General features: G+C 61.9%; 44 protein-coding genes, 1 tRNA gene and 1 pseudogene (2 of these 46 running past the window's edge). 20 read left to right on the forward strand and 26 right to left on the reverse strand.

Annotation, left to right across the window (positions count from 1 at the left end):
• The 9 genes from ACP7D4_RS08725 to ACP7D4_RS08765 all read right to left on the reverse strand — a co-directional run.
• Window positions 1-990 carry the 5' portion of a TolC family outer membrane protein gene (locus tag ACP7D4_RS08725; protein ID WP_426208672.1) on the reverse strand. It extends 354 nt beyond the left edge of the window, so 990 of the gene's 1344 nt are visible here — the first part of the coding sequence; it begins with the start codon at window positions 988-990; its stop codon lies beyond the left edge, outside the window.
• An 81-nt stretch (window positions 991-1071) separates the two neighbouring features.
• Entirely contained in the window at window positions 1072-1395 is a 324-nt protein-coding gene (locus tag ACP7D4_RS08730; protein ID WP_426107260.1) for a rhodanese-like domain-containing protein, read from the reverse strand.
• Window positions 1396-1398: 3 nt separating this feature from the next.
• Window positions 1399-2052: a protein-L-isoaspartate O-methyltransferase family protein gene (locus ACP7D4_RS08735; protein ID WP_426208674.1), complete on the reverse strand. Its 654-nt coding sequence runs from the start codon at window positions 2050-2052 to the stop codon at window positions 1399-1401.
• A 162-nt stretch (window positions 2053-2214) separates the two neighbouring features.
• The gene (locus ACP7D4_RS08740; RefSeq protein ID WP_426107262.1) at window positions 2215-2862 is read right to left on the reverse strand and encodes a TetR/AcrR family transcriptional regulator; all 648 of its coding nucleotides are present in this window, start codon (window positions 2860-2862) and stop codon (window positions 2215-2217) included.
• 199 nt (window positions 2863-3061) lie between these two features.
• The gene (locus ACP7D4_RS08745) at window positions 3062-5188 is read right to left on the reverse strand and encodes a T6SS phospholipase effector Tle1-like catalytic domain-containing protein (RefSeq protein WP_426208675.1); all 2127 of its coding nucleotides are present in this window, start codon (window positions 5186-5188) and stop codon (window positions 3062-3064) included.
• Entirely contained in the window at window positions 5185-5955 is a 771-nt protein-coding gene (locus ACP7D4_RS08750; RefSeq protein ID WP_426208677.1) for a DUF3304 domain-containing protein, read from the reverse strand. Before ACP7D4_RS08750 ends, ACP7D4_RS08745 begins: the two co-directional genes overlap by 4 nt.
• Before the next feature lie 145 nt (window positions 5956-6100).
• Entirely contained in the window at window positions 6101-6877 is a 777-nt protein-coding gene (locus ACP7D4_RS08755; protein ID WP_426208679.1) for a DUF3304 domain-containing protein, read from the reverse strand.
• A 33-nt stretch (window positions 6878-6910) separates the two neighbouring features.
• The gene (locus tag ACP7D4_RS08760; RefSeq protein WP_426208681.1) at window positions 6911-7732 is read right to left on the reverse strand and encodes a DUF4123 domain-containing protein; all 822 of its coding nucleotides are present in this window, start codon (window positions 7730-7732) and stop codon (window positions 6911-6913) included.
• A gap of 3 nt (window positions 7733-7735) precedes the next feature.
• Complete coding sequence (locus ACP7D4_RS08765; protein WP_426208683.1) at window positions 7736-10603, reverse strand: type VI secretion system Vgr family protein; 2868 nt, start codon at window positions 10601-10603, stop codon at window positions 7736-7738.
• 185 nt (window positions 10604-10788) lie between these two features.
• Between ACP7D4_RS08765 and ACP7D4_RS08770 the strand changes: the two genes are divergently transcribed.
• Entirely contained in the window at window positions 10789-11430 is a 642-nt protein-coding gene (locus tag ACP7D4_RS08770) for a hypothetical protein (RefSeq protein ID WP_426208685.1), read from the forward strand.
• Between the two features lie 33 nt (window positions 11431-11463).
• Here the strand turns inward: ACP7D4_RS08770 and cueR are convergent, their stop codons facing one another.
• Entirely contained in the window at window positions 11464-11853 is a 390-nt protein-coding gene (cueR, locus tag ACP7D4_RS08775; RefSeq protein WP_426107272.1) for a Cu(I)-responsive transcriptional regulator, read from the reverse strand.
• Window positions 11850-14051 carry a heavy metal translocating P-type ATPase gene (locus tag ACP7D4_RS08780; RefSeq protein ID WP_426208686.1) on the reverse strand — a complete coding sequence of 734 codons (2202 nt, stop codon included), beginning with the start codon at window positions 14049-14051 and terminating at the stop codon, window positions 11850-11852. Before ACP7D4_RS08780 ends, cueR begins: the two co-directional genes overlap by 4 nt.
• Before the next feature lie 149 nt (window positions 14052-14200).
• Between ACP7D4_RS08780 and ACP7D4_RS08785 the strand changes: the two genes are divergently transcribed.
• From ACP7D4_RS08785 to ACP7D4_RS08815, 7 genes are all read left to right on the forward strand, one after another.
• On the forward strand, window positions 14201-14398 hold the full coding sequence (locus ACP7D4_RS08785) for a heavy-metal-associated domain-containing protein (RefSeq protein WP_426208688.1): 198 nt from the start codon (window positions 14201-14203) through the stop codon (window positions 14396-14398).
• A 2-nt stretch (window positions 14399-14400) separates the two neighbouring features.
• Window positions 14401-15717, forward strand: a complete 1317-nt coding sequence (locus ACP7D4_RS08790; protein ID WP_426208689.1) for a TolC family protein — start codon at window positions 14401-14403, stop codon at window positions 15715-15717.
• A 14-nt stretch (window positions 15718-15731) separates the two neighbouring features.
• Window positions 15732-17120 (forward strand): multicopper oxidase family protein, encoded by a 1389-nt coding sequence (locus ACP7D4_RS08795; protein ID WP_426208691.1) that lies wholly within the window; start codon window positions 15732-15734, stop codon window positions 17118-17120.
• A 138-nt stretch (window positions 17121-17258) separates the two neighbouring features.
• Window positions 17259-17528 (forward strand): YkgJ family cysteine cluster protein, encoded by a 270-nt coding sequence (locus tag ACP7D4_RS08800; protein ID WP_426107280.1) that lies wholly within the window; start codon window positions 17259-17261, stop codon window positions 17526-17528.
• 197 nt (window positions 17529-17725) lie between these two features.
• Window positions 17726-18559 carry an undecaprenyl-diphosphate phosphatase gene (locus ACP7D4_RS08805; RefSeq protein ID WP_426107281.1) on the forward strand — a complete coding sequence of 278 codons (834 nt, stop codon included), beginning with the start codon at window positions 17726-17728 and terminating at the stop codon, window positions 18557-18559.
• Window positions 18559-20379, forward strand: a complete 1821-nt coding sequence (gene recQ, locus ACP7D4_RS08810; protein WP_426107282.1) for a DNA helicase RecQ — start codon at window positions 18559-18561, stop codon at window positions 20377-20379. Before ACP7D4_RS08805 ends, recQ begins: the two co-directional genes overlap by 1 nt.
• Window positions 20380-20422: 43 nt before the next feature.
• Window positions 20423-21646: a YbfB/YjiJ family MFS transporter gene (locus ACP7D4_RS08815; RefSeq protein ID WP_426208693.1), complete on the forward strand. Its 1224-nt coding sequence runs from the start codon at window positions 20423-20425 to the stop codon at window positions 21644-21646.
• Between the two features lie 15 nt (window positions 21647-21661).
• On the opposite strand, the gene trmB is transcribed toward ACP7D4_RS08815, so the two are convergent.
• The 3 genes from trmB to ACP7D4_RS08830 form a co-directional block, all read right to left on the reverse strand.
• On the reverse strand, window positions 21662-22342 hold the full coding sequence (gene trmB / locus ACP7D4_RS08820) for a tRNA (guanosine(46)-N7)-methyltransferase TrmB (protein WP_426107286.1): 681 nt from the start codon (window positions 22340-22342) through the stop codon (window positions 21662-21664).
• Window positions 22343-22464: 122 nt separating this feature from the next.
• Window positions 22465-23124 (reverse strand): CPBP family intramembrane glutamic endopeptidase, encoded by a 660-nt coding sequence (locus ACP7D4_RS08825; RefSeq protein WP_426208694.1) that lies wholly within the window; start codon window positions 23122-23124, stop codon window positions 22465-22467.
• A gap of 147 nt (window positions 23125-23271) precedes the next feature.
• Window positions 23272-23345 (reverse strand) — tRNA-Gly (locus tag ACP7D4_RS08830).
• Window positions 23346-23625: 280 nt separating this feature from the next.
• Here ACP7D4_RS08830 and ACP7D4_RS08835 point away from each other — a divergent pair.
• Window positions 23626-24210 carry a LysE family translocator gene (locus ACP7D4_RS08835; RefSeq protein WP_426208696.1) on the forward strand — a complete coding sequence of 195 codons (585 nt, stop codon included), beginning with the start codon at window positions 23626-23628 and terminating at the stop codon, window positions 24208-24210.
• Window positions 24211-24219: 9 nt separating this feature from the next.
• Complete coding sequence (locus ACP7D4_RS08840) at window positions 24220-25683, forward strand: PLP-dependent aminotransferase family protein (protein WP_426208697.1); 1464 nt, start codon at window positions 24220-24222, stop codon at window positions 25681-25683.
• 27 nt (window positions 25684-25710) lie between these two features.
• On the opposite strand, the pseudogene ACP7D4_RS08845 reads toward ACP7D4_RS08840, so the two are convergent.
• The 5 genes and pseudogenes from ACP7D4_RS08845 to ACP7D4_RS08865 form a co-directional block, all read right to left on the reverse strand.
• Window positions 25711-25836, reverse strand: a pseudogene (locus tag ACP7D4_RS08845) (M13-type metalloendopeptidase); the annotation flags it as partial.
• A gap of 157 nt (window positions 25837-25993) precedes the next feature.
• Window positions 25994-29011: a Tn3 family transposase gene (locus tag ACP7D4_RS08850; protein WP_426208699.1), complete on the reverse strand. Its 3018-nt coding sequence runs from the start codon at window positions 29009-29011 to the stop codon at window positions 25994-25996.
• Window positions 29008-29601 carry a recombinase family protein gene (locus ACP7D4_RS08855; protein ID WP_426107751.1) on the reverse strand — a complete coding sequence of 198 codons (594 nt, stop codon included), beginning with the start codon at window positions 29599-29601 and terminating at the stop codon, window positions 29008-29010. The genes ACP7D4_RS08850 and ACP7D4_RS08855 overlap by 4 nt, the downstream gene beginning before the upstream one ends.
• Before the next feature lie 584 nt (window positions 29602-30185).
• The gene (locus ACP7D4_RS08860) at window positions 30186-31430 is read right to left on the reverse strand and encodes an AMP-binding protein (RefSeq protein WP_426107739.1); all 1245 of its coding nucleotides are present in this window, start codon (window positions 31428-31430) and stop codon (window positions 30186-30188) included.
• Between the two features lie 252 nt (window positions 31431-31682).
• The gene (locus ACP7D4_RS08865) at window positions 31683-33248 is read right to left on the reverse strand and encodes an HAL/PAL/TAL family ammonia-lyase (RefSeq protein ID WP_426107740.1); all 1566 of its coding nucleotides are present in this window, start codon (window positions 33246-33248) and stop codon (window positions 31683-31685) included.
• Between the two features lie 197 nt (window positions 33249-33445).
• On the opposite strand from ACP7D4_RS08865, the gene ACP7D4_RS08870 reads away from it, so the two are divergent.
• The 5 genes from ACP7D4_RS08870 to ACP7D4_RS08890 all read left to right on the forward strand — a co-directional run bounded on the left by ACP7D4_RS08870 (window position 33446) and on the right by ACP7D4_RS08890 (window position 40463).
• On the forward strand, window positions 33446-33835 hold the full coding sequence (locus ACP7D4_RS08870) for a phosphonate transporter (RefSeq protein ID WP_426208701.1): 390 nt from the start codon (window positions 33446-33448) through the stop codon (window positions 33833-33835).
• Window positions 33832-35199, forward strand: a complete 1368-nt coding sequence (locus ACP7D4_RS08875; protein WP_426208703.1) for a sensor domain-containing diguanylate cyclase — start codon at window positions 33832-33834, stop codon at window positions 35197-35199. The genes ACP7D4_RS08870 and ACP7D4_RS08875 overlap by 4 nt, the downstream gene beginning before the upstream one ends.
• On the forward strand, window positions 35189-36970 hold the full coding sequence (locus ACP7D4_RS08880; protein ID WP_426208705.1) for a putative bifunctional diguanylate cyclase/phosphodiesterase: 1782 nt from the start codon (window positions 35189-35191) through the stop codon (window positions 36968-36970). The genes ACP7D4_RS08875 and ACP7D4_RS08880 overlap by 11 nt, the downstream gene beginning before the upstream one ends.
• Before the next feature lie 505 nt (window positions 36971-37475).
• Window positions 37476-38978: a diguanylate cyclase gene (locus ACP7D4_RS08885; RefSeq protein ID WP_426208707.1), complete on the forward strand. Its 1503-nt coding sequence runs from the start codon at window positions 37476-37478 to the stop codon at window positions 38976-38978.
• A gap of 165 nt (window positions 38979-39143) precedes the next feature.
• Window positions 39144-40463, forward strand: coding sequence for an aminopeptidase P N-terminal domain-containing protein (locus ACP7D4_RS08890; RefSeq protein ID WP_426208710.1), 1320 nt, complete (start codon window positions 39144-39146; stop codon window positions 40461-40463).
• Window positions 40464-40490: 27 nt separating this feature from the next.
• Here ACP7D4_RS08890 and ACP7D4_RS08895 read toward each other — a convergent pair whose 3' ends face one another.
• Window positions 40491-40907 carry a hypothetical protein gene (locus tag ACP7D4_RS08895; protein ID WP_426208711.1) on the reverse strand — a complete coding sequence of 139 codons (417 nt, stop codon included), beginning with the start codon at window positions 40905-40907 and terminating at the stop codon, window positions 40491-40493.
• Between the two features lie 390 nt (window positions 40908-41297).
• On the opposite strand from ACP7D4_RS08895, the gene ahpC reads away from it, so the two are divergent.
• Together ahpC and ahpF are read left to right on the forward strand one after the other, a co-directional pair.
• Window positions 41298-41861: an alkyl hydroperoxide reductase subunit C gene (ahpC, locus tag ACP7D4_RS08900; protein WP_426107747.1), complete on the forward strand. Its 564-nt coding sequence runs from the start codon at window positions 41298-41300 to the stop codon at window positions 41859-41861.
• A 101-nt stretch (window positions 41862-41962) separates the two neighbouring features.
• Window positions 41963-43558, forward strand: a complete 1596-nt coding sequence (gene ahpF / locus ACP7D4_RS08905) for an alkyl hydroperoxide reductase subunit F (RefSeq protein ID WP_426208713.1) — start codon at window positions 41963-41965, stop codon at window positions 43556-43558.
• Window positions 43559-43686: 128 nt separating this feature from the next.
• Here the strand turns inward: ahpF and ACP7D4_RS08910 are convergent, their stop codons facing one another.
• A complete protein-coding gene (locus ACP7D4_RS08910) occupies window positions 43687-44676 on the reverse strand; it encodes a TraB/GumN family protein (RefSeq protein WP_426208714.1) in 990 nt (329 codons plus the stop codon).
• Between the two features lie 406 nt (window positions 44677-45082).
• On the opposite strand from ACP7D4_RS08910, the gene ACP7D4_RS08915 reads away from it, so the two are divergent.
• Window positions 45083-47599: a TonB-dependent receptor plug domain-containing protein gene (locus ACP7D4_RS08915; protein ID WP_426208715.1), complete on the forward strand. Its 2517-nt coding sequence runs from the start codon at window positions 45083-45085 to the stop codon at window positions 47597-47599.
• Window positions 47600-48243: 644 nt separating this feature from the next.
• Here ACP7D4_RS08915 and ACP7D4_RS08920 read toward each other — a convergent pair.
• From ACP7D4_RS08920 to ACP7D4_RS08930, 3 genes are all read right to left on the reverse strand, one after another.
• Window positions 48244-49704 carry a UdgX family uracil-DNA binding protein gene (locus ACP7D4_RS08920; RefSeq protein ID WP_426208825.1) on the reverse strand — a complete coding sequence of 487 codons (1461 nt, stop codon included), beginning with the start codon at window positions 49702-49704 and terminating at the stop codon, window positions 48244-48246.
• 20 nt (window positions 49705-49724) lie between these two features.
• Complete coding sequence (locus ACP7D4_RS08925; protein WP_426208826.1) at window positions 49725-50960, reverse strand: putative DNA modification/repair radical SAM protein; 1236 nt, start codon at window positions 50958-50960, stop codon at window positions 49725-49727.
• Between the two features lie 76 nt (window positions 50961-51036).
• Entirely contained in the window at window positions 51037-53790 is a 2754-nt protein-coding gene (locus ACP7D4_RS08930; protein WP_426208717.1) for a M16 family metallopeptidase, read from the reverse strand.
• A 191-nt stretch (window positions 53791-53981) separates the two neighbouring features.
• Between ACP7D4_RS08930 and ACP7D4_RS08935 the strand changes: the two genes are divergently transcribed.
• Window positions 53982-54596 (forward strand): hypothetical protein, encoded by a 615-nt coding sequence (locus ACP7D4_RS08935; RefSeq protein WP_426208719.1) that lies wholly within the window; start codon window positions 53982-53984, stop codon window positions 54594-54596.
• Window positions 54597-54686: 90 nt separating this feature from the next.
• Window positions 54687-55067, forward strand: coding sequence for a MerR family transcriptional regulator (locus tag ACP7D4_RS08940; RefSeq protein ID WP_426103770.1), 381 nt, complete (start codon window positions 54687-54689; stop codon window positions 55065-55067).
• Between the two features lie 21 nt (window positions 55068-55088).
• Here the strand turns inward: ACP7D4_RS08940 and ACP7D4_RS08945 are convergent, their stop codons facing one another.
• Both ACP7D4_RS08945 and ACP7D4_RS08950 read right to left on the reverse strand, forming a co-directional pair.
• Window positions 55089-57251 carry a putative bifunctional diguanylate cyclase/phosphodiesterase gene (locus ACP7D4_RS08945; RefSeq protein ID WP_426208828.1) on the reverse strand — a complete coding sequence of 721 codons (2163 nt, stop codon included), beginning with the start codon at window positions 57249-57251 and terminating at the stop codon, window positions 55089-55091.
• Between the two features lie 80 nt (window positions 57252-57331).
• Window positions 57332-57671 carry the end of an HDOD domain-containing protein gene (locus tag ACP7D4_RS08950; RefSeq protein ID WP_426208720.1) on the reverse strand. It continues 1817 nt past the right edge of the window, so only the last 340 of its 2157 coding nucleotides appear in the window; its start codon lies off the right edge, out of view; the stop codon is at window positions 57332-57334.

Here is a 57671-nt window from a genome sequence, read left to right on the forward strand (position 1 = left end):
TTCCCGCACCCGGCTGGTGACGGCAAAGCCGTTGAACAAAGGCAGGCTGTATTGAACGCCGATCGCGTTGCTGTTGTTCGTGCCCGACACGTTGTACTGGCCGCTGTTGCTCTGACGGCGCGCGTTGGCGACCAGGTCGAGCGTCGGATAATGCCCGGCGCGGCTTTTCTGGATGTCGCGCTTGGCCGATTCATACGCCAGTTCGGCGCTGACCACGCCATAGTTCGCGCTCTCGGCCGAGCTGACCCACGGCTCGATCGCCGCCGGCTGGGGCGCGGCGAGCACCACGCCCGGCTTAAGCGGGACGAGCACGGTCGGCGCGGCGCCAATGATGGCCTGCAGCGCGCTGCGCTTATTTTCCAGGTCGTTGATGGCGGCAAACTCCTGCGCCACGACCAAGTCGTACGCGGCCTGCGCTTCGTGGGTGTCGGTGATGGTCTGGGTACCGACTTCAAAATTGCGCTTGGCCGAGGCCAGCTGCTCCGTGGTTGCCGTTTTTTGGGCGCGGTTCAGTTCCAGCGTATCTTGCGCGGCCAGCACGTCGAAGTACGCTTGCGAGACGCGCGTGATCAAGTCTTGCTGCGCCTGCGCGAACTGCGCTTCGCTCAGCGCCTGCTGCAGTTTGCTCTGCTGGTAAGTCTGCCAGTTCGCCCAGCGAAACAGCGGCTGCTGCAGCGACAGCGTGTGGGTGGTGGTGCGATATTGCTGGCTGGCGCCGGTGATGATGCCGTTCGCGCCCAGCGCGCCCTCGTTCCATGGGGATGAATCGCCGTCGTTCCTGACGATGCTGCCGTCCAGGCCCACGGTAGGCAGCAACAGGGAGCGGCCCTGGGTTGTCTTTTCCCGGCCGACGGCCAGCGAAGCACGCGCGCTGGCAAAAGTTGCGTCGTTGGCCAACGCCTGCTGGTAGACCTGGATCAGGTCGGCCGCCTGTGCACTAATCGAAAGAAATGCGCTGGCGATCAGCACGGCGATATGGGATTTCTGCATTACATTCTCCGTTGGAGTCATCATCAAAAGGGTTAACCATTACAGCCGTTCCCGCACGCCGCATTTGCCAACTGTCGTCAGTCAATACTTCGGCATTGCCGGGTCTACCTGTACCGCCCAGGCGTGAATTCCGCCCGTCAAATTAAACGTCTTGCCAAAGCCATTGCGCTCCAAAAAGGCCGCCACCTGCATGCTGCGCGCGCCGTGATGGCAGATGCAGACAATCTCTGTATCCTCGTCCAGTTCTTCGATGCGCGCCGGTATGGTGCTCATCGGGATCTGGGTCGAACCGGCGATCTTGCAGGTTTCAAACTCCCAGTTTTCGCGCACGTCCAGCAGCAAGGGCTGGGCGCGGGCGGGATCGGCCAACCATGCCGACAGTTCGGGGGCAGTCAGGTGGTTCATCGCTCAGAAGGTAAAGCGCGAGTGCTTGACCGAGTCCGACAGCAGCTTGACGTTGGTCTCGAACACCTTGACGGTGTCGTACGCCGTTTCCGACACGCGGGTGATCACTTGCGCCGTCATGACCGGCGCCTGGCCGATGATGGCGGCGATGCGTCCGCCTACCTTGATCTGCTTGAGGAAGGCTTCCGGCAGCGCCTCGAGCGCACCGGAGATGACGATCACGTCAAACGGCGCGCCCGCGTTCCAGCCCTGCGCGCCGTCGCCCAGTTCCACCGTTACGTTGCTCAGGCCGGCACGGGCCAAATTGGCCTGCGCCAGTTCCTTGAGCGCCGGATTGATTTCGATCGTCGTCACGTGGCGCGCCTTGTGCGCGAGCAGGGCTGCCATGTAGCCCGAGCCGGCCCCGATTTCCAGCACGTTCTCGTGCTTTTTGAGCTGGACTTCCTGCAGGATGCGCGCTTCGATCTTGGGCGTGAACATCGCTTCGCCACTTCCGAGCGGGATTTCGGTGTCGACAAAGGCCAGCGCTTTGTGCGCGGCCGGCACGAAATCCTCGCGCTTGACGACCAGCAGCAGATCGAGCACGTCCGAATCCAGCACGTTCCAGGGACGGATCTGCTGTTCAATCATGTTAAAGCGGGCTTGTTCGATATTCATCTATGTACTCGGTGAGAAAATGATAATGCGATATTTTATCGTTGAACGGCCTTAGTTCCCACATCTTAACGACATGGGCCCTCAGATCGCCGGAAATTGCGACAGTCTGCAGTTTAAAGGTAATGAAACCCCGGCAATGACGGACCTGCCGTTGTGGCCGGGTCAAAGGGGGGCCGGCGCGGTCAGCAGGCCATGCAGCGCCATGTCGAGGAAGGCTTCGAGGAACACCATCGGATCGAGGCCGCCCTGGCTGCACGGGCCGACCGAATGCTTCCAGGTGATGAGCATGAGCATGGGCGCGATCAGCACCTGGGTCATCACGTTGACGTCGACGGGCCGAAATTCGCCCCGGGCGATGGCGCGATCGAACATGCTGGCGATCATGCTGGTGCTGCGGTTAATGACTTCTTCCTGGTAAAACTGTGCAAGATCGGGGAAATTACCCGCTTCCGACATCACCAGCTTGATGATGCCGGAGGCCTTGGTGGCTCCCAGGCGTTGCCACCAGTTCATCAGGACGCAGCGCATCAGGTCGGCGGAGTGGCCGTCGTAGCTGGAAATGATGTCCTCGGCTTCGCCCAGCGCGGGCACGATGGTGTCGCGCACCACGGCCTTGAAGAGCTCTTCTTTATTCGTGAAGTACAGGTACAAGGTGCCCTTGGACACGCCGGCGCGGCGGGCCACGTCTTCCAGGCGGGTGGAAGCGTAGCCGCGCTCGACGAACAAGTCGAGGGCGGCGGCCAGCAGCTCCTGCGGGCGGGCGTCTTTGCGGCGCTCCCAGCGCGGCTTCATTTCAAAAGGGCATTGCATGCTTCAATCCGGTAACTTACTTGCGAGTCATTAATATAGACCGGTGGTTGCTAAGCGTCAAGGTACTGACGCTGTTGATACGCGCTTGATTGTTGACTGAAATAATAGCCCCTTGAATAGCGACTGCAGCCACAATAAACGACTCTTGAATCAGGCCGCTACAGGGACGACTGGTTCGTGCCCGACGGGAGGCTATTGATTAGGTAGCGCCGCGCGAATCATTTTCAGGTGGCACAGACGACAACAGCACGCTGTCTTTGCCGCCATAGATCTTTCGGAAGCGCAGATAGCCAGCACGGTTCTTGCCGGCGTATGGCTCGCGGCCTTTTGTAATCATCGGAGGTATTTCCTTGCCACCCGCAGTATAAGCATTCGCCAGCTTGAGCTCTTCAGGCGTGAGCTCCATACTATCCTCAGGTCGACGGATACGTCCTTGCCGCATATCCATGCCGAATGTTGCCTTCATTTGGGCCGCGCGAGCGCGCAAGCGCGCACCTTCATCGCGCTTGAAGCAAAGCTCGTCGAGCTTTTCTTTTGTTGCCTTCACCGAGTCAGGGTTGCCGGGAATAATTTTGAACCATGATCGTGAATCATGCACATATTCGTCGAACATGACCGCCACGGCTTCCGACACAGTTGGATATGGCTGATACCACCGAGCGATCTCCTCCCATTCGCTTTTGTGGTCGTTTGAAAATCCGGCTAGCTGCTGCTCAGGTTTGAAATTCTTGCCCGCATTCCCCTTCCATTCCTCGAAATCGGCGGTTTCCTGCTCAAATTCCAGGAAGGCACTGTGAAAATCGTTTTTATCGAGCATGTTGCAGCGACTGTAGAATTGGGTCCGCTCGATTGGCGTTTTTCCTGTTGATCGCCGTGACAGGCGCCACTCCATCTGCAAGCGCGCCTGTTCACGCATGATGGCGGTCAGCGAACCACTCTTCACCTTGCATACAGCCAAGTAATTATTCAGGTGTTCGATGGTCGCCTTCTGAATCGCGAAACGGTCCTTCGCCACCTCTGATGCATATTCAAGTTTCAAGGGGACGCCAGCAAGCCTGGCCATCTTGTACATGACCGCTAGAGGAATCCGCGCCAGCATGTCGGTTCCATCTCCCAACTTGCCTTTGCCTTGCTCCTGGGGAGCGTAACCGCAACCAAGGTCAGAATGGACGCCCGGAATGACAATCTCCCACCAGTTCGGCTGAAGCTGTCCTTCCACGGAGATGGAATCCGATGGAAAACTGCGGCGCAGCTCGTGAGCGGCCACCAAGTGCACGCATGGAACACCGGGAGTTACACGCAGGCTGTGCTCCGTGTCGGCCCATCCGCCATGCCCGTCGAACAATTTCAACAATGGGACGTTACCGAAGGAATTGCCAGCACCAACAGAGGCGACGGTGTCGTACAGCCCCAGGAAGTCGAACGACACGCGAAAGCCACCCAGAGTGTGCGTGTGCTTGGCGTTAGTCATTTGCGCATCAAGTTCACACAGGCTGATCATCCAGTTATTGAACGCCCTGGCTTGGGTGGCTCCACGGGAAAATCCAAAGGTGGAGATGTGAATGGTCTTGACCGTCCCCGGACCGACCATGTAGCCGCCCGACCCTTCTTCGGTGATCATGAATCCGCTTATCGCTGCATGCAGTCGCTCCAGCAACGCTATAAATTCCATTTTAGCGTGGAGCTTCTCACCTTGTAACACATGATTATTTGCAAGTTCTCCTCTCGCCCGGAACAGTTCTCGGCGTTGATGGGTGAGGGCAATCCTTTTCACTAGAAGCAGCGCTTCAGGAGGGGCAATCAACGGCGCCTTCAGATAGAAGCGGTGTAAATTATTAATGGCCTGAATCATTGCCCATACGATCCTGCGCTCGCCAAACAGGCCTGCGGCGCCGCCGCCAATACCGTCTACCCCCTCGCCGCTATCTTGGACTGCTTCAAATTTGGAGGCAACACCGGGGATGTAGACCTTGAAAAAATTATTGAACTGATCTGGCTTGTACGTCCAATCAGTCGAACGGGGAAGGATTTTAGGCACGCAAAGGCCGGGATAGCAATCGTACAGGCGCGCGACGTTGGAGTGGTTGTTGCCGCCATTCTCGGCATCAATGTAATTGTTCTTGGTGCCATCGAAGAAGAACCCAAAAAAGAGGTTTGTCTTGCACGATTCACCGGGCTTGCCGAATTCTGGTTGCTCGCGGCGCTGGTATTTTTTCAAATCCTGCAGTTCCCCCTCAGAGAAAAAAGCCTCCTTCTCTGCGGGGTTGAGGAAATTTAAACCGATGTTCGGAACCAGCATCGTCCCCGCGTCTGGTGCTGTTTTCATGGCTGTGCGACCTTCACGCGCTTCAGGTTTTCCTGGGCCTCCGTCAGTCCGGTCTGATACTCCTCACGCAGCATGGCAAGGAATTCGGCGTCTCCTGGGCCCTTATATGCCTTCAATGCATCAGCTTCTCTCACCATCCGGTGGTCCCATATCTCCTTCCCGTATTCGACGGGGTTATTTTTTAGACTGGCCAATGAGTGCTCAAACAGATCTACATCCGATTGCGCCTCTTTCAAAAGCCGTGCGTGGAGGATTTGCTGATACGCCACGCTCGGCACTGGCCAGCCCTTTATCTTTCCGGGCCATTGCGGATGATCAGGCTGGAAGTTACTCGCTACGAGATTATATTCGTCGGCGGCAGTGCGAAGTATCCACAGCTCTGCAGCCTTGCCCTGCTCGTAGGCTGGAATGTCAAGCACATAGCTCTTTTTCACAGAAGACAAACTCTTCTCCGGCGTCGGCGGGATCCAAACCGTGGCTCTCAGCTCCGCCTTCAGACCAGCACGCCATTGCTTCGGCAAATTAAAACAGCACACCGTGCCGCCTGCTCCAAACGCAGTGATCGCCTCTTCACCCGCCCCATTTTCCTTGTCTGACGGATCGACAAGCACAAAACCAAATTCTTGCGCAGTATAATTAACGCCATGAATACTCACTGGCACCCGCCCGTCGTCCGCGCGCTCCGACTTGGCGCATGCAGTTAGCATCGGCAAGATCAGCACCGCACCGGCTATGGCCAAGCGCAAACGATCGATCCATAAACTCATACATTCTCCATCAAGGTTGGCACCTAATTTATTGAGCTTGTCCGCCATTGCGGCAGGCCAGGCAAGCTTCTTGCACTTCACGGCGCGGGCAACACGCTCGAATCGCCCATCGCGTACCTATTCTTCCAAAACCGGCTTCCCATTTTCATGGCTGTGTGGCCCGCACACGCTTCAGTTTTCCCTGGGCCTCGACAAGTCCAAACTGATACTCCGCACGTAGCGAGGCAAGGTATGCAGGGTCTTCCGGACCTTTATAGGCTTTCAATGCTTCCGATTCTCCCACCATCCGGTGCCTCCACATTTCCTTCCCGTGTTCGACAGGCTGATTTTTCAGATCTTCCAACGAGCTTTCAAACAGATCGACATCCGATTGCGCCTCTTTCAACGAACGTGCGTAGAGGATTTGCTGATACGCCACGCTCGGCACTGGCCAGCCCTTAATTTTTCCAGGCCATTGCGGATGATCAGGCTGGAAGTTACTCGCTACAAGACTATATTCATTGTCTGCAGTGCGAAGTATCCACAGCTCCGCAGCCTTGCCCTGCTCGTAGGCCGGAATGTCGAGCACATAGCTCTCTTTCACAGAAGACAAACTTTTGTCCGGCGTCGGCGGAATCCAAACCGTGGCTCTCAGCTCCGCCTTTAGGCCAGCACGCCATTGCTTCGGTAGATTAAAACAGCACACCGTGCCGCCTGCGCCAAACGCAGTGATCGCCTCTTCGCCCGCCCCATTTTCCTTGTCCTCCGGATCGACCAGCACAAAACCAAATTCTTGCGCAGTATAGTTAACGCCATGAATGCCCACGGGTACCCGCCCATCGTCCGCGCGCTCCGACTTGGCGCATGCAATTAGCATCAGCAAGACCAGCACCGCACCAGCTTCGGCCAAGCGCGAGCGCAAACGATAGATCCATAAACTCATACATTCTCCATCATTATTTGGCACCCTCTCCGTTCAGCTGTTCGCCAAGTTGGTGCGCCATTGCGCCAGGCTGGCTAGGCTATTGTGCCCGTGGCGCGCGACATGCTCGCACCACTCTTCTCGCAAGTCGTCTTCCAAACCCGCTTGCCTTGCCGTGGTGAGCGCAGCACTGACGGCTGCATGCAAGAGCGAGTGCGCAAGATCGGATTCAAACCCACTGTATGCAAGGCGGAACAACACTTCATCAGGCGCGGCGTCATCAAGGATTGCTCCGAACTGAACGTCGTCCAGCACTGCGTCCGCCGCCACCGCGCTTACCGTCCCTGCCACCTCCAAATCAGCCCAGTTGCCATCCCTGCCGATATACGACCAGAAATGCATACTCCCTGTGAACCGGGCGCGCTGGTCCGCGCGGAGCGCTGCAAAACTGCCCGGCAAGCGGCGTGTATCGGGAAATCGAAAATTGAAGCGCTGCCCATCATTTTCGATGATGCACCAGGCCGCGAGCCGCGCACCCAACTGTTCCAAATTTTCCGTGGTGGCGATGGCACTGACCATCGGCCAGCCACTGCAAGTCCTAAGCTTTGCATCCAGCTGTCCCATCAGCACGCCGCCTGCCGGCTTGATCAACATTAGGAACGGTGAAACATCCCTGACCGCGTCAGTGCAGCCTGGCAGCGTTTCAAACAGAAGATAAAACGGCACGTCTGTGCTGCTTTGGAAAGGCTTCGAGCGGTACAGCCCCGGGAGAAATGCACCGTCCAGCAGCAGGTAGAGCTGGCACTCATCGGGCAGGTCATCTGCTCGCTGTGCCAACTGGGCTATCGTTTCAGGCTGGTGCGGATCGATAAACATGATTTATCCGACCACCGTGAAAGCGGCCGCCGCCGCGAGGGACTTACGCAGGCACTCCACGCAAATGCTCCGGGGGAGCTCTGGCATCGCCATTGGGCGCCGCTCCGGTCCGAGAAAGCTCTTTTTGCCGGCATGAATAGTAATCTTGCCCGGACACTGCACGACGATATTGCCACCGTCGATAGTGATGTTGGCCCCTCCAGCAGTCGACAAACTGATGCTCTTGGCGGCGGCCCAGTCGATATGCGCATTCGCGCTAATCACATTAACCTCGTTGCGCGCCTGCACCTTAAGCGTGTCGCTCTGCGCCTGGATATCAATCGCGTCCTTGGCCGTAACTATCTGCAGGCCGACATTGTTCTCCCCCGCCTTCACTGCGCCGCCCAGCACGCCTATAGCCTGACCGCTGTGCACCCGCATCTGGCCGCCGGTAATGAGTTGACTGTCCTGCCCGCTCATGAGCGTCACGGTTTCGCCGTTGGCCAGTTGCACGCTCTGCCCTGCAGTAACTCCCAGGCCGCTCTTGGCCGCGATGGCGATGATGGCGTCCGTCGCGTGGGGCAGCTTGCCGTCGGCAGGTTTCGTCTCTTTGCTGCCAGCGTCCGCTTTGGCCTTAGGCAGCGTCTCGGTGCTAACCATGCCCGATACCGCCGTCAGCAGCGACTTTAGCGGCGCGGCCTGTTCATCGAGCACGCTGGCGTTGGCCTTGGCCGCGCCCACGTGCGCCGCCAAGGCCACTGTTTCGTGCTTTTTGGCCGCACCACTGAACGTTTCGCCCAATGCGACCGCTTGCTTAAGCATGGCGATCGCCGGCCCGTTATCGCCCGCGGCATCGCGTGCGCCGGCATTGTGATTGATCTTGTAACTGGTGATGAGCAATCCGGCCCCGGCACGCACCGCGCCATAGGCGTCGGTCCGCAGCTCGGCGCCATGACCGCGGAAACTGCCGCGATAGTTGTCCGCGCTGTGGATCAGATGACCAAGATTGAGCTCGCTGGCGGCGTTGCTGCTCTTGAGCTGAATGCGGCCTTGCCCATCGGTGTCGTCGAACAGCAACTGGTTGTAGCCCGACGCGCCAAACTCCTTGCTGCGCACGCCCCACTGCGCCGATCCGTTGCGATGGCCTTTGCTGTCGCTCGAGGCGCCATGCCACAGCGGGCTATTGCCGCCGGCGATATTGCCCTGTGCAGACGTCGCGTGATCATGGGCCGGGTCGAAGCGCTCGGACTGGCTTTCGCCGCCGCTCTGGCCGGCAGGCGTCGGCGCCACGCCGCCTTCGCCCTGGCCGTTGTACAAGGCGCCGACAATAATCGGACGGTCTATATCATTTTCAAGGAACTGGACGAGTACTTCCATCCCGATTCGTGGCAGAAACTGACTACCCATCCCACCGCCGGCTGAACGTTGCGCCACGCGCACCCAGCAGGTGGCCGCGATGTTGTCCTGCCAATGAAAGCGGATGCGTACGCGGCCAAGTCTGTCGCAGTACAGTTCATCAGCGCCATTGGCGCTGTCGTTGCCGTCAGGGCCAACGACAATCGCGCTTTGCGAGCCTAGTGCGGTCGGACGTGGATGCTTGCGCCCGGCACTGTCAGGCAACTGCGGGCGCCATGGAACATCAGCCGCTATCGCTTCGAAGCAATTCGCATAGCCCGTCTTGCATGCTTGCGCAACAACCAAAGCGAAATCACCGGGTCTGTTGTCACGCACAATCTCCTGCAGAAGTTCCGGAATGGGCCCGAACAGTTCGGCCAACGCTTGCTGGGCAGGCGACGGCAGGTTGTTGACGCCGACACTGGCAACGCGCACTACCGTGAACGAAGGAGTTTCACCCAGGCGCTGCAACGGGGCATCGAGAATGGTCAAGCGCGTCCCGGCCCGCAGGGTGCGCAAGGTGGAGCGGCCGCCCCACAGTTGGCTGCGCGCTTCGTGCCCTTCCATCTGCAATTGCGAGTAGCGCTGCGCCTGATCCGCATCCGCGAAGGCAAAGTGCCCAGGCGCGTCGAACGATTCAAGCGGGGGAATGCTACTGCCATTTTGCAGCCTCGACGGCGTACTCGCGCCCACCACCTGTTTGGATTTGTAATCGTAACTGAGGACGGTCGTCAGCGAAGTGCTAACCGAGCGCTCGGCGCGCAAACCCTGCACGGTATCCTGACGTTCGCCAGCGCGTGCATTGTGAAACCGAATACCGCCGTCGGCTTCGCTGCTGGCGTCTTGCGGCACGGCGCTCAACTGCGTGCTGTCGGCAAACAGGACCACACCAACACCGTCCTCCGATTGTTCAAAACGCCAAGCCAGGCCTTCCCCGGTCAGAACGCGCTGCACGAAGTCCAGATCAGTTTCGCGATACTGACAACAATAGCCGCGCAGCGGTGCCGCTGCCATGAACGGGCCAGTTTCGTCGCTCCAGCGCCAGATGGCCAGTGGCAAATAGGCTGCAAATACCGACTCGACAATCTCAATCACGGACTTGTCTTGCCACACGCGGCTGTTGCGAACTTGGCTCATGCGCCACATCCATGGCGACAGCCGCAAACGGTAGCGCGCCAAGCCGCCTTCACTACCAAGCATGGACGCTTCGCTGATGTCACCGCTAAAGCTGCTGCGCGTGCCGTCGGCCAGACTGATTCGAAGGCAGGCCTGCTGTCCGAGCAGCCGGGCCAGCTCGAGATGCGCGTTAGTCGACAACACGATCACGTCACGCGCACCCACTGCCTGGACCGCCTCGTCCGCGGCAAACGCTTCCACAAGCAGCCCGCCCGATCCCAGCTCGCGTGCACTAGCGCCAACGTCCAGAGCGTACAACCTGGTCGTCGTGGAGAACTGCGCGAGGGCAGTGTTGATACGTTCTGTCAGGTCGGCACTCATGTGGCCTTTCAGATAAGAAAAAAATTGAAATGTCGAGATCAGCGAAGGTGTGGCGCCAGAAACTTTCTTTAAATACAATATTACACTGCATTATCCTGCGTTGACCATTTCTTTTCGTTATCTGCTGACGAGCACACAGCCGTAAAAAATTGTAAGATATACAATTCTCACCACCAGCCTCTGCCATGACCACCGCTCTCCAGACCAGCCACCTCGCCACGCTCAAGGCCATCGGCATCATCAACGCCAGCCATGTGCGGCGCGCGCTGGCCCATCCACAACTTGCGGAACTGGACGCCTATCCCGACCTGCCGCATCTCCTGGTCTGGCTGGTATGCCGCGACATCCTGACCGAAGACCAACTGCGCCAGGCGTGCCGCCACGTCACCGCCACCTATTCGGGCGACGAACTCGATCGCCACAACGCGGTGCTGGCCGAGACCATTGCGCTGCTCGACAGGCTGCGCGACAATTTTAACCAGCAATGGATCGACACGCTGGTGACGGAAGATCTGATTACCGAAGAAGAAGGCGAAAGCGCGCTGGCGAGCGTGTCGACCGAAAATGTCCTGGCCTCGCCTGCCGCCGCCCTGGCCTGGATGACCATGGCCGACGTCATCAGCAGCAAGCGCCTCAATGAAATTCGCGCCACGGCCGACCAGGGCAGTGCCGAGCGCCGCGCCATCCTGGCCGAGGCCGAAGGCATCTTCGCCCAAGCCAATGCCGCCGCCCGCAGCATCTTTTGGCGCGAACTGTTCCCCGGTCCGCGCTGGCTGTGGATCGCCGCCCCCGTCCTGTTCCTGGGCTTGATGATCTGGATCAGGTGACCAGGACGGCAGCTTGCTTCCGGCCCGCATGCATCAGCCGTGCGACAAATCATCCAGGATCGGACAATCGGGACGCCCGTCGCCGTGGCAGCGCGTGGCCAGCGTTTCCAGCGTGCGGCGCATGGCCTGCAGGTCGGCGATCTTGCGATCAAGTTCGTCGATATGCTGCCGGGCCATCGCCCGCACATCCTTGCTGGCGCGCTGCTTGTCCTGCCACAGCGCCAGCAAGGTCTTGATCTGGTCGAGCGAAAAACCGAGCGCGCGGCCGCGGTGAATAAACTGCAGCACTTGCACGTCGCGCGCGTCGTAGATGCGGTAGCCCGCGCTGGTGCGCAGCGCTGCGCCGATCAGGCCAATGGCCTCGTAGTGGCGGATCATTTTGGCTGAGACGCCCGACGCTTTTGCGGTGTCGCCGATATTCATACCGTTCCTTTCGGGCGCCAGCGTTTGAGCAGCAGCGCATTCGATACCACCGACACGCTCGACATTGCCATCGCGGCGCCGGCAAGCATGGGGTTGAGCAGGCCAAAGGCGGCCAGCGGCACGCCCACGGCATTGAACACAAACGCCCAGAACAGGTTCTGGCGAATCTTGTTGTAGGTGCGGCGCGAAATGTCGATCGCGTCCACCAGCAGGCGCGGATCGCCCCGCATCAGCGTCAGGCCGGCAGTGTGCATGGCCACATCGGTGCCCCCGCCCATAGCAATGCCGATGTCGGCGGCAGCTAACGCCGGCGCGTCGTTGATGCCGTCGCCCACCATGGCCACCCGCAAGCCCTGCGCCCGCAGGCCGGCAATGAAGCGCGCTTTGTCTTCGGGCATAAGCTGGGCATGGATCTCGTCGATACCCAGCAGCGCGGCGATATGCTGCGCGCTCCCCTGGTTGTCACCGGTGAGCATGACGCTGCGCACGCCCGCCGCGCGCAGGCGCGCGACCGCCTGCGCACTCTCGGGCTTGAGCGTGTCGCCAAAGGCGAGCATGCCGAGCAATCTGGGCGCAGGGCCAAGCTCGGCCAGCCACGACACGGTCTCGCCGGCCTGCTCATGTTCGCGCGCCAGATCGGCCAGCGCACCGCCATCAGCCCCATCGACACCATGCTGCGCCAGCATGCGCGCGCTGCCCAGCGCCAGCGCCACGCCACCCACGCTGGCTGTCACGCCCAGCCCGGCCACGGCCTGGGTCGCGCTGGCCATGGCAGGAACAATGCCTGCTTCGCGCGCGGCCTGGCCTACGGCGCGCGCCAACGGATGCTCGCTACCCAGTTGAACCGCGGCGGCCAGCGCCAGCAGCGCATGGTCGTCGCCGTCCAGTGCGCGCCACGTGGTCAGGCGCGGCTTGCCGGCCGTGAGCGTGCCGGTTTTATCGAACGCCATCACCTGCACCCCATGCAGCAGTTCCAGCGCTTCGGCATCCTTGATTAGGATCCCGTGGCGCGCGGCCACGCCAGTGCCGGCCATGATGGCGGTGGGTGTGGCCAAGCCCAGCGCGCACGGGCAGGCGATCACGAGCACCGCCACCGCATTGAGCAGCGCCACGCGCCAGTCGCCGCCCAGGCTCCACCACAGCGCAAACGTGGCCAGCGCGATCAGCACGATGGCCGGCACGAACACCGCGCTGACCCGGTCCACCATGCGCTGGATCGGCGCCTTGCCGGCCTGGGCGTCTTCGACTGCGCCGATAATGCGCGCTAATACGGTCTGCGCGCCCACCGCGCCGGCGCGCGCCACCAGTAGCCCTTCGCCATTGACGGCGCCGCCCACCACCTGGCTGCCGGCAGTTTTTGCCACCGGCAGGCTCTCGCCAGTCAGCATCGATTCGTCGGCGTGGCTTTGCCCTTCGATGACCACGCCATCCATCGGGATGCGCTGGCCGGGACGGATCACAACCTCGTCGCCCACACGCAAAAAGGCGATTGGCGTCACGCGTTCGGCGCCGTTGACGCGCACCGTTGCCGTTTCGGGTCGCAGCGCCTGCAGCGCGCGGATCGCCTCCGTGGTCTGGCGCTTGGCGCGTGTTTCAAGCCATTTTCCAAGGCGCACCAGAGTGATGACCACCGCCGCCGCCTCGAAGTACAGGTGCTCGCCGCCCTGCCCCAGCCATTGGTAAACACTGAGGCCATAGGCAGCGCTGGTGCCGAGCGCCACCAGCAAGTCCATGTTGCCGCTGCCGGCGCGCAGCGCCTTCCAGGCGGCGCCGTAAAAGCGCGCGCCGATCCAGAACTGCACCGGCGTGGCCAGCAAAAACTGCAGCCAGCCGGGCAGCATCAGGTGCACGCCGGCCAGCGCGGCCAGCATGGGTACGATCAGGGGCAGCGTGAGCACGGCGGCCAGAGCGATCTGCCACGATTCCGGTGCGGCGCCCGCCTTTGGCGTGACGTCATTGGCAGCGGCGCCGTAACCGGCCTTTTCGACGGCGGCAACCAGCGCCGCCGGCGCGACGGCGCTGCCGTGCGCATACACGGTGGCCCGCTCGGTCACCAGGTTGACGCTGGCGTCGACCACGCCGGGCACGGCGCGCAAAGCGCGTTCGACCCGCCCCGCGCACGAAGCGCAGGTCATGCCGCTGACCGAAATCGCGGTCTCTACCGGGATGTCGCTGCGTTCAAGGGTGGTTGTGCTCATGGCCGATCTCCGTGCAAACTGGTTACGGCCATCATCGGCCTTCCCATTATAGTAAGGTCAAGCGGCGCGCGCACGATACAATCGGCTTGACCTTCCCATAGTGGCAACGTCCAGAATAGCATTTGCCATCTTCCCGCAAGGAGCATCACATGATTACACTGAACGTACCGGACATGAGCTGCGCGCACTGCTCAGGCGTTATTACCAAGGCGCTGCGCGCCCTCGACCCGGTTGCCGTCATTGGTTTCGAGATGCACAACCACCAGGTGCAGGTCGACACCACGCACAATGCCGCCGCGGTCATCAACGTCATGGCGGCGGCCGGCTACCCGGCTACGCTGGCCTAGTCGTGCGCCATGCTCTCTGCTACCTGGCCGCGCTGTTCGCGCTGAGCGGCTGCGCCTCGCTCTCGGCCGACGGCGGCCAGGACGGCGTGCGCCGCCTGGTGCACGAACGCGCCGGTCCGGCCGCACCGGCGCGCGCGTCGGTCGCGGCCCTGCTCGCCCAGCCGCTGAGCGCGGAAAACGCGGTCAGCATCGCGCTGCTTAACAACCGCGGCCTGCAGGCCAGCTACGCGGAGCTGGGCATCGCCGAGGCCGACCTGGTGCAGGCCGGCCGGCTGTCCAACCCGGCCTTCACCTTTGGACGCCTGCGCGGTGGCGACGGCGTCGATATCGAACGCAAGCTGATGCTGCCCGTGATTGGCCTGTTGACCATGCCGCTCACGCGTGCGCTGGAACAGCGCCGCTACGAGCAGGCGCAGCTGCGCGCTGCCGCCGAGGTGCTGCGCGTGGCCGATGAAACGCGGCGCGCGTGGTACGGCGCCGTCGCGGCCGGGCAAACTGCGCACTACATGGAACAGGTGCAAAGCGCCGCTGAAGCGGGCGCCGAACTGGCGCGCCGCATGCTGGAGGCGGGCAACTGGAGCGCCTTGCAGCAGGCGCGCGAGCAAGCCTTCCTGGCCGACGCGGTGGGCCAGCTGGCACGCGCGCGGCAGGCGCAGGTCGCCGAGCGCGAAAAGCTGATCCGGCTGATGGGATTGTCGGGCGCGCAAACGGGTTTTGTGCTGCCGGAGCGCCTGCCCGACTTGCCCGCCGCTCCGCGCACCATCGGCAACGCCGAAGAACAGGCCATGGCCAACCGGCTCGACATCCTGATGGCGCAAAAGGAACTGGCCGGCCTTGCCACATCGCTGGGCCTGACGCGTGCAACCCGCTTTGTCAACCTGCTCGATGTGAGCTATCTGCACAACAGCGAAGCTGGCGGCGCGCGCGCCACGGGGTATGAAATATCGCTTGAAATCCCCCTGTTCGACTTTGGCGGCGTGCGCGTGGCCAGGGCCGAAGCGACCTACATGCAGGCGCTGCAGCGCGCCGCCGCCGGCGCCATTGACGCCCGGTCGCAAGTGCGCCTGTCGTACGTGGCCTACCATAGCGCCTACGGCGTCGCGCGCCACTACCGCGACCAGGTGGTCCCGCTCAAAAAGCGCATCTCCGACGAGCAGCTGCTGCGCTACAACGGCATGCTCATCAGCGTGTTCGAACTGCTGGCCGACGCGCGCGAGCAGGTCGCCAGCGTCAACGCCGCCATCGAAGCGCAGCGCGATTTCTGGATCGCCGATTCGGCCCTGCAGGCCGCCATGACGGGCGCTGCGGGCCAACACTGACAAGGAAGCGAACAATGGTTACACGCAGGAGTTTTTTCAAGAATGCGGGTGTGGCAGCGGTGGCCGGCACGGTGGTCAGCCGGGTGGGCGCCGCTTCGCTGCCGGAAGCGGTCAGCATGGACAAAGCCGCCACCGCGCCGCCGCTGCATCCGCCCACCGGGCGGCCTTACAATCCGGTCGTCACCCTCAATGGCTGGACACTGCCGTGGCGCATGAAGGACGGGGTCAAGGAATTTCACCTGGTGGCCGAACCGGTGGTGCGCGAAATCGCGCCTGGCATGAAAGCGCGCCTGTGGGGTTACAACGGCCAGTCGCCGGGGCCGACCATCGAGGTCGTCGAGGGCGACCGCGTGCGCATTTTCGTCACCAACAAGCTGCCCGAACACACCAGCGTGCACTGGCACGGCCAGCGCCTGCCCAACGGGATGGACGGCGTGACCGGCATCACCCAGCAGGGCATCGGCCCTGGCAAGACGTTCATGTACGAATTTGTCGCGCGCCGCCCGGGCACCTTCATGTACCACCCGCACGCGGACGAAATGACGCAAATGGCGATGGGGATGATGGGCATGTGGATCACGCATCCAAAAGGCCCGCACTTCATGCCGGTGGACCGGGATTTTTGCCTGTTGCTCGCTTCGTACGACATCGACCCGGGCAGCTACACGCCCAAGGTCAACACGATGACCGACTTTAATCTGTGGACGTTCAACAGCCGCGCCTTTCCCGGCATTGATCCGATGGTGATGCGCCAGCACGACAAGGTACGGATCAGGGTCGGCAACCTGACCATGACGAACCACCCGATCCACATCCACGGGCACGAGTTCACCGTCACCGGCACCGACGGTGGATGGGTGCCGCCGACGGCGCGCTGGCCGGAAGTGACGACCGACGTCGCGGTGGGACAGATGCGCGCGATCGAGTTCATCGCCGACGAGCCGGGCGACTGGGCCTTCCACTGCCACAAGTCGCATCACACCATGAACGCCATGGGGCACGACGTGCCCACCATGATCGGCGTGGACCAGAAGGAGGTGCTCGGCAAGATCAACAAGCTCATTCCCGACTATATGGCCATGGGCGAGAAGGGCATGGCCGACATGGGCGACATGGAAATGCCGCTGCCGGAAAACACGCTGCCGATGATGACCGGGAGCGGGCCGTTCGGGGCGGTCGGCATGGGCGGGATGTTTACCACCATGAAGGTGCGCAAGGGGATCGCGCGGGGCGACTACCAGGACCCGGGCTGGTACCGCCACCCGCCGGGAACGGTGGCGCGCGAAGTCAGCGGCGGTGCGCCGCAGCCGGTCAGCGCGCCGGACAAGGCGGCGATGGCGGCCAAGCCCGGCGAGGCGGTGATCGAAGTGACCAAGCCCGGGGGCAAGCATCACCAGCATTGATGGCGCGTTTGCAGGATCATAAAAAGTAGGTCGGAAAAGGACGCAGTCCGCATTCCGACATGCGTCTCGACGGCCCATGTCGGAATGCGCGCTGCGCGCTTTTCCGACCTACTCGCTCGCCAAGCGTATACTCCATGCATGACGCCGCCCCTGAGCTGCCGTCCCGGCTGCGGGGCGTGCTGCACCGCTCCTTCCATCACTTCGCCCATCCCCGGCATGCCCGGCGGCAAAGCGGCCGGGGTACGCTGCATTCAATTGCGCGATGACAACGGCTGCGCCATCTTCGGCCAACCCGAACGGCCCGCCTTTTGCGCCGGCCTGCAGCCATCGAGCGAGATGTGCGGCGCCACCCGCGAGCATGCCATCGCCTGGATTACGGCGCTGGAACTGGCCACCGCGCCCGCTTAGCCGCACTGAACTTCCCCGCCCGGGCGCACTCCAACTGCTCAGCAAACGCTTTTTTCGGCGAAGATCGCAAAGTTGCGGCCTGGATTGGTGCAAATCTGCGGGGCCGGAACGGTCAAGCAGCGTGCTCGTGGTAAGCTTCGACCCCGCAGCACGCCGCCTTCCGGCCCGATTTTCCTCATATACCGAAAAAACGTTTCATGGATATTATTCTTGCGATAAAAGCGATCGTGATGGGCCTGGTGGAGGGCTTCACCGAGTTTTTGCCCATTTCATCGACCGGCCACCTGATCCTGGCGGGCAGCCTGCTTAACTTCACCGATGAAAAATCGAACGTCTTCAAGATCGTCATTCAGGCTGCCGCCATGTTTGCCGTCTGGTGGGAATTCAGCGCCCGCATCAAGGCAGTTTTCGCCGGCATGTTCAGCGACCCCAAACAGCAAAAATTCATTCTCAACCTCGTGGTCGCCTTCCTGCCGCTGGCCATCCTCGGCCTCTTGTTCGGCAAGCTTATCAAAACCATGCTGTTCCATCCGGTGCCGGTGGCTATTGCGTTCATTGTCGGCGGCTTTGTGATTCTGTGGGCCGAGGCGCGCCAGAAGGCCAACCCAACCGCCGTGCGCGTGCAAAGCGTGGACGACATGACCATGCTCGACGCGCTCAAGGTCGGTTTTGCCCAAGCGCTCGCGCTCATTCCCGGCACCAGCCGCTCGGGCGCGACCATCATTGGCGGCATGCTGTTCGGCCTGCCGCGCAAGGTGGCCACGGAATTCTCGTTCTACCTCGCCATCCCGACCATTCTGGTCGCTACCGTATATGACCTGGTCAAGCACCGCGCGCTGCTCACCTCCAGCGACGTGCCCCTGTTTACCATCGGCTCGCTGGCCGCATTCATCTCGGCCTTTTTGTGCATCCGCTGGCTGCTGCGCTACATCTCCAGCCATGACTTTACCGTCTTCGCTTGGTACCGCATCGCCTTTGGCGTGCTGGTCATCGCCAGCGCGCATTACGGCTGGGTAGTTTGGGCAGAATAATGGCCCCCGACACCGGCGCGCGCGCACTTCATCTGCTGGAAACCGTTTTCGGTTATCCAGCCTTTCGCGGCCAGCAAGGCGAAATCGTCGAACACGTGGCCGGTGGCGGCGACGCGCTGGTCCTGATGCCTACCGGTGGGGGCAAGTCGCTGTGCTACCAGATCCCGGCCTTGCTGCGCGACGGCGTGGGCGTGGTCGTGTCGCCGCTCATCGCGCTGATGCAAGACCAGGTCGACGCGCTGGCCGAAGTGGGCGTGCGCGCCGCCTTCCTCAACTCTACGCAAACGTACGAAGAGTCGATGCGCATCGAGCGTTTGGTGCGCACTGGCGAAATCGACCTGGTGTACGTGGCGCCCGAGCGCCTGATGACGCCGCGCTGCCTGGACCTGTTCGACGCTTCGCGCATTGCGCTGTTTGCGATCGACGAGGCGCACTGCGTCTCGCAATGGGGCCACGACTTCCGGCCCGAATACATCAAGCTCTCGATCCTGCACGAGCGCTTTCCCGACGTGCCGCGCATCGCGCTCACCGCCACCGCCGACCAGCAGACCCGCGCCGAAATCGCGCTGCGCCTGCAACTGGGCGACGCGCGCCAGTTCGTGTCCTCGTTCGACCGCCCCAACATCCGCTACCAGATCGTCGAGAAGGGCAACGGGCGCAAGCAACTGCTCGACTTCATCACCACCGAGCATGGCAGCGACGCCGGCATCGTCTACTGCCTGTCACGTAAAAAGGTGGAAGAAACCGCCGAATTCTTGAACGAAAATGGTATCCGCGCCCTGCCCTACCACGCCGGCATGGACTACCCCAAGCGCGCGGCCAACCAGTCGCGCTTTCTGCGTGAAGAGAGCATCGTGATGGTCGCGACCATCGCCTTTGGCATGGGCATCGACAAGCCGGACGTGCGCTTCGTGTGCCACCTGGACCTGCCCAAGAGCATAGAGGGCTACTACCAGGAGACCGGCCGCGCCGGCCGCGACGGCATGCCGGCCAGCGCCTGGATGGCCTACGGCCTGCAAGACGTGGTGCTGCAGCGGCGCATGATCGACGAATCCGAAGCCGACGAAACCTTCAAGCGCGTGCTGTCGATGAAGCTCGACGCCATGCTGGGCCTGTGCGAAACGCTCAGCTGCCGGCGCATGCGCTTGCTCGAATACTTCGGCGAGCAGTCCACCCCGTGCGGCAATTGCGACACCTGCCTGGTGCCGCCCGTGTCGTTCGACGGCACGGTGCCGGTGCAAAAGCTGCTCTCGACGATCTACCGGGTCGACCAGCGCTTTGCCGCCACCCACGTGATCGAAGTGCTGCGCGGCGTGGAGACCGACCGCATCAAGCAATGGCACCACGATTCGCTGTCGGTGTTCGGCATCGGCAGCGAACGCGCCGAAGCGGAGTGGCGCGCCATCTTGCGCCAAGCGATCGCGCTCGGCCTGGTCACGGTCGACCATGAAGTATTCAATTCGCTCAAGCTGACCGACGCCGCGCGCCCGGTGCTCAAGGGCGGCCAGAAGGTGCAGCTGCGCCAGTACCAAAAGCCCGTCAAGCCCAAGCGCACGGCGAGCGCGGGCAAGCCGCATATCGAGATGGACCTGTCCAAGTCGGAGCAGGAAATTTTCGAGAAACTGCGCTGGTGGCGCGTTGAAACGGCGCGCGTGCACAATGTGCCGGCATACGTCATCTTTGTTGATGCGACGCTGCGCGAAATTGCCAAGGCCAAGCCGACGTCGCTCGAGCAGCTGCGCGGTGTGACGGGCGTGGGCGAAAAGAAGCTGGTGTCGTACGGCGACGAAATCGTGGCCATGATCATGGAGATGAGCTGAGCATAGCGCAGCCGCAGGTGAGGCTCTTGCTTGACCATTCACCATGACCGAACCTTTGCACCCATCCCACAGCGCGCGTCCGGCAAACCAGTCGCTGGCGATGCGCCACCCATTCCTGCTGGCGCTCGCGCTGTCGCTGGGCGCGACCATCTCGCTGGGGCTGTCGCGCTTTTCCTACGCCTTGCTGCTGCCGGCCATGCGCGACGACTTGGGCTGGAGTTATTTTCTATCCGGCTCGATGAATACCGGCAATGCGCTGGGCTATTTCATCGGTGCGCTGCTGACACCGCTCCTGATGCGCCATTGCCGCGCGCAAACGCCCCTGGTTGGCGGCGCGCTGCTGGCCGGCGTGGTGATGATGCTTTCCGGTTTCGTGGTCGACGCCAATCTGCTGATGGCGCAGCGGGTGCTGGCGGGCGTGGCAAGCGCTTTTGTCTTTATCGCCGGCGGGGTCTTGGCGGCACGTTTGGGTTCGCTCCATCCGGGCCGTGCGGGCCTGCTGATCGGCATTTACTATGGCGGGACCGGGTTCGGCATTCTCCTGTCCGCCTTGCTGGTGCCGTTTTCCTTGTCCAGCGCCGCCTTGCGTGCCGCCGCCCATCCTTGGCAATGGGCGTGGGTCGCGCTGGGCGCCGTCTGCCTGTTGGCAACCGTGGTGATGGCGCTGGTGGTGGCCAGGATCGACGGCACGCCGGCCGCGCGGGGCACCCAAGGCCACTTCCGCATCCGGCCGTTTGCCTACGGGCTGGCGGGCTACCTGATGTTCGGCGTCGGCTATATCGCCTACATGACCTTCGTCATTGCGCTACTAAAGGAGCAAGGCATGCGGCCCGAAACCATTACCTGGTTCTACGCGGCGCTCGGCGTTGCGGTGATGGCGTCATCGCGCATCTGGGCGGGCATGCTGGACCATTTCAACGGCGGCCAGTCGATGGCGATATTGAACGCGCTGCTCGGCGTGGCGACCATCTTGCCGGCGTTGACACAGTTCGCGCCGCTGGTGTTCCTGTCGGGCCTGTTGTTCGGCGCCATATTTCTCTCGGTGGTGGCCTCCACCACCGCGCTGGTGCGGCACAACTTGCCGGCGCACGCCTGGTCCGCCGGCATCAGCGCTTTTACTACCGTGTTTGCCTTCGGCCAGATCATCGGTCCGTCCATTGTCGGCTGGATCGCCGACGGACCGGGCGGCTTGCAGCGCGGGCTGATTTTTTCCGCGCTCGCCTTGTTCATTGGCGCAGCGCTGGCCTCGCGCCAGCGGGCGCTTTAAAGAGCGGGCAAGCGGCTACTTCTTGATGAAGACCAGGTCCCACACGCCGTGGCCTAGCTTGATGCCGCGGTTTTCAAACTTGGTCAGCGGACGGTAGGCGGGCTGCGGCGCATAGCCTTCCGCCGTGTTTTGCAGCAGCGCTTCGGCGCCCAAGACGTCCAGCATCTGGATCGCGTAGTCTTCCCAGTCGGTGGCGCAGTGCAGGTAGCCGCCGGGTGCGAGGCGCTCGGCCAGCAGCTTGACGAACGGCCCCTGCAGCAGGCGGCGCTTGTTGTGGCGCGCCTTGTGCCACGGGTCCGGGAAGAACACGTGCACGCCGGCCAAGGACGCCTCCGGGATCATCTGGTTGAGCACTTCGACGGCGTCATGCTGGATCAGGCGCAGATTGGTCAGCTCCTGCTCGCCAATCTGCTTGAGCAGGCTGCCAACGCCGGGCGTGTGCACCTCGACGCCGATGAAGTCTTTTTCCGGCATGCCCTTGGCGATGTGGGAGGTGGTGTCGCCCATGCCGAAACCGATCTCCAGGATCACCGGCGCCGTGCGGCCGAAGGCGGCGGTGAAGTCGAGCGGCGCCTTGGCGTATTCGATCAGGTACTTGGGCCCCAGTTCTTCGAGCGCGCGCGCCTGTGCGATCGACAGGCGGCCGGCGCGCGTGACGAAACTGCGGATGCGGTGCTCGGTCGGGTCGTACATCATGGGGCGGTTGGGGGTATCTGCGGACATGGGGTCAGTGGGAAAAAAAGGCCGGACGGCATTATATCGCACAGGGCGGAACTGCCCGCCTGCCGGGAACAATCATGGCTTTGCAGCTGGTCCTGTCAAAGGTGCGCCAGTCCCAACACATCGGCCAGCATATGCGCGAAGACGGATGGCCAAAGAACCCGGGTGCGCCAGTAGTAGTAGCCAACGACGAGGCCGAAGATGACGACGGAGACGGCGCCCATGGGACCTTGGTATAGGTGATACAGCAGCCTGACAAGGACGTTCAGGCCGAGCGCAAATGATGCACCGGCGGCCGAAAAACCGCGGATCAGGTAGCCGAGCAGGAAGGTCTCTTCGTAAAGACCATTGAGCAGCGATAGTGCCAAGATAAGCACAAGTGTCGGCCTTGCATTTTCAAGGATTGCCAGAATGGGTTGCGCTTCTCGTTGACTTTGCGAAAAAAGTTGCTCGACAAGCCAACAGGCGCATAGCGCCACAGCACACAGGAGTGTGCCGGCCAGGCAACCTCGCCAAGTCGGCTTGGGCAGCAGTTCCTTGATGGAATAGCCACGGAGGTGGAGAACGGCTAGGGCAATAGCCCCAAAAAAACACTCGACAGCCATGAGGCCGGAGAGGCTGGAATCGGAAAAGGAGGCCACCGTGGGGAATCCGCGCACAACAGCGTCGATTGACGCAAGCATGAACCAGCCGAAACAAATTGCAACGATTAAGCACGCTTCGCCGACGGTGGGAATGATTTTCGAGTCAGCAGTCAAGAGTATCCCTAACGAGAAAAACGCGGCTAACCCGAGTTCATCCTTGAACGATACCGCAACCATTCAGCCGGACGCGACTGTTGAGTAGGCGATGCAAGTAAATTTTTTGGGGGAAACGATCCGGATGCGTGTTCAGCACGTATAGGCTGGAGCGGGTGAAGGGAATCGAACCCTCGTCGTAAGCTTGGGAAGCTTCTGCTCTACCATTGAGCTACACCCGCACTATCCGTATTCTAAGGGGTTTTGTCGTATCTGACAAATTTCAGGCTCATCAGGGCGCAGCCTTTGCCTCTGGCGACCCGCCGCGCATCGCCACATGAGCCACCAACGGGGCGGACCACCAGCGCGCCCTTGATGCTGGCAACCTGCGCCCCATCGACAAACCAACTGTCGCTGTCAATTGACTAATACAGCATCGATCTGTCCCCGTCGGCTTGTGCCTTGTCCCCGCCGCGCCGCATCACTAGACTGGGCTCACCTCCACGCTGCGAATTGCCTGCCATGACCGAACTCTTGCCCCTGATGAGCTATTGCCTTGTCATGTCAGCCACCCCCGGACCCAACAACGTGATGCTCGCCACCACTGGCGCCAACTTCGGTGGTCGCGCCGCGCTGCCAGCCATCCTGGGCATCCAGGCCGGTGTGTTCGTGCAAACCATCCTCGTGTGCATGGGCCTGGGCAGTGTCTTCCTGGCCTATCCGTTGGCGCAACACATGCTGCGTATTGCGGGTTCGCTGTATCTGGTGTTTTTGGCTTGGAAGCTGAGCGGGGCGGCGATCGGCGGCCTGCACCCCGCCAATACAGTGTCATTTGCCCAGGCTGCGGTATTTCAGGCGCTGAACCCCAAGAGCTGGGTAAAGGCCATTACCGTGGCATCGGTTTTCATGCCTGCGGGGCACAGCACGGTCGTGAGCGCTCTGCTGGTAGCGGTCATCGGCACGCTGGTAGGCACGCCGTGCAGCGCCATGTGGGCTTTGTTTGGCATCTCGATTCGCCGCTTGCTGGAAGATCCGCGCAAGCAGCGCGTCTTCAATCTGACCATGGGCGCCATCTTGCTGGTCCTGGCCGTGATGTTTTTGCGCTAAACTTTTACCATGTTCACCCTCGACCGCTCCTCTCCCATCGCCCTCTCCAAGCAGATTGAAACAAAGCTGCGCCACATGGTCGAGAGCCGCGCCCTGCCCGGTGGCGCCAAACTGCCGTCGATACGCCAGCTCGCCACCCAGTTGGCAATCAGCACCAACACCGTCGTGGTGGCCTACGACAGGCTGGTTGCCGCAGGCATCATCGATTCTCATGGCACGGCAGGATTTTTTGTCTGCACAAGCAACGAGGCCAGGTCGATTCCCGACGAGGTGGCACTTGAAGCGGGCGAGGAGCAGGAGCCCGTCTGGTTGGCGCAGCAAGCAAACGATCAGCGCGAGGGGGTATTGCTGGCAAGTAGCGGAGCATTGCCGCCGACCTGGCTGCAAGACGCGGTGCCGGCCGCCGCCGTGCAACGAGCCCTGGCACGCAGCCCTGCCGGCATGGCTTCGCGCTGTCCGCCCCAAGGGCTACCGGAACTACGCGAGCACATCGCCCTGCTGCTGCGCGGCTTCGGCGCTGCCTTTGACGCCGGCCACATCCTCACCACCTTTGGCGGCACCCATGCAATCGACTTGATTTGCCGTAGCTTTTTGCAAGCTGGCGACACCGTGCTGGTGGAAGACCCCGGTTATTTTTTACTGTTCGGCAGGTTGCGCCAGGATGGCATACGCTTGGTGTCGATCAAGCGCGGCCCCGATGGCCTCGATCTCGATGCCCTGGAGGCCGCCTGCCGCGAGCACCGTCCACGCCTGCTGTTCGTGCAGACGGCCTTGCATAACCCCACGGGGTGGAGCAGCAGCGCGGCCAATTTGCACAAGGTCTTGATCCTGGCGCAGCAATATGGCGTCTTGATCGCTGAAGATGATGTGCACGGCCATTTTCAGCAAGGCCACAGTACGCGCCTCGCTTCCCTGTCCGGCCTTGATGGCGTGATTTATTACTCCAGCTTTTGCAAGGCGCTCAGCCCCGCCTTGCGCATGGGCTATCTGGCCGCCGCCCCGGCCTTGCTCAGGGTGCTGATGCGAACCAAGATCCATGCCGTCATGACGATGCCCGCGCTAAACGAATATGTGCTGCTGGAAGTGCTCAGAACCGGCAATTTGCGCAAACATCTGGACCGTCTGCAGCGCAAGATCATGTTGGCGCGCAACGCCAGCACGCGCCAGTTAAGCGCGGCGGGTGTGGTCTTCGAGCAGCCGGGCGACGCCGGCATTTTTTTGTGGGGCAGCATGCCGGAAGGTCTGGACGTTGACTTGCTGGTGCAAGACGCTTACCGCAACAAAATTTTACTCATGCGCGGGGCCGCCTTTTCGGCCAATGACACGGCCGACCGCCACGTCCGCTTCAACGTCGCGTTCAGCCAGCATCCACGCTTGAGCAATTACCTGCAAGAACGCTTGCAAGCGGTGGCGGGGGCGCGCTCAAGCTTGGCGCGCGTGGCCGGCGCGGTTAGTGCGGATGCCAAGCGCTGACTGCACGGCCGTTCAGGGACCACTTCGCTACCAGATGCTCACGCGCTCGGCCGGCGCCAGATACATCGGGTCACCAGGCACACGGCCAAAGGCGTCATAAAAAGCAGCTTGATCGCGCACCGCAGTGTTGACACGTACGTCATCGGGCGCATGCTCGTCGCTTAAGCATGGCGAGCATCAGCGCTTCACTGCGTACCTTGCTGCCACCGCGTTGCATGTGGCCTGAAACGGCTTGCACAGGACCGTTCAATAACTTACCATCAAAAACATTCCTTTTGGGGGGGCTAAGCCGGAACCCCCGGAAATTTTGTCACCCCAAATCCAGCCCGGCCAGGAGCGCGTCCAAGTCGATCATCTTGCCGCCGCTCTGGAATGTGTAGTGCCCATTCAGCAGGATGTGCCGCCAGGCTGCCGGCGACATCCGGGTGATCAGCGCCACGGCCTTGGCGTTGCCGCTGGCCTGGCACCTCGTCAGCAGGTGCGACAGGATGGCCGAGTTGTAGTAGATGATCGCATTCGCGATCAGGCGCGCGCACTGGTTGCTGATCTCGATTTCGATGTCAGTCCGCCCAGTCAGTTCCTTCTTTCCGCCGACCTGGGCGATGGCCGAGCGCAGCTGGTGGTAGGACTCAATGCGGTTTTGCGAGCGGTGGACATTGCGCTCCAGCTGCGGATCACGCAGGTAGCGCAGCGTGTAGATGCTGCGAATGAGCTTGTCGAATTCGAAGATTGCCCTCCGCGTCGGGTTCGTCGTGGTGTAGGTGCACAGCTTGCGGATCAGCGAGCCCTGGGTCATCTCCTTCAGCCCGAGTGTGGCGACAATTTGATTCATGTTCTGGTTTTCGTCGACGATCGCCGGCAGGTCAACCTGGGCGATCGGACGGATCAAGTATTTTTCGTACAGCCCAGGGTCATCGGCGCAATACAATTCCGTCAGTTGTTTATCCATGGCGGTGAAGCGCGGGCCGAAGCAGTACAGGATGGCGAAGTTGGCCTTGTTGACGCTGTGCATGTCGCCGGTGATCGCCATTGGCACGATGTCCGACGTATTGCGATACCAGATGTCAAACACATGGTGCGCCTCGTATTCGTGTGCGCCGATCAAGTTGCCGTTGATGGGTACGTGGTTGCATAGCAATGTGTAGGCGACCACGCCCTTGCCGCGCCCGAAATACTTGCGCGAAGAGCGCGCCTTCACGGTTGGCCGCTCGACGCCGAATTTCTGACCATCGACGGCACCGTACAGCGTATCCAGGTCAAACGAGTAATGCGGGAAGACCGGCAGCGCGGCAATGGCGTTGCTGATGCGGTCGTTGGCGGCCTGGAGCGATGCCTGGCGCAGGTACTGCTGGTACGTCGTCTCCAGCACGTGGTACGGGATGTCGCTGGTACGCGCCATGACCTGATTGCCGTGGTTCATCGCCTGCGCGATGATGACCGCCATCAAACTGTCGGCATCGGCTACCTTCTTCGCATAGCGCGGCTGCAACGGCGTCAGCGCCGACAGGAACTGGCACTGTCCGTTGACGAAGCGGAACACGTCGGCAACATCGCAGTGCGGCAGTTGTTCGTAAAACCCCTTCTCGCGGACCTTCTGATTCTCCACCTTGGGCTTGCGCCAGATCAGCTTCTTCGTGTCCTTATCGTAGTCCAGGTGCGTCAGTTTTCCTTGTTTCAGTTCGGTGTTGAAGGCGAGCCATTGCGCGCGCAGCTCGGCCGTCAGTACGTCGAGCTGAGCTTTGATCGGTTGACGCAGGAAGGGGATGTCCATTTGCGCGAGCGCGTCAGCTCTCTCGTCCATCGAGACCAACTCGCCGGAGAAGTGGCGGTGTTGCAGGCTGTCGTCAAGATAGATTTCGCCTGACTGGAATCGCTTCCTGATCTGCCGATAGAGCCAGAATTCGTAGTGGTCAGCATGCAGTCCGGTCTGCTTGCCGTCGGCATCGAAGGTCAACAGGTATGGTCGCAATCGTTTCGGCAACGTGGCCGCCGGACATTCCGCCATCGGCCGTTGCGACAGGCGCTGCTGCTTGGCGAACACGCTCTTGGCCCATGCCAGCGCTGCGAGCCAAGGACTGTCGGGGACGGTGCTGGAAAAGTCGAGTGCGACGTACAGCGGTCGCAGATGTCGGCGGATGCGTTCGGCCAGATTGTCCACCGCCTGCCAGTGCAGGGCCAGTTTGCTCATCGGCTTCACGCTTAAGCGCTGACCGGTGATTTGTAGCGTGTCCTTCGGCATGATTTTGTACGCGCGCTGGCGCACGGTGCCGAACGGCGTGGCGTCGTCTACCATGTCATCGACATAGATCAACAGCAGGCGACCAACCTGCGGCGTGCCCTGCTGACGACGCACGTGTTCCGCTAAGAAGGACTTCTGCGCGAGCGCGCTGCTCTCGTCCTCCAACTGCTTCATGTGATAGGCCATCGCATCGACCAGGTTGTCGGAGAGCTGCCGGTAACGTTGCCAGGCGTAGCACAGCAAGTAGAGATGGGTCTGATCCGCCTTGAGGTTGCGCAGGTCGTGGACGGTATAGAAGTTCGCCAGACTCGCGTAGTACAGCAGATTTTGTTGCGAAACGCCCAGCTTGGGCAGTAGAGCCTTGGCGATCCGGTGCAGTGGCTCCAGCACGGTGCGCTTCTCGCGCTCGCGGATCATCTGACGCCAGCCGAAGCTCTTGGCGTCCTGTTTGAGCGCCGCCAGTTGAGATAGAGTGTCATCACGTACCAGGAGCTGGGTCAACGCGGCTTTGGTCGGCTCGTCGATCACTTCGCCCAGCAGATCGGCAAGGCGCCGACGTTCGGTCGACAGTGCGTCGCTGATGAGATCCTGCAACGTGGTGTACGCCGGACGGACGATCTTGTGTTGGTTGAGCCAGACGATCAATTCGGTAGCGACGAATCCAGGAGTCACGTCGCGCAGTGTGATTTGTGCGGCCTGTTTGGCAAGTTGCGGAATGAACTCACCAGACCATTGCCGGTAGCCAAACAGATCGACGATGAGCCTGCGCTGTGTGTAGAGCTCGTGGTCGGTGATCGTCTTGTGCTCGAATGCCTCTCCTTGGCAGTATCGGCTCAGGACAAAAGCAACATCATCTTCGACGTCAAGCCAGCCAAAGCGGAAGAACGTCTGCTTGGCCTTGACATAACCGATCTGCAAAATGCTGTAGACCTGTGCCGGAATGCTCGGCCGACTGGTGGCAAGCGCTAGTTCCGCTTCCGATAGCGCCAGAAAGCCCAACTGCTGGCCGTCGTCGAAGTCGGGTAGTCCATACAGCGCTTCGTGTTCGGCTTCGGAGAGGACGGTCAGTCGCTTGCTCTTGGCCGTCATTCCTGTGCTGCCTTCGTGGCGGCAGGCCAGCCGATCCTTGCTAACGTCTCGATCAGCGTAGTACGCTTGACCTCGAAGTTGCGGCATACCGCCGCCTTCGACATGTCGCCGTTCAGTGCTGTGAGAATGGCGTCCAACTTCTCGCCTGTGATCGCCAGCGGCCGCCCACCGCGACGGCCGCGGCGCTTGGCGGCGGCAAGTCCGGCTATGACGCGCTCGCGCGTCAGCGCGCGCTCGTACTGCGCGAGGGCGCCGAACACCTGGAACAGGAATTCGCCCGACGGCGTGGTGGTGTCCATGCTTTCCGTCAACGAGCGAAATCCCACACACCTTTCCTTGAGCCCGTTCACGATACCGAGCAGGTGCGGCAGTGAGCGGCCAAGCCGGTCAAGTTTCCACACCACTAACACGTCGCCGGTTTGGAGATATTCCAACGCTTTGGCTAGGCCTGGTCGGTCATCCCTGGCGCCGGAGGCATGATCCTGGAACAGGTGGCGCACATCGACGCCGGCTGCCAGCAGCGCGTCGCGCTGAAGGTCGGTGGACTGGCGGTCATTGTCAGTCGATACGCGCATGTAGCCGATAAGCATGTGCGGAAAACTAGTGGATTGAGATTTGCGTATGGCATACCATTGCGACACCATTTTCCGTACGTAATTTCGGGGGTGTTGGGGATCGCCGTGACGGTTTCGGCCGAACTGTCGCCAAACAACTGTTTTACGACAGGCGGCTGTCGGCCAGAAGCCGCCATTCAGGATCGCCTTCGTGAGTCGATTGGCCAGCATTGGCTAGCTACGTATAGTGATATCGAAATAGACCTCACCGTTGCTGGGGGTTTAAGATTTGCCGCATGAGATGTTACATCGAAGACTCGGCGATAATTGTTTTTGTGGAAACTCGCGCAGCGAGTCGACCAAAACAGAAATCGCGGGCTCCCTGAAGGACCAGTTCGGACAAGCGCGGCCGACATCCGTATCGGGTGTGGGTAGCAGCCATCCGGGTGCAGATCAGTGTCGGCCGCAACCAGCCGGCGGCGAATCTTGGCAATCCCGTCGATGGATGCTGTGACAGTGCAGAGTGAAGAGACGTCCCAAGCGATCTTAAAATTGCAGCAAACAGATGTTGTTTAGTAGGAGCATAACGATTTCGTTGAAATTGTACGCACCGCTTGCCGTCAGGTAGCGGCCTCGATGATCCAATCTGCTAATTTCCCATTGGCCTGCCTTGGCAATTGGCGTCCGAAAGAAAACGCCATTGGCCGGGAGGCACTATCAAGGTGCGCGCGACCCCAGGCCACAAGTTGCGCTTCGAGCTGCTCGCGATGGTGTTGCGGGTCCAGGGGCACGATAAATGCCTTAAGCCGGCTGCCCTCATCAGCACGCATCAGGCGAACAGAAACGTCCAGCACTGCAGGGTTTTCGCGCAACACGGCTGCAACCCGCGCCGGGAATACATTGATCCCACCTACCTGCACGGCCTGATCGATTCGGCCTGCGGGTCGAAAGCTGTGTTCATCGACCCACTCCAACTCATCCTGCATTGCGTAACGGGCACACGCGCCGTCCGGGAGCGTGCGCTCGAGCATCCCCGCGTTGCCATCGACCCGCCGCCAGTAGGGGAAACGCAGATACGGCGACGTCGCCGACGCGCGCCACCCCACACCGCCGGTCTCGGAACTGCCATACACCTGAACCAGTTTGTCCAAACCTGCCACTTCCAGCGCCCGCGCCAACTCATCCGGACAAGCGGCGCTCGACGTCACGCCGATCACCCCGCCTGCGATTGTCGGCTGCAGGCGAAGGAACGCGCGCCAGAATTCCGGATGCCCCACGACCAAGTCGCCGTCGCGCAATTCGCGTGCCAGGCGGGCCGGAGAGCTGCCTCGCAAATCGATCACTTCAAGGTCGCCCACACCGGGTGCCTGGGGTAACAGCACCGTAAAGAGGAATCCGTAGATATGATGACGGGGAACGGCGCTGAGGATGCGCCGACGGCCCGGCAGCAACGGCACCAGTTCGGCTACTTCTTGCCACAGCGTCGACGTGGGATGCGTGCAAGCTTTCGGCACGCCCGCGCTGCCCGACGTGCGGAACGTGAGTTCGCAAGAAAATTGGCGCAGGCTCTGGCGGGCAATCGCTACCCAGTCTTGAATTTCCAGTCGCCCCAACAAGTAGTCGTCAATTCCCGAACGGTGCAAATGCAGCGACTCGGAGAATGCGGTCGCGAGCGCGAGCAACTCCAGCGAATCGACAGCGAGATCGCGCCCAATGTGGAGCGACTCAGCCCAAGGCAATGGCGTGTCAATGCGGCTGCGCCGCATCATCGACAGCTCCCCGTCTATCAGGTCGCAAACGAAATGCAGCAGGTGCTGATCATGCTCCCACCAGGCGGGATTCACCGGCCGTTCAAGTGTCATCATGCTTTCGATTGATCAGTTGCGCTTCACAACGGTCCCGCACGAGGCTGCGCTGATGGCGCCCCTCAGGTGGGAGATAGCCGTTTTGCCGACGGCGCTGACTTCCAGTGTGTTCAAACTATTCTCCAAATTTACCACAGACGCAGCCTGCACTAGAGAGCAGACTGCGGCTCAACTATTGCCAATTTACTAGCGATGAACACCACGTCAGAATATCTTCATTCAAACTATTCGCTTATGACAAGTTTGACGCGCTTAGCCGTAGAGGCACCATGCCTTGTCGCGAATTCGCTTGAGCAGCAAGTGCAAGTCGGTATCGAGACGCCGGTCTTCCAGGATTGGCGCCACGTCGTTAGCGAGCGCGGCCATCATGGTTGCAAGCGGTGCCGACAGCATCAGCGCTGGATTCGACTCGCAGCGCAGTCGCACAGCTTGCTGAACGGCGACCAGCAAGGCTGCTCCCACCTGCTCGGTCAGCTCGATCACACGCAGGCAGTCGCGGGCCGCGATGGTGCCCATGCTGACCTTGTCCTGGTTGTGGCACTCGGTCGAGCGCGAGAAAGCCGACGCAGGCATGGTGAGCTTGAGCGCCTCTGCGGTCCAGGCCGAACAGCTGATCTGTAAAGCCTTTAGTCCATGATTGATCGCCCTGCGTTCACCCGTCGCGCCGGACAGGTTCGATGGCAGGCCGTTGTTGTAGCGCGTATCGACCAGCAGCGCGATCTGCCGGTCCATTAAATCGGCGAGGTTGGCGACGGTGTTTTTCAACGTATCCATTGCAAGGGCAATATGGCCGCCATAAAAATGACCGCCGTGCAGCACGCGCTCACCGTCTGCGTCGACGATGGGATTGTCGTTGGCGCTGTTGAGTTCATTCTCGATTAATTGGCGAAAGAACGGCAAGCTGTCCTCCAACACCCCGATAACGTGCGGCGCGCAGCGGATCGAATAGCGGTCTTGCAGGCGCGCGCCGTTGCGCTCACGCTCAGTAAACGGTAGGTCGCCCCGGATGCGCGCAGCTACCCGCTGCAAGCCCGGATGCGGTTTGACCGAAAACAGGATGTCATCAAAATGGTGGGCGTTGCCGTCGAGGGCGACCGACGCCATCGCTGTAATCCGCGTCACCAGTTGGCCCAGGTAATCGGCACTTCCGTAGGCGAGCACGGCAAGTCCGGTCATCACGGCAGTGCCGTTCATGATCGCCAGCGCTTCTTTTGGGCGCAGGCGCAGCGGTTCAATGCCGGCGTCGCGCAAAGCCTGAGCGGCGGTAACCGTTTCGCCATCGCGCCAGGCCTCTCGTTCGCCGCACAGCACCGCAGCGAGGTAGGATAAGGGCGTCAGGTCGCCGCTGGCCCCGACCGAACCTTCTGCGGGGATCAGCGGCAAGATCCCGGCGTCTAGCAGCCGGACAATCTGTTCGAGCAGCTCGACGGAGACACCGGAATAACCCTTGCACAGCGACGTCAGGCGCGTTGCCATGACCGCGCGGGTTTGCGCCGGAGTCAAGAACGCTCCCAGGCCGCAGCCGTGATAAGTGTATAGTTGGCGGGGCAATTCGGCCACCAGCGCCGTCGGCACGGGGACGTTGCATGAGTCGCCGTAGCCGGTCGTGACCCCATAAATTACGCCTTCCTCCTTCAGCAGGCGATCGAGAAATGCCGGGCCGCGCCGGATTGCGTCGCGAAAATCCGGGTCGGAGGAAAGAATGGCGCGGGCGCGGCCATCGGCGACGACGGCGATATCCTCGATTCTGAGGCGGTTTCGGTCAAAATAGACGGTGCGCCCTGTCAAGGCGGACGTCGTTGTGTGAGGCTTGAGCATGAGGTTAACATAACAGAGTGGCGTCGGCAGTGGGGCTGTACAAAATTTATTCGTCGATCTGCACACTTGACATCGGCAAACATTGACCGGGCCGCTGAAGTATGGGAGCATAATTTCCCAAGCAGCAACAAGATACTGTACAACGCTGTCAGGCATGTAGCGTTAGATGCTGGATCCGCCTTCCAGGAGTATTCTCAATGATAGACGTAATTCCCACATTTAATCAGTCCGACCTCGAGTCGCGTCTGGCCGCGCTCGATGCGCAAGGGCTCGACGCGCTCGATTTTGGCGTAATCGGTTTCGACAATGAGACCGTGGTTCGGCGCTACAATGAATTCGAGTCGAAAGCGGCCGGGCTGTCGCCCCATCGCGTGCTTGGGCAACTCTTGTTCACTGTCGTTGCTCCGTGCATGAATAACTTCCTCGTAGCGCAGCGCTTCGAAGACGCTCTCGAATCAGGTGCAGTGCTTGATGCGACGATCGACTATGTGCTCACTTGGCGCATGCGTCCCATTAAAGTTGCGCTGCGCCTGCTCGCGGCGCCAGGGGCTGCGACCCGCTACGTCCTGGTCAATCGTACATCGTGACTGATCGACCCTCGCCTGAAATCGGCGACGAACTTGAAGCGCTGATGCAGTTTCTGTATCTCGCGCCTGTCGGCCTGGTACAAACGGCGCTCGACGGTACAATCTGCATGATCAATCCAGTGTCAGCGCAGTTGCTGATGCCGCTCTCCCGAGACGGCAATCTGACCAATCTGTTTGCTGCCCTGGAAGGGGTGGCGCCCGCACTACGTCATTTGTGCGCCGATTTCCTCCCATCGCAAGGCATGGTCTGTGATGGTATGTACATTCCCCTCAGCGCCGACAGGGGCAGTAAGTCAACAAGCAAGGTTCTTTCGCTGAGCGTTGTCAAGCTTGACGATACACGGTTAATGGCGGTACTGAGCGACGTCACTGTGCAGGTACGGCGCGAACGCGAACTCAAACACACCGATGCCTGGCTTAACGCCATCCTCACCAACATCACCGATTACGCCATGTTCCGCCTCGACGGCCTTGGCCGGATCGCGGTGTGGAACGAAAGTATCGGGAGAATGATGGGATACGCGCCCGAGGCGCTGGTCGGCCAGCCTTACTCCATTTTCTCCCCCCCTGAGGCAACCACGCCGGAACATCTGTTGGACCAATTGCGTGAAGCGGACGAGAATGGCTGGAGCCTGAACGAAGGCTTCCGCCTGCGCGCCGATGGCAGCCAATTCTGGGGCAGCGCCATGATCTCGCCTTTGCCGGATCAGGGGCCATCACCGGGCGACGACGGCGAACGCGAGGGGCTCGCCCCCGCCTACTGCTTGATCATCCGCGACATTAGCGATAAGCGGGACGCGAACGAGCGGCAGCGCAAGGCGACCTATTGCGACTACCTGACCGGTCTTGCGAACCGTCGTGCGTTCTTTGAAGCGGCTGAACTGGAGCTTGAGCGCAGGAAGCTGTCGACGCGGCCTACCGCGATGATCCTGTTCGACGCCGATCATTTTAAGGCGGTCAACGACCGTTTCGGCCACCCGACCGGCGATGCCGTTCTGTGCCACCTGGCAGCGGCTTTGAGCGCGACATTCAGGGAGGTCGATGTTGTTGCGCGCGTGGGCGGCGAGGAGTTCGCGATATTGCTGCCGTCGACCGATCTTGCCGGCGCAGCGGCGGTGGCTAACCGCCTGCGCACGCTCGTGGAAACGACAGCAGTCATGGTCGACGGCGAGCCGATCCGCTACACGGTGAGTGCAGGGGTGGCGGCAATGGATGACAGCTTGACCGGGCTGGACGGCTTGATGAGGCGGGCCGACCAGGCGCTGTACGCTGCCAAGGCACGCGGACGCAATCGGGTCGATTGCTGGACGCCCGATTGCCCCACGTATAAGGATCATCTCAGCGGGGGCATCAGTGCAGCCTGATACAGTCGATGCGTACGAGTCGCTGATCCAGTTCCTGTATTGGGCTCCCATCGGACTGGTGCAGATCAACGCTGATGGGGCCATCGAGCTACTCAACCCGATGTCCGCCAGCTTGCTGATGCCGCTGGCCAAAGATGGCGGGCTGGAGAACCTGTTTCACGTGCTGGCGACAGTCTCACCACAACTATCCTCGATGGCAGCCGACTTCGCCGCGCCTAGCGGCGTCGTCTGCGAATCGTTGCGCATCGACCTGAGCGCCGCCGGCGGCACCGACGCGGGACCGCAGTTTCTGTCGATCAGCCTGTTGAAGCTCGATGCTAACCGGCTCATGGCGGTGCTGGGGGATGCCACGTCCGAAATGCAAAGGGAACAAGCGACTTTGACGCGGCGCCTGAACGGCGCAGCGCGTATGGATGGCTTAACGAAGATGCCGAACCGCCGGGCTGTTCAGGAACAGGTCGAGCTCATGCTGGCGCGCTCAGTTGCATCCGTGCACGGCGATTTTGCCGTGCTGTTCATCAATGTCGACCGCTTCAAGCAGATCAACGACACGATGGGCAATGCGGCAGGCGATCAAGTGCTCACTAGCATGGCCGAACGCCTGCAAGCGGCCTTGCGGCCATCCTCGAACCGCATCGGGCTCGTTGGCGGACCGAGCCAAATGGCGGCGCGCATTGGCGGCGACGAATTCGTGGTCGTACTCGCCGGCATGCGTCGGGCCGAAGACGTGGAAGCTATCGCGCTGCGCCTGGTGGAAGCGCTCGGCAAGCCCTTCCGGATCTCCGGCCATGAACTCAGTTGCAGCGTCAGCATCGGCGTCATTCTGGGCGCCGGGGCTGCCGGCGACGCCGATTCAGTCTTGCGCGATGCGAGCATCGCTATGGCGGAAGCCAAACGGGAAGGTGGCCGACGTTACGTCCTGTTCGAGACGTCAATGCGCGAGCGAGCCGCCCGCCGTGGAGATATTGAAGGCGACTTGCGCCGGGCACTGAACGAGGGCGAGCTGTTCGTCCTGTATCAACCGGTTGTCGGGTTCCTCGAAGGGGGCGGCATCGACCATTCAGCTGGCGTCGAAGCGCTGGTACGCTGGCAGCACCCGACACGTGGTGTCGTCCCTCCGCTAGAATTTATCGAAGTGGCGGAGGAGTGTGGTCTGATCGGTGCGCTGGGCGATTACGTTCTGTCGAAAGCTTGCCGCGATTTCGTTCAGTGGCAAGAGGAACTGGGTGACGGCGCCCCGCGCCTGTTGGCGGTGAACTTGTCCCGCGCTCAGCTCGCGCAACCGGGATGGACCGATATTGTCATCGAAATTCTGCGTTCCAGTGGCATGCATGCTCAACATCTGCAGCTGGAAGTCACCGAAACCCTGGCGGCGCAAGATCGGCAGGTGCAGCAACGTCTGCACGAGTTGAAGGCGCTGGGCATCAAGCTGGCGCTCGATGATTTCGGCACTGGTTACTCCTCGTTAGCGAGCTTACATCTGCTGCCCGTCGACACGGTGAAAATCGACCGCTCATTCGTCTGCCAGGGCGACACCAGCGATCATCACCGGGTACTCATAGAGGCGACGGTCAAGGTGGCGCGCAGCCTTGGCATGGACACGGTTGCAGAGGGCATCGAAACTTCAGCGCAAGCCGGCGTGGTGCGTGATCTCAGATGCGACAAGGGCCAGGGATATTTATTCAGCAGGCCGTTGGCGGCTAGTGCGCTGCCCCATTGGCTGGCCGCACAGTCGACTATCCAAGTGACGTTGGTGCCGCCGCCTGATTGACCGAGGCGGCCGAAATTCGTTGACCCAGGCGAATTCGCGCAAGCTCAGGCGCAATGCGGCTGCCGTCGGCGGCGCCAGATGCAGACACGGTCGGCGCGACGGGTCAATTTGGCGTCGGCGTCAACAACTGAGTTTAGACAGCAATTGGAAGACTCAAAAAATACTGTTCGTTAACCCAGTGTCGCACTTAGAACTTGAAACCGCCCTGCTATGACCGGTTTGGGGCGTAAGCAGCCGATCATCCGGCTCGGAAGACCCTTCAAAGTAGCGCCGTAGGCTTAGCGTGCAATTTTTCCGTTTCCCCTCTTCACGCCTGGACACGCCACTTTGCCGTGGAATACGCACTCTTGGCCGGTTTGGATTTGGGGTGACAAAATTTCCGGGGGTTCCGGCTTAGCCCCCCCTTTTGGCTTACACCTGATCCTCCCATGACAACTAAGCGCTCAAGCATATCCGCCCCACGCTGCCCCCGGCACCAGCAGCGTGCGCGGCGGCGCGGTGCGGCATGACGCCGGGCCCCGGTCACCCGCACGCGGACACCGCCGACAGCAAGCGCGACGCATGGGGCCGGTTCCAGTCGTCGGCCCTGCTGCGCAACGTCAGCGCATCGCCGCTCTTGCGCCACGGCGCCATGCTGGCGCTGTGGGTGCTGGTCTGGCAACTCGCCCGGTTGGTCGAATACACCGAACACGCCAGCGTCTGGTTCCCGGTCGCCGGGCTGACCTTCGCGCTCCTGCTGCTGGGCGACATGCGCGCCGTCCCGGCACTGGTGGGCGGCTGCGTTCTGGTGACGCTCTGGATAGCAGCCGACTATGGCATCGCCCTCGGCAAGCTCGAACTGGTCTGCGCAGGCCTGGCGTTCGCCGCCGCCCATATCGGCTCCTACGCCATCGGTGCTTGCTGCCTGCGGGCAGTTGCCGCCCGCAGCCATGGCTCGCTGCCCGAGCTGGTGGTCGGTTTCCTGCTGATCGCCGCGTTCAGTTCGCTGCTGGCGACGGCGACCGGCCTGTGGGCGCTGGTCGCCACGAAGATGATGCCGCTGGCCGATGTAAGCGCCACCTGGCTGCCATACTGGATCGGCGACATGGCCGGCGTGATCGTGCTGGCCCCGCTCTTCACTTCCTTGCTCAGCTCGCTGCGGCCAGGCGGCATGGCGCGCCTGGCGGCGTCGATCAGCCTTGAGCACCAGGCGGCCACGCCCCGCTTCAAGTACAAGCTGCTGCTTACGCTTGCGCTGCTGGCCGGGTCCATGTGGCTGGCGCACGCAACGCGTTCGCCCAACAGCGCCTTTGCCATCTTTTTCCTGGTGATTCCCTACATGTGGATCGCATGCACCGAATCGGCGTTCTACAACTTGCTGGGCGTGGCGCTGGGCAGCTTCATCATCGCGCTGCTGGTGCATGTGCTCGCCCTGAAGGAATTCGTGATGGTCTATCAGTTCGCCATTAACGTCATCGCGGCCAATACCTTGTTCGGCCTGGCGCTGCCGTCGCTTATCGCCGACAACATCAAGCTGCGCCGGTTGGCCGATACCGACTCGCTGACCCAGGCCGCCTCGCGCGACTGCCTTGAACAGCGCGCCTTGCTCGATATCATCCGCTGCCGCCAGCAACACTTGCCGCTGGCGCTGATCGTGTTCGACATCGACCATTTCAAGTCCATCAACGACCGCTACGGGCACGCCGTCGGCGACAAGGCGCTCAAACATGTGTGCCTGATGGCGCAGCAGGCGCTGCGCCCGGCCGACATGCTGGGCCGCTTCGGCGGCGATGAATTCGTCGCCCTAATGCCAGGCAATGACCGTGCGGCAGCAATCGCCATTGCCGAGCGCATCCGCGTGCATGTGAACGAAAGCGAGCTGGAAGGCGTGCATCCGATCACCGCCAGCTTCGGCATTGCCGACTTGCACGAGGGCGATACCTACGAAAGTCTGTTTGCTCGCGCCGACCAGGCGCTCTACAAGGCCAAACAGGAGGGCCGCAACCGCGCCGCATGGCTTGCCGCCTGACACATTGCATCACGATACAGTCTGGCGGCAAAAACACTAAAAATGTATCACATCGACGCGTTCGCGCAGCACGGCTGTGCTTCACGGCTTTGCCTGGGCCGCTCGTGTAAAGATTGGCAAGGCCGCAGCGATTTGCTACTCTTTCTTTTTCAAAAGAAAGTTCCCATGCGCATAGTACGTACACTGGCCTTGTCCGCCACGCTCGCCTTGCACCTTGGCGCCGCCGGCGCAGCGCCAGCGGTCGCGGCCGATCCCGCGCTGCCGGTCCTGGTGGAACCGGGGCAAACGCAAAGTCCGTCGGTGTACGCGGCGCGCCGCGCGGCGTTGATGCAAGCGATGGGCGACGGTGTGGCCGTGATCTACGCCGAAGGCCAGGACGACAGCGCAGGCCATCGGCAATCGCCCGATTTCCTGTATCTGACGGGGGTCGAAGAAAAAGGCGCGGTCCTGGTGCTGGCACACAAAGAGCGTACCTACCGCGAGTTCCTGTACCTGCCCAGCCGCGACCCGGAAGCGGAGCGCGTGAGCGGCATGCGCGATCCGATCGACACTGCGCTGCGCGCCAAATACGGCTTTGAAAAAATCCATCGCAGCGGCGCGCTGCTTGGCGGCCTGATCGACATGGCGAGCCGCTCGCCCACGCTGTGGCAAGTCACGCGGCCAGGCGCGGCGACCGAACCAAAAGACCTGGAACTGTATGGCAAGGTGCAAAAGCGCGTGCCGGGCGTGGCCGTCAAGTCCCTGCTCTGGACGCTGGCGTCGATGCGCGCGCGCCATGACGACGCTGAACTGGCCATCATGCAGCGCAGTATCCGCATCACCGAAGAAGGCTTTCGCGCCGCGTGGCAAGCAGTGTGCCCCGGCGCGTCCGAAGGCGAAGTGCGCGCCGAAGCCGAGCGCGTGTGGCGCATGCGCGGCAGCCGCCGCGCCGCTTACGACAGCATCGTCGGCTCCGGCCCCAACGGGGCCATCCTGCACTACGCGCGCAGCGAACGCGTGATGCGGGACGGCGAACTGGTGCTGATGGACATGGGCGCCGAATACGCGCACTACGCCACCGACATCACGCGCACGGTGCCGGTCAACGGGCGCTTTTCGGCCGAGCAGCGCAAGCTGTACGACATCGTGCTGCGCGCGCAGCAGGCGGCGCTCGCGCTGGCCAGGCCGGGCGCCACCTACGAAGACCTGGACAAGGCGGCGCGCAAGGTCATCGACGAGGCCGGTTACGGCGACTACTTCATCCACGGCCTGGGCCACTTCGTGGGCCTTGATGTCCACGACGCGGGCGCCTACCACAAGGCGCTCGAGGCGGGCATGGTCGTGACGATCGAACCTGGCATCTACATTCCGGAAAAAGCGCTGGGGATTCGGATCGAAGATGAAGTGCTGATCACGCCAAACGGTGCGCGCTACCTGAGCAATGGGCTGCCGCGTACCGCCGACGAGATTGAACGCGCGATGGCGGCGCGCGCATCAAGGAAGTAGCGCGCCGCGACTACGGCGCTCCTGCGTTTAACGCACGCTCAGCCGCACGACTTGGTCGCCGCCGCCGGTGCCGGCCACCGAACGCGGCACGACCATCAACAGCTCGCCATTCATGCCGCCGTAGTCATCCGGATTGAGCGTGATGCGCAGCTTTCTGTCGAGCGCGACGAACTCGTTTTGCGAGGCGGCGACCAGTTTCTTGGCAAGCTGATTGCCGATCCGCGCATACATGCGCGACCCCGACCTGCGCAGGTGCATCACGTCACCATTGGACAAGTCGTAGGTGCCTTCATACGTCATCAAGTCCTCCACGTGCATCGGATAGGCATGCGACGGGATGCTGATTTGCGACCCCCTCACCTCCACCGACGACCCGCTCTGATCCTGCGCCTTTGGCGCCAGTGCCAGGCCACCCAGTACTACGAAGAGCAAAACACGTTTCATCATAACCTCCTTGACAGCTTCGATTTGCGCGACGGTAAGGCAGTGCCTCCTCAGTGCGATCGCGCTTCGCTCGCACCCTTTAAATATAGTCGCTGCTCACCGCAATTGAAGGCATTTCGAATGCATATGCGCTAATCGTTTATCCCGTTTTTTGTTCTGTATTTTTCAGGCATCCGGTCAGGCGCGTGCACCGTATCGCCTTTCGCTTTTTGCCTGATATTTTTTGACCTGTCGCGCCGTACCACCCGCAGCAGCCCAGCAATAGCATTTTCAATCGGACCGATTAATACAAGCAATGAAGCGCAGCCCCATCTTGAGGTATGATCTTTTCAATGAGTTCTTCTCATTCGATAGTATTAATTAACCGCAACCCCGCACATGAGGATTCCTATGTCACTGATTAACTCCCACATTCCTACGTTCAAAACGCAAGCTTTTCACAACGGTAAATTCGTCGAAGTCTCCAACGAAACCCTGCAAGGCAAGTGGTCGGTTATCATTTTCATGCCTGCCGCGTTCACCTTCAACTGCCCAACGGAAGTCGAAGACGCTGCAGACAACTATGCCGAGTTCCAAAGGGTTGGCGCCGAGGTGTACATCGTTACCACCGACACCCACTTCTCGCACAAAGTCTGGCACGAGACTTCGCCAGCCGTCGGCAAGGCCCGCTTCCCACTGGTGGGCGATCCGACCCACACGCTCAGCCGCGGCTTTGGCGTGCACATCGACGAAGCAGGTCTGGCATTGCGCGGCACCTTCATCGTCAACCCGGAAGGCGTGATCAAGACGCTGGAAATCCATGACAACGCCATCGCGCGCGACGTCAAGGAAACCTTGCGCAAGCTGAAAGCTGCCCAGTTCGTTGCTGCACACCCGAACGAAGTGTGCCCGGCAAAATGGAATGAAGGCGACAAGACCCTGACCCCATCGCTGGACCTGGTCGGCAAGATCTAACACCTTGCTGCAGAAGGGCGTGTGCTGACCGCCCTTCTGCACCCGAGTCCCCTTGCACGGGCTCACTCAGTTTCATTGAAAATATTTTTTACGGATACGCCATGCTCGACGCCACTTTAAAAACGCAGTTGGAAGCCTACTTGCAGAATCTGCGCACGCCCATCACGCTCATTGCCTCGATGGATGATAGTGTCAAGAGCGCGGAGCTGCGTGCTCTGTTGGCCGACATTGCGAGCCTGTCCGACAAAATTAGCGTGGAAGAGTCAGGCACTGACCGTCGTACGCCGTCGTTCGTCATCGCCAAGCAAGGCGAAACGCGGGGCGTGCGCTTTGCTGCCATCCCGCTGGGGCACGAATTTACCTCGCTGGTGCTGGCCCTGCTGTGGACCGGGGGCCATCCGCCAAAAGTGGAGGCGGAAGTACTCGACCAAATCAAGTCGCTCGAAGGCGGCAACTTCGAAGTGTACATGTCGCTTTCCTGCCATAACTGCCCCGACGTTGTGCAGGCCGCCACCCTGATGGCAATCTATAACCCGAATATTCATACCGTGGTCATCGACGGCGGGATGTATCAGGCAGAAGTCGAATCGCGCCAGGTGATGGCGGTGCCGATGGTGTTCAAGGACGACGCCCTGTTCGCAGCCGGCCACATGACGCTGGAAGAAATTATCGGCAAGCTGGACGTCAACTCGGGCGAGCGGGAAGCCACCAAGCTCAATCAAAAAGCGCCGTTCGATGTGCTCATTGTTGGCGGCGGTCCGGCTGGCGCCGCAGCTGCCGTATATGCAGCGCGCAAGGGCATTCGTGTCGGCGTCGCGGCCGAGCGCTTCGGCGGCCAGACCAACGACACCATGGCCATTGAAAACTACATTTCCGTACTGGAGACGGACGGGCCGAAATTTGCCCTTGCGCTCGAAGCCCAGGTGCGCCATTACGACGTCGACATCATGAACCTGCAGCGCGCCGAACGTATCGTGCCTGCGGCCACGCCGGGCGGCCTGGTCGCCGTGCACATGGAAAATGGCGGCGTGCTGCATGCGCGCAGCGTGATTATCTCTACCGGCGCAAGGTGGCGCAATGTGAACGTGCCGGGCGAAGCGCAATACAAGAACAAGGGCGTGGCCTATTGCCCGCACTGCGACGGCCCCTTGTTCAAGGGAAAACGCGTGGCCGTGATCGGCGGCGGCAACTCCGGCATCGAAGCGGCCATCGACCTGGCAGGCTTGGTGCAGCATGTGACGGTGATCGAATTTTCCGACACGCTCAAGGCAGATGCAGTACTGGTGAGCAGGCTGAAAAGCCTGCACAACGTCACCATCCACGTCAACGCGCAGACCACGGAAATCACGGGCGACGGGCAAAAAGTCAATGGCATCAGCTATACCGACCGGATGAGCGAGGCGAAGCACCATGTGGAGCTCGAAGGCGTGTTCGTGCAGATTGGCCTGGTCCCGAATACCGAATTTTTAAGAGGGACGCTGGAGCTGAGCAAATTTGGAGAGATCGTCGTCGATGCCAAATGCCACACCAGCCTGCCCGGGGTGTTCGCGGCCGGCGACGTGACGACGGTGCCTTACAAGCAGATCGTCATTGCCGCGGGAGAAGGCTCCAAGGCTGCCTTGAGCGCCTTTGACTATTTGATCCGCCAGCCCGTGGCCGCGCCCGTGGATGCGCTCGAAGTAGCACTGGCGACCTGATTGGACGGTTCGGCGGGCGCTTCGCGTGCACGCCGTGCCGTCGTCATCCCGTGGGCGGCGCGCCCGTTCGGGGACGCCTCATCAAGTCCGCAAGCTACCCGCACTTAATCAGGTACTTAGTCAGGTACTTAGTCAGGCGCCTGCACGGCATAGCCTTTCGCCTGCAGGTCCGCCATCAAGCCGTCGGTCTTGAGAAGAGTGTCGAGCTTGAGCATGGCGAAGGTGGTGCTGTTGTTGGCCAACGCGTTGTCCGCCGCTTCCAGCCACAGCTTGCGCATGCGCCGCTGCGTGCCTTGCAGCCCCAGCCCGTCCCAGACGGCGGCGCTGCTTTCCATCGCGCTTTTGCAGGCGGCATCGCGGTCGGCAAAGTCGAGCGTGCGCATCAAGCCCAGATCGCCCTTGGCCCAGGCGTTGGCGCGCATGCGCATGGCGTCGATATCGGTCTCCAGGGTTTCGATGGTTTTCGCAAAACAAGCGGCATCATCGATTGATCCGGTCTTGAAATCCTTGAGCGTTTTTGCAGGGTCGGCCAACTCCAGCACGACGTTCGAATACATGACCTTGAGCTTATTTTTCTTGACCAGCGCCCCGACCGCTTTGGCCACGTCGTCGTTATTCGACAAGCCGGCGTGCCGCAGGCCGGCGCTATACAGGGTCTGGGCGGCGAAGATCGGGCGTTCGCTCTCGGCCTCGTCGCCGACGCCGTACTTGGCCTTGAGCACCAGCCAGCGCGCGTACACGTCGGCCGGCACCGTGTCGCGCAGCATCGCCCCGCCCGGGTTTTTGCGCATGCCCACCACGTGCGGCAGCAGCTGCAGTCCCTTCCACAAGCCCACGTGGGTTCCGGCGGTCGGCGGCGCCAGATATTGCTGCGACTGGGCCACGATGGCCTCAACTTGCTGCGAGCGCCACTGCATCTGCACCGGCAAGGGCGCATAGGCGGCGAACACCCACAGTACATGGTCGCCCTTGGAAATTTTCCACAAGCCAGGACCGGGACGCTGGCCCACCACCAGCACCTTGTCGGGCGCCGCCACAACCGCCTGGGCCGCTTGTGTTTGCGCGCAGGCCGGCGCCGACAACAGCGCGCCCAACGCGATACAGCCGATTCGCCACATGCCAATCTCCTGGTTTTCGATAGGCGCACATGATACGGCGCTGTTTGCCCGCCACCCTCATTTTTCGGATATGCATGCGCGCAAAACGGCGACGGCCACGGTTGCAGGCGCCGTTGTCAGTACGTTTTACCCGTCCAATGTTGTATTTATGCACTGCTTGCATTCGGGTTAAGGAATGAATAGACATCTTTTCTATCTGTCTATACATTGTTAGCGGCAAGTTAAGCCGCAGGGCGATCCGCCTTCTCGACGGGTTCGCTCGCCGTTGCCGGTGGAGGATGGTGACAACAATAAAAAAAGCGCTGCGGACTGTTTGCCGCAGCGACTTTGGCATCCGAACACGGATGCAGGGACACGACTACGTGGTTTAATTTTTCTGAAAACGCATTGCCTAAGGAAGAACTTCATGACAAAAGCAACAGCAATCCACATTGCAGTACTCATGCTCTGCAGCGGTATGGCCGCAGCGCAAGACAGCAATGCGCCGGCGGCGGCAACGCCTGCAGCAAGCCCGGCCGAAGAGATCCAGAAGGTCACCATCGTCTCCACCGGTAGCCGCGGTTCGCAGCGCACCGTGGTGGATGCCCCGGTCCCGGTCGACATTCTGTCGGCCAAGGAACTGACCCGGTCCGGCCAGAACTCGCTGGACAAAGCCATGGGTTTTCGGGTGCCATCGTTTAACACGGTGCAAACGCCGGTCAACGATGCCACCTCGCTGCTCGATCCTTACGAAATTCGCAACATGGGTCCTAGCCGCGCGCTGATCCTGATCAACGGCAAGCGCAAGAACGCCAGCTCGCTGGTCTACACGCAAACCTCGCCAGGACGCGGCGAAACCGGTTCCGACATTTCGGCCATCCCGGCCGACGCCATCAAACGCATCGAAGTGCTGCGCGACGGCGCATCGGCCCAGTACGGTTCCGATGCCATCGCCGGCGTCGTCAACGTCATCTTGAAAGACAGCCCGAGCGAAGGTTCCCTGACCGCGCGCGTCGGCCAGACCAGCGAAGGCGACGGCAAGACCCGCAGTGTCAGCCTGAACCATGGCGTGAGCCTGCTGGACGGTCGCGGCTTCGTCAACTACACCATCGATATCTCGAAGGTGGGCCTGTCGAACCGTTCCACCCCGCTGAGCGCAGCGGGCGAGGCGGACACGTTCGGAGTGCCGCTGGCCGAAGTGAACGCCTTCCTGAGCAAGTACCCGGACGGACGCAACATCAATGGCTCGCCTGAAACGAAGGCCAAGAAATTTCTGGTCAACACCGGCCTGAACATCGATGACAAGACCAAGGTCTACGCCAACTTCGCGTACATCGACAAGGACGTGTTCAGCTATGCGAACTTCCGCACGCCATACTGGAAAGATACCGACTTCGGCAGGCTGACCCCGTCCGGACAGGCATACGCCGGTTACGGGCCGACCTTCAACGGTTCCCTGCGCGACTACAACGGCACCGTCGGCATCAAGTCAGACCTGAACGGCTGGATGACCGATTTCAGCTGGACCACGGGCGGCAACGAGCAGAAGTACCTGGTCGAGCACACCATCAACCGTTCGCTGGGCGCGCTTTCTCCAACCAGCTTTGACGCGGGCGGCTCCGTGTTCAAGCACAATGTGTTCAACGGCGACACGTCCAAGCAGATTTCGGACACCGTCAACGTGTACGCAGGTACCGAACTGCGCTGGGAAGAATATGAACTCAAGGCTGGCGACAGGGCGTCGTACACCGGCCTGGGCGCCGATTCCTACGCCGGCAATGATCCGGAATTTTCGAAGCGGCATACCCGCCAGAACTACGGCGCGTATGTCGGCAGCACCTTCGACATCACCCCGCGCTTTTTGGTCGACGCGATTGGCCGCTACGAGAACTACAGCGACTTCGGCAACGCCTTCGTCTGGAAGCTGAGCAGCCGCTTCAAGCTCAACGACAAGGTCACGCTGCGCGGTTCGCTCTCGACCGGCTTCCGTGCGCCGTCGCTGCATCAGCTCTACACCGAGAAGGCGCAGTACTCCTTCGTCGGCGGCAAGATCGAAGTGTCGCGCATCTTCAACAACGATTCCCCGGTCACGCGCGGGTTCGACATCGGCTCGCTGCAGCCGGAAAAATCGAAAAGCCTGACGCTCGGTATCGGTGTTCAGCCTGACAGCAACACCAGCATGACACTCGATTACTACAACATCGGCTTGTCGGACCGTATCGTGCTGAGCAAGGAAATCAAGGGTACCCCTGCGATCAACGCCAAGCTGGCGCCGTACAATGCGGTGGCGGGCAACTTCTTCCTGAACGCGCTCGACACCCGTACTTCGGGTCTGGACGTTGTGTACAGCCGCAAGAACTTGAACCTGGCGTCGGGCAAGCTGGCCGTCAACCTGTCGGGCAACTACACGTTCAAGAACGAGCGCGATGGTGCGATTCACAATACGAAGTTCATCGCTGCCGAGAAGAAGACCGTGTTTGACGAGACCCAGGAAGCGCTGATGTTCACGTCGCGTCCGAAGTTCAAGGTCATCGCCGGCCTCGATTTGGACTACAACAAGGTCAACTTCTCGCTGAACAACACCGTGTTCGGGCCAACGCGCTTTCACCAGGCCGACCTGAGCACGCTGGACATCGACACCAAGTTCAAGACCAAGACCGTGACGGACTTTGCCGTGAACTACAAGCTGACCGACCGCATGACGCTGACGTTCAACGTCAACAACCTGTTCGACGTCACGCCTGAGTGGGAATTCAAGGCCAACAACGCCGCCGGCGCCGCTTCGCTGGCGAACAACACCAAGGATGCGTCCGGTCGTACGTTTGCCCAGCGTGAGTCCGATGCGATCACGTTCAGCCAGCGTTATGCGATGGTGACCTATGATGGCTCGCATTTCAGCCAGCTGGGCCGCATTTATAATCTGGCGCTGAACTATCGTTTCTAAGCACGCGCTAGCTGTTGCAAAAAACCAGCCTGCGGGCTGGTTTTTTTTCGTGGGTCGCGAGGGTGTTGCACTAGTGTCCTGAGTTGTAAGTTCGTTGAATAAATATCCCGAGAATCGCCGCGATACTGCGTCAAAAATGCTCGCAAGGCCTCGGCCTTGCTCCGCTTTTGTTCCTTGTCTCTCGGCGATTTCGGAACATTTATAAGCAACTAACTTTCAACTCAGGACACAAGGTTTGCGAGGCCGCGTGCGATCCCAGTCGCGCTGTAGAGCCGCACCCGCTCCAGCGGAAAAGGGTAAGGCCGGCACTGCGCCAAGTGTTTCGACAGCGCTTGCCGGAACCTTGCTGGACTGAACGCCCCACGAACTGTAGGGCGGAAAAGGGCAAGGCCCGCATTCCGCCACGCGTCTCGACGGCGCTTGTCGAAAAAGGGGGCCGCCCAGGCGCCTTCGGCCTTTTCCGACGCGGTGGCCCACGCTTTTGCAACTGCCTCGCGCCCGAGGACGATGTAAGGCGGCTCGGCTGGTCGGCAATTTCATATCCGCGCTGCGCTTTGTACACAGCGCGCCGCATTAAGCCAGCACCGCGCCAGCACCGCGCACGCGTGCGCCATTTCGCGCGCGGCGCACAATGATGCCGCCCGCTATATCGCCTGCGCCACCAGCCGCTTCGCTTCGCGCAAGCCCTCCACCATCGCATTAAATGCTTGCGCCTTCAGGTCCGCCCCCGGCACCCGCAACACGTATGAGGGATGGTAAATGACAACAATCCACCGCCCCTGGTGCAGGAACGGCTTGCCCATCACATCCTTGAGCGCGGCATGCGGATTGCCCGTCACCGCCTTCAAGGCCGTGCTGCCGAGCGCGACCACCACCTGTGGCTTGACGTGCGCCAGTTCGCTGTCGAGCCAGTAACTGCACGCCTCGATCTCGCGCTGCGCCGGCGTCTTGTGCATGCGGCGCTTGCCGCGCAGCTCCCACTTGAAATGCTTGACGGCGTTGGTCAGGTACACCTCGCGCCGCTCCACCTGTGCCTGCGCCAGCGCGCGGTCCAGCAACTGCCCTGCCGGCCCCACGAATGGCTGCCCCGCCAAGTCTTCCTGGTCGCCCGGCTGCTCGCCCACCAGCATGAGGCGCGCCGCCACCGGCCCCACCCCCGGTACCGCCTGGGTGGCGTCTTTCCACAGCTCGCAGCGGCGGCAGCCGTCAAGCGTGCTGGGTACGTCGCGCTGCGGCTGGGCCTTGCTGGCGGCGATGGGAATGACAGTGCCGCCGCGCTCGCCCACGCTGCGCGTTTGCCCCACCTTGCGCGCTCCGGCCGCCGCCTGCGACACCATCTCGGGCACGACGCTGCCCTCGGGCAGGTTTTTCCAGAAACGCGACGGTATGTGGCCGTGCATCAGGTCGGCATTCAGGCGCGCGGGGTTGAAAATGCTGCGGTAGTAGGTGAGCCACAGCGCTTCGCCCGCGTCATCGATGTCTTCAGGCCCCCGCATCAAGGGGCCGGTGCTGTGCAGCGTGGCGCCGTCCCACATGACCGACGCTTCGGGTGTGGCGATCATCCAGGTGATGCGCCCCATGCGGGCGGCGAAGTGGCGCGCCACTTGCGGCAACACGTCGTGCGACGGCTCGAACCAGGCCACGAAACGCGGCGCGCCCGCTTCCTCGCGCCGCTCCCGGAAGCGGATGTAGGCATGCATGTCGTGCTCTTCGCGGTGGACGGCCTTGACCATGGCGTGCAGTTTTGCGCCATCCTGGTCGGCCGCCGACATGACATCCTTTTCGCCCTGCTGCCAGCGCCACAGCACCAGGTACAGGAACGACCAGCGGTTGGGCACGCGGCAGCAGGCCGCCGTTTGCAGCATGTCCATGAGTTTGCGCGAAATGCGCACCGTGGGACTGCCCTGCTTGGCTGCGGGCGCCGCCTCTGGTTCGGCCGGCTGCGAAAACAGGTCGCCGTCATCCTTGTGCGATATCCATTGCACCAGGTGGGGCGCCACCTGGTGGGCCAGCAGGTCGCGCGCGGCCAGGCGCCATTCGTCAAAGGAATGGACCAGCACCGGGCGCCCCGCTGCGGCGGCGGCCGCCGCGCTCGCCGGACGCATGCCGCCGCTCGTACCGCCGCTCAGGCTGCCTGGAGTTCCGTCCATAAGTCCAGCTGCTTCGGTGAATGCTCGGCCATGGAACGGCGCAGCACCTCGGAGGCAATGGTGCCGCCACCTGCTGGCCGGTAATCGGCCGTGACGATGAAAGGCGCTATTTTTTTCATGCTGCACCTGAGGCGCGTGAGGTCGGCGTAACGGATGCGGCGCAGGCGGCGCAGTTCCACCAGCCGCTTGGCGTTGCGCAGGCCAATGCCCGGTACGCGCGCGATCATGGTTTCGTCGGCCATGTTCAGGTCGAGCGGAAAATGCTCGCGGTGCGCCAGCGCCCAGGCCAGCTTGGGGTCGATGTCAAGCGCCAGGTTGCCCGCCGCCGGCAGCAGTTCGCCCGCCTTGAACCCGTAGCCGCGCATGAGAAAATCAGCCTGGTACAGCCGGTGCTCGCGCTGCATGGGCGGCGGCGCCAGCGGCACCGTGCCCGGGCTTTGCGGAATGGGGCTGAAGGCCGAATAGTACACGCGCTTGAGCTTGTAGCTGCCGTACAGCGTTTGCGCCGTGGTGAGGATGGTCTGGTCGTCGCTGGCGTCGGCGCCGACGATCATTTGCGTGCTTTGCCCGGCCGGTGCGAACTTGGGCGAGCCGGGCTCCGCGGCTTTTTCATCGAGCTTGCGGCGGATATTGCCCATGGCAAGCTTGATGGTATGCACGCTTTTTTCAGGTGCCAGGCGCGTGATGCTGCCTTCGGTGGGCAACTCGATGTTGACGCTGAGGCGGTCGGCATACTTGCCGGCGGCGGCAATGAGCAGCGGATCGGCGTCGGGGATGGTCTTGAGGTGAATGTAGCCGCGGAAATTGTGCACTTCGCGCAGTTCGCGCGCGATGGCCACCAGTTGCTCCATGGTGTAGTCGGCCGACTGGATGATGCCCGAACTGAGAAACAGCCCGTCGATGTAATTACGCAGGTAAAAGTCGACCGTCAGCTTGACGACTTCATCCACGGCAAAGCGGGCGCGCGGCACGTTGGAGGTGCGCCGGTTGACACAATACTGGCAGTCATACACGCAGAAATTGGTGAGCAAAATCTTGAGCAGCGACACGCAGCGCCCGTCCGGCGTATAGCTGTGGCAAATGCCCATGCCGTTGGTGGCGCCGATGCCGTCCTTGCCTTCCGAGCTGCGCCTCGGCGCGCCGCTGCTGGCGCACGAAGCGTCGTACTTGGCTGCATCAGCCAGAATTTCAAGCTTGTCCATCAGTTCCATGTTGCGCCCGCCTATGGTGAGATGCACTGTATGCGCATACAGTATATTACACCATCGGTGGGCGCCGCGCAGACTCCTAGCGCGCTACCGGATCGCCTTCGGCATTGAGCACCGTCACCTCGCCCCAGCCCAGACTGCGTACGCCCGCTTCGATCTTTTTCAGGTCGCCCAGCACCAGCCACACCACTTCGCCGGGATGCACGTACTTCGCTGCCGCTGCCGCCAGCTGCGGCTCGCCCAGGGCGCGGATATTGGCCGCGTAGCGCGGCCAGTAGTCGTCCGCCAGGTTCAGGCTAATCGACGTGATGGCGGCCCCCTCCAGCGCGGAGATGGTTTCGAAGCGCCCCGCCAGGCGCGACGTCATGTTGCGCATGATGCTCGCGTATTCGGCGCCGGCCAGGGGCCGGGCGCCGGCCACGCCGCCGATCTCCTTGGCCACTTCCTGCATCGCTTCGCGCGTCTTGTCGGTCTGCACCGGGGCGGTGACGATGAAGGCGCGCTGGCCGCGCACACCCGTCAACTGGCCGTAGGTGCCGTAGCTCCAGTGCTTGTCGAGCCGCAGGTTGCGGTTCAGGCGCGAGGTCGCCATGCCGCCGAAATTTTGCATCACCGGTTCCATCGCCAGGTCTTCCGGCTGGCCCGCCGGCTGCGAGATGTGGGCCGCCATGATGGTGGACTGGGGCGCATCCGGACGGTCGATCAGGAACACGCGCTTGCCTGCCGTGGGCGCGACCGTGACGGCCGGCTTGGCCGGCGCCGCGCCACCCTTCCAGGCGCCGAAACGCGCTTCCAGCGCCGGCATCACCTTGGCCAGCGTGGTGTCGCCGGTGACCACGATGGTGGCGCTGCCCGGCTTGAACCAGGCGCCGTGCCAGGCCAGCAAGTCCTCGCGCGTGAGCGGGGCGATGCTGGCCTGGGTGCCGGCGGCCGGCTTGCCGTAGGCATGGCCGGCGCCGTACAACAGGGCGGGCATCACGCGCTGGCCCAGGCCGGTGGGGCTGGCCTGGTCTTGCGCGATCTGCGCCAGGCGGCGCTGCTTTTGCTTGCTGAACTGGTCAGCTGCGAACACCGGGTTGAGCGCGGCGTCGGCCAGCAGAGCAATCGACGGCGCCAGGTTGGCCGCGGTGGCCTGCAGGCGCACGAATGACAGGTCGGCGCTGGTGCCGGTCGACAGGCGCGCGCCGAGCGACTCGAGCGCGTCGGACAGCGCAAAGGTGTCGCGCGTTCGGGTGCCCTTGTCGAGCAGGTCCAGCGCCAGCGAGGCTACGCCGCCCTTGCCCACGCTGTCGGAGGCGGCGCCGGCGTCCAGCGCCAGCGCCACGTTGACGATCGGCGCCGAATGGCGCTCGAGCAGCACCACCTTGACGCCGTTCTTCAGCTGTGCGCGCTGCATGGCCGGGAATGCGACGTCGGGCGCGGTGCCCAGCGCCGGCACCAGCTTGCGGTCGAGCGTCGCGGGTCCGGCCGCCAGCTTGGCAAGCGGGCGCACCGTCATGGTGTAGTGCGGCGCACGCAGCCAGTTCAGGCCGGCCTGCCTGACCTGCGCGGGCGTTGCGGCCTGCATCTGCTCGAGCTGGTCGAGATAGAAGTCCGGCTTGCCGCTGTAGGTCATGCTCTGGGCCAGCACGTCGGAGCGCCCGCCCATGCCGCCCAGGCGCTCGATAGCGCGCGAAAAGCCAGCCAGGGACGACGTTTTTACCCGTGCCAGTTCCCCCGCCGTGGGGCCTTTGTCGAGCAGCTCGGCCAGCACCGCATCGAGTTCGCTCTCGACCAGCGCCGGGTCCACGCCCGGCTTGACGGTGGCGGTGAGCACGAAGGTGCTGCCAAGTTCATTGTCGTCGATTCCGGCCGACACCGCCGTGGCCAGGCCTTTTTCGTAGACCAGGCGCCGTTCCAGGCGCGCGCTCTTGGCGCCGGCCAGCACGCCCGACAACAGGCCAAGGCGCTGCAGTTCCGCGTCGCGCGTGGCTGGCGCATGCCAGGCGCGGTAAATGCGCGCCTGCGGCACCTGGTCTTCCATCTCGTCGCGGATATTGCTTTCCAATTTGGGGATCCAGGTGGCCAGCCGCGGCAGCGCCGGGCCGGGGGGAATGGCGCCGAAGTACTTGGTCACCAGCGCAAGCGCCGCCTCCGGCGTCACGTCGCCGGCCAGCACGATGACCGCGTTATTCGGACCGTAAAAGGTGCGGTACCATTCCTTGATGTCGGCCAGCGAGGCCGCGTTCAAGTCGTCCATGGAGCCGATCACGGGCCACGAATACGGATGCGAATACGGATACATCTTGGCGCCGATTTCACCCCACACCTTGCCGTAGGGCTGGTTCTCGCCCTGGCGCTTTTCATTCTGGACCACGCCGCGTTCGCGCTCGAGCATGTCCTTGGAGATATAGTTGGCCAGGTAGCCCATGCGGTCCGACTCGAGAAACAGCGTGCGCTCGAGCGCCGACACGGGCACGTCTTCAAAGAAGTTGGTGCGGTCGTTGTTGGTGGTGCCGTTGCGGTTGTTCGCGCCCAGGTCGTCCATCGCTTCGCGAAAGCCGAAGGGATGGTTTTCGGAGCCATTGAAGAAGAAGTGTTCGAACAGGTGGGCAAAACCGGTCTTGCCGCGCTTTTCGTTGCGCGAACCAACGTGGTACCACAGGTTCACGCCCACGATCGGCACGCTATGGTCTTCGTGCACGATCAGCGTCAGGCCGTTCGAGAGCACGAATTTTTTATGCGCGATGGTGTAGGCATTGCGGTCGAGCGGCGCTGGCGCGGGGCTGGCACCGTGTGCCGGAAGGGCCGACACCAGCATGGCGATGGCAAGGGGGACGAGAAGTTTTTTCATGGTGGCCTGGGCGTGGGGTTGACCGCTCATTTTGCCAGAGGCGGGGGGCCCGACCGGCGACCGCGGGAGTTATTTTTGATATGCATGCGTCACGCGTGGCGCGTGTTTTCTGCTTGACCATGACACTAGTGTCAGACCTTACCCTGGCCAGGCGTTAGGCAATCCGGCCTGATGCTACACAAGGCAATCAAATGAACATACTGAGAAACCTCGCAGGCGTCATCCCTGCACGATGGACCGCCCCGCTGTTGTTGCCTGGGTTGCTGCTCGGCTTGCTGAGCGCCTTGCCGGCCGCATGCCGCGCTGAAGACGCAACACGCGCCGAGCAGAGCGCCTGCGGCGCGCAGCGCGCTGACCCCGCCGCGGCAAGCCCAGACAGCTTGGTCAAGGCCCTTTACGACACCGTGTCGGGACCGGCCAACAGCGCGAAGAACTGGGCGCGCCTGGAAGGCTTGCATGCGCCGGGCGCCCTCATTACACCGACCCAGCATCGCCCTGCCCTTGGCTTTGCAGCGGCGCCGCAAACGCTCCCCGCATTCATCGCGCTGAACGAGCGACTGTTCGCCAAGGTAGGTTTCTATGAACGCGAGATTTTTCAGCGCGTTCAACAGTTCGGCCATATTGCACACGTCTGGAGCGGCTACGAAACGCGCGAGCATCCTGGCGGCGTCGATAAAAGCCGCGGGGTCAACAGTTTCCAGCTCTTGCACGATGGGCGGCGCTGGTGCGTTCTATCGGCAACCTGGGACACCGATACCGCGGACCATTCAATGCCTGCGGGCGGCGACGGGGATCCGTTCAAATAAGTGGCGCCGACTAGGCTACACTTTGGCACATTGGAGCGCCCCCCAACAGGGGGATCGCCTTGGCCTTGAAAACGTGATGGAGCAATGTTGATGTTAATTGGTGTGCTGGCGAAGAAAACCCAATGCAGCGTGCGCGTCATTCGTCACTACGAACAGTGTGGCCTGTTGGTGGCCACGCGAAGCAGCAACGGCTATCGCCAGTTTGACGGGGCCGCAGTGGAACACGTCCTGCGCATTCGGGTGCTGCTTCGCAATGGCTTCACCCTCGATGAAATCGGCCCCGTGGCATTGATGCTCGATCCCCGCCCAAGGCAACGCATCTGCGCAGACGTGATCGGTCTTTACCAAAGCAAGGTGGGCGAAATCGAAAGGCGCATTGCCGAACTGTCCGACATTCGCGATCGTGCACAGCGCCGTTTGTATGGCCTGCTTGAACAACGCAATCAGGGTGGACCCGCCGAGCCGGAGTGACCCGTGGCGTGACGGACAGTATCACGCCATGAGCGCGGCCGGGGCGGCGCTGTCGGGCACCGCAAAATGCTCTTCGAGCACGCAGATGAACGACGCCAGCGTCACCGGAAAGTGAAACAGATAGCCCTGCATCGTCACGCAGCCGTGCGACTTGAGGTAGCGCGCCTGCACGTCGGTTTCGACGCCCTCGGCAATCAAATGCAGGCCGAGTCCGCGTGCGATCGAGATGATTGCCAGGATCACCGGATAATGGCCATGCTCGTCGTCGATCTCCCTGACGAAGGACTGGTCGATCTTGATGGTGTGGATCGGGAAGCGGTGCAGGTAGGACAGCGACGAGTAACCGGTGCCGAAATCGTCGATCGCCACCGACACGCCCAGCTGGCACAATTTATTGAGCTGCTCGATGGCGTACTGCGGGCTGCGGATACAGATGTTCTCGGTGATTTCAACCTCGATCTGGGCCGGCGAAATCCCGTAGCGCACCAGCGCGCCGCGCATCTTTTCGAAGAAATCACCGCGGTCCAGGTATTGCGGCGACAGGTTCAGCGACAGCCGGATCGACTGCCCGCCGGCCGCATTCCAGATCTGCATGTCGCGGCACAGGGCGCCGAGCATCCAGTCCGAAATGGGCAGCATCAAGCCATTGTCCTCGGCGAACGGCAGGAACTCGCCTGCCGTCAGCAGGCCGCGCTGCGGATGGTTCCAGCGCATCAAGCCTTCGGCGCCCACGATGCGCCCGGTGACCACGTCGATCTGCGGCTGGTAGTACATCTCCAGTTCGTTCTGCTCGAGCGCCTTGCGCAAGCTCTGTTCGAGCGCGATCTTTTGGTGCGACACGTCGAGCATCGAGTCGTGATAAAAACTGTGGCCGTTCTTGCCCAGCGCCTTGACCTGGTACATGGCAATGTCGGCGTGGCGCAGCAGTTCGTCGATCGACTCGCCGTCATGTGGATAGACCGCGATCCCGATCGAGGCCGAGATGTGCACTTCATGGCCGTCAAGGTCGAACGGCTGGTGCAGGCTTTCCAGGAATTTCTGAGCGATGGCGCTGGCGTCCTCGCGCTGCACCAGTTCCGGAAGCACGATGGTAAATTCGTCGCCGCCCTGGCGCGCCAGCGTGTCGCCGCGGCGCAGGCATTCCTTCAGGCGCAGCGCCACCTGCTGGAGCAGTTCGTCGCCCTTGACGTGGCCCAGCGTGTCGTTGACCAGCTTGAAGCGGTCAAGGTCGATGAACATCACGGCCAGCTCGGCGCCCTTGCGCTTGGCCTGGATCACGGCCAGCCCCAGGCGGTCCTTGAACAGCATGCGGTTGGGCAGGTCGGTCAGGATGTCGTGGTAGGCCTGGTACGAGATCACTTCCTCGGCGTGCTTGCGGTCGGTGATGTCGCGCGCCACGCCGTAGGTGCCGAAGAACTCCAGTTTGCGCACATCCTCGTCGGGCACGTGCATGCCGATCGCATTAAGTGAGATCGTCATCAAGGTATTGCTGAAGGTGCGCTCGGCGCCGTGGCCGCTGCCGTTCCTGCATTTCAGGCGCAGTTCGACATTGCGCGAGGCCCGTTCGTCCACCCGCCGCTCATTGAACACGTAGCGCGCGCGCTCCTGGTCTTCGTCGTGCACCAGGATCGTGTAATGCTTGCCGATCAGCTCCTCGCGCGCGATGCCCAGCAGCTGGTAGGCGCGGTCGTTGATGAACGTGAAGCGCCCTTCGTGATTGAGCGTGTAAATGATGTCGGGCGAACTGTCGACCAGGTAGCGGTACAGCTTTTCGGAGTTTTCCAGCTGCGAGGCGATGCGCCGGTTGGCGTGCTGCAGGCGGCGCTGCTGCAGCGCGTTGGTCACCGTCTTGAGCAGCTCCTCGCGGCTGTACGGCTTGCGCAGGTAGCCGTAGGCGCCGCGATTCAAGGCGCCGATGGCCGCCTCGATGCCGACGTCGCCGCTCATCACGATCACGTCGGCGGCAATCGCCTGCTCGTTGATGAAGTCCATGATCGCGTGCCCGCTCATGTCGGGCAGGCGCAGGTCGAGCAGCACCAGGTCGAAGCGCAGGCTGGTGAGCAGACCGAGCGCATCCTTGCCGGTGGCGGCCGTATGCAAATGGTAGCCGCGCTCGCGCAGCAGGTCGTGCAGCGAGGCGAGCTGGCGCGGTTCGTCGTCGACCAGCAGCAGGCGCGGCAACATCTCCAGCTCGAACTGGGCCGGCGCGCCGACCGCGTCGTGCAGCAGGGCCGAAGGGTCGATCATGCCCGGGTGACGTGGCGTCATTGGGCGCTAGCCGCGTCGAACGCGGGCGAGGTAAAGGCCACGCTGGCCAACGCGCTAGCGGCCACCGGCAGCAGCATCTCGAAGACGGTGCCGCCCGGGCCGCTGCGGCAGGCCACCATGCCGCCCACCTTGGTCACCAGGGCGTGCACGATCGACAGGCCAAGGCCGCGCTGCCGGCCACCCTTGGCGCCACCGGCGTTCTTTGTGCTCTTTGTGCACTTTGTGCTCTTTGTGCTCTTTGTGCCTCCGGTGCCCGCGGCCTTAAACAGCGTGGCCAGCACGTCCGGCGGCAGGCCCGGACCGTCGTCGCTGACCACTAGTTCCACATACAGGCGA

The organism is Massilia sp. TWP1-3-3, assembly GCF_049897805.1.
Classification (GTDB): Bacteria; Pseudomonadota; Gammaproteobacteria; order Burkholderiales; family Burkholderiaceae_D; genus Telluria_A.

Coding starts and splice junctions, on each gene's coding strand:
- ACP7D4_RS08730 (WP_426107260.1), bottom strand. CDS start 1,395: ATGAACCACCTGACTGCCCCCGAACTGTCGGCATGGTTGGCCGATCCC.
- ACP7D4_RS08735 (WP_426208674.1), bottom strand. CDS start 2,052: ATGAATATCGAACAAGCCCGCTTTAACATGATTGAACAGCAGATCCGT.
- ACP7D4_RS08740 (WP_426107262.1), bottom strand. CDS start 2,862: ATGCAATGCCCTTTTGAAATGAAGCCGCGCTGGGAGCGCCGCAAAGAC.
- ACP7D4_RS08745 (WP_426208675.1), bottom strand. CDS start 5,188: ATGAAAACAGCACCAGACGCGGGGACGATGCTGGTTCCGAACATCGGT.
- ACP7D4_RS08750 (WP_426208677.1), bottom strand. CDS start 5,955: ATGAGTTTATGGATCGATCGTTTGCGCTTGGCCATAGCCGGTGCGGTG.
- ACP7D4_RS08755 (WP_426208679.1), bottom strand. CDS start 6,877: ATGAGTTTATGGATCTATCGTTTGCGCTCGCGCTTGGCCGAAGCTGGT.
- ACP7D4_RS08760 (WP_426208681.1), bottom strand. CDS start 7,732: ATGTTTATCGATCCGCACCAGCCTGAAACGATAGCCCAGTTGGCACAG.
- ACP7D4_RS08765 (WP_426208683.1), bottom strand. CDS start 10,603: ATGAGTGCCGACCTGACAGAACGTATCAACACTGCCCTCGCGCAGTTC.
- ACP7D4_RS08770 (WP_426208685.1), top strand. CDS start 10,789: ATGACCACCGCTCTCCAGACCAGCCACCTCGCCACGCTCAAGGCCATC.
- cueR (WP_426107272.1), bottom strand. CDS start 11,853: ATGAATATCGGCGACACCGCAAAAGCGTCGGGCGTCTCAGCCAAAATG.
- ACP7D4_RS08780 (WP_426208686.1), bottom strand. CDS start 14,051: ATGAGCACAACCACCCTTGAACGCAGCGACATCCCGGTAGAGACCGCG.
- ACP7D4_RS08785 (WP_426208688.1), top strand. CDS start 14,201: ATGATTACACTGAACGTACCGGACATGAGCTGCGCGCACTGCTCAGGC.
- ACP7D4_RS08795 (WP_426208691.1), top strand. CDS start 15,732: ATGGTTACACGCAGGAGTTTTTTCAAGAATGCGGGTGTGGCAGCGGTG.
- ACP7D4_RS08800 (WP_426107280.1), top strand. CDS start 17,259: ATGACGCCGCCCCTGAGCTGCCGTCCCGGCTGCGGGGCGTGCTGCACC.
- ACP7D4_RS08805 (WP_426107281.1), top strand. CDS start 17,726: ATGGATATTATTCTTGCGATAAAAGCGATCGTGATGGGCCTGGTGGAG.
- recQ (WP_426107282.1), top strand. CDS start 18,559: ATGGCCCCCGACACCGGCGCGCGCGCACTTCATCTGCTGGAAACCGTT.
- ACP7D4_RS08815 (WP_426208693.1), top strand. CDS start 20,423: ATGACCGAACCTTTGCACCCATCCCACAGCGCGCGTCCGGCAAACCAG.
- trmB (WP_426107286.1), bottom strand. CDS start 22,342: ATGATGTACGACCCGACCGAGCACCGCATCCGCAGTTTCGTCACGCGC.
- ACP7D4_RS08835 (WP_426208696.1), top strand. CDS start 23,626: ATGACCGAACTCTTGCCCCTGATGAGCTATTGCCTTGTCATGTCAGCC.
- ACP7D4_RS08840 (WP_426208697.1), top strand. CDS start 24,220: ATGTTCACCCTCGACCGCTCCTCTCCCATCGCCCTCTCCAAGCAGATT.
- ACP7D4_RS08850 (WP_426208699.1), bottom strand. CDS start 29,011: ATGACGGCCAAGAGCAAGCGACTGACCGTCCTCTCCGAAGCCGAACAC.
- ACP7D4_RS08855 (WP_426107751.1), bottom strand. CDS start 29,601: ATGCTTATCGGCTACATGCGCGTATCGACTGACAATGACCGCCAGTCC.
- ACP7D4_RS08860 (WP_426107739.1), bottom strand. CDS start 31,430: ATGATGACACTTGAACGGCCGGTGAATCCCGCCTGGTGGGAGCATGAT.
- ACP7D4_RS08865 (WP_426107740.1), bottom strand. CDS start 33,248: ATGCTCAAGCCTCACACAACGACGTCCGCCTTGACAGGGCGCACCGTC.
- ACP7D4_RS08870 (WP_426208701.1), top strand. CDS start 33,446: ATGATAGACGTAATTCCCACATTTAATCAGTCCGACCTCGAGTCGCGT.
- ACP7D4_RS08885 (WP_426208707.1), top strand. CDS start 37,476: ATGACGCCGGGCCCCGGTCACCCGCACGCGGACACCGCCGACAGCAAG.
- ACP7D4_RS08890 (WP_426208710.1), top strand. CDS start 39,144: ATGCGCATAGTACGTACACTGGCCTTGTCCGCCACGCTCGCCTTGCAC.
- ACP7D4_RS08895 (WP_426208711.1), bottom strand. CDS start 40,907: ATGAAACGTGTTTTGCTCTTCGTAGTACTGGGTGGCCTGGCACTGGCG.
- ahpC (WP_426107747.1), top strand. CDS start 41,298: ATGTCACTGATTAACTCCCACATTCCTACGTTCAAAACGCAAGCTTTT.
- ahpF (WP_426208713.1), top strand. CDS start 41,963: ATGCTCGACGCCACTTTAAAAACGCAGTTGGAAGCCTACTTGCAGAAT.
- ACP7D4_RS08910 (WP_426208714.1), bottom strand. CDS start 44,676: ATGTGGCGAATCGGCTGTATCGCGTTGGGCGCGCTGTTGTCGGCGCCG.
- ACP7D4_RS08915 (WP_426208715.1), top strand. CDS start 45,083: ATGACAAAAGCAACAGCAATCCACATTGCAGTACTCATGCTCTGCAGC.
- ACP7D4_RS08920 (WP_426208825.1), bottom strand. CDS start 49,704: ATGCGTCCGGCGAGCGCGGCGGCCGCCGCCGCAGCGGGGCGCCCGGTG.
- ACP7D4_RS08925 (WP_426208826.1), bottom strand. CDS start 50,960: ATGGAACTGATGGACAAGCTTGAAATTCTGGCTGATGCAGCCAAGTAC.
- ACP7D4_RS08930 (WP_426208717.1), bottom strand. CDS start 53,790: ATGAAAAAACTTCTCGTCCCCCTTGCCATCGCCATGCTGGTGTCGGCC.
- ACP7D4_RS08935 (WP_426208719.1), top strand. CDS start 53,982: ATGAACATACTGAGAAACCTCGCAGGCGTCATCCCTGCACGATGGACC.
- ACP7D4_RS08940 (WP_426103770.1), top strand. CDS start 54,687: ATGTTAATTGGTGTGCTGGCGAAGAAAACCCAATGCAGCGTGCGCGTC.
- ACP7D4_RS08945 (WP_426208828.1), bottom strand. CDS start 57,251: ATGTTGCCGCGCCTGCTGCTGGTCGACGACGAACCGCGCCAGCTCGCC.